Origin of the sequence: Dyadobacter endophyticus (assembly GCF_014641595.1) — a bacterium.
Lineage (GTDB): Bacteria > Bacteroidota > Bacteroidia > Cytophagales > Spirosomataceae > Dyadobacter > Dyadobacter endophyticus.
On the sequence record NZ_BMIA01000002.1, the window covers coordinates 807,401 to 865,071 of the forward strand.

Here is a 57,671-nt window from a genome sequence, read left to right on the forward strand (position 1 = left end):
CCGCTGTGTAGTCATTCCGGAGTTGGGCGGTATTGTCCGTCAGCTTTCCCTTCGCAAAAATCTGACCCTTTTTTCAGTTCTGAAAACGCCCCCGACCCCGTCGGCGCTGATTGCTGATACGAAAAGCGCCAGCGAATTGCTATTCCCCTTCGCGAGCCGCATTCCGGAAGGGAAATACAAATTTTTAGGCAAGAACTATCAATTGCACAAAAACGAAGACGGCGGCCTGAATGCCATTCACGGACTGGTGCGTAAAAATCATTTCCACCTCGACGAACAAGTTATTCACGAGGATAATGCGTCCATTCAGCTGTCTTATACCATTGATAATCCGGAAGGTTATCCCTTCCAGGTGCATTTCTCGGTCCGCTACACGCTGCATGCGGACGGCCGTTTCGAATTGAAATATGAAGCTAAGAACAATGGGCAATCACCTTGCCCTGCCATGTTCGGCTGGCATCCATACTGGTTGCTAGGCAATGAGGATGTAGAGGCGTGGAAGATCAATATTCCGTCGAAACGTCTGGTCACCTTCAATGAAAACCTTATCCCTGTCGGCACCGAGCCATTCGATATGGCGATGCCGGCTTTGTTGCACCGTAAGGAATTCGATAACTGTTTCATTGTGGACGCCACCGGCGGACAGGCGGTTACGGAACTGATCTCCAAAAACCAGGATGTCACGTTGCGCATTCAGCAGGAAACCGGGGAGGGAAAATTCAACTACCTCGTCGTGTACACGCCACCGGCGCGTGATTGTGTCGCCATCGAGGCGCTTACAGCCAATGTGGATGCATTCAACACCGGCGAAGGCCTAAATATCCTCGCGCCCGGACATAGCATTGACGGCACGATCACGGTCAGCCTCACCTGACGGCTGGTTCCTGTACCAGCTGATCTTGTGCCACAAAAGCTTCCAATGGGTTAGATACCCGAGATGTGCCGCGACAATGGAAAGTTTATCCGACCATTTGTCGCGGTATTTTATATTGTAGAGAAAAATGCGCCAGGTTTTTGTTTTTAAGGAAGGTCGTTCGTTCTCCCAATGGGCTAGAATATCTTTCAAAAAACCTTCCGAAGGATAGCTTTCGGACACGCCTGCGTACCTGAGATAATCCCGTCCGCTAAGGTACCCTGCCACACCAAGCGATTCGAGGAGGAGTTTATTGAAACCCTTTGTTCGGGTAACACGATTGATATATTTCCAGTCCAGCGAGCCGGCCGACTTGTCAAGCAGCCTCACGAAGTCAGCCAAATATTTCAGCTTATCCCACTGTTCTACCCCACCATGGTGGATCACCATCATAATCAGCTGCGTCTCCATTCTTGGAACAAGCACCGGTTTCCCCATCATATTGAATTCGAATAGATTCCCGGCCAGTTCATCCCAAGTAAAATTGTAGCAATACCTCGGATAAGTACAGTTCCACTGAATTTCCAGCGATTGCAATGCGTGCTCGCTCAGGGGTGTAAGCGGAAGCTGGTAGTCGGTATCGAGATAGTCGTCGACGACAGCCTTCTCCGTCAGCAAATAGTGGCGGTAGTTGTCCGCAGCAAAACCTTCACCCAGAAGGATATCCAGGCTCTTGGAAACATCTTCCTTACCGACAAAATAATCGATATCCCCAAATTCTCGCAAAGCGGGCTTGTCGTAAAGCATCCATGCCCATAGCGCACCTTTCATTGGGAAAACATGTACCTGGCTATCAATCAAACGATTATACAGTCGAACGCATATCCCCAGGAAAGCCATGTTCGTCACCGCCTGCCCAAGCGTGAATTCGCGCAGCATTTTGAGCACATTATCGGGAAGAGCAAGTGCCTTTTCCTGCGCATATTCAAATGCCAGTGGCCTGATCTGGTGCCATTTCGCGAGCGTCGAGAATTTCTCCGGGTCAAACTGGGTAATCTCGGTTTCAAATGGCTGATGCCCCGAAGGCAACGCAGCCGCATCAATGAGATATGCCAGTTCGGGGGAGATTTTGATGCGTTGCATGCTATTCCGCGATTAGTTGTTCACGGACGCTCGTCTCTACCCATTTTTCCAGGTTGTCAAAACCCTCCGGCCGCCTTTTCCTAAGTATTTCCGCCGATTTGGCACATTGTAAACTTTGGAAAAAGTGCTTTTTGAGGCTATCCTCCTTTAAAAGTTCTATGGGCAGCGGAAAGTTACGCAGCATTTCTCCCGGTATTTCGGCCATATTCAAATTTTGAACAGCCGGTTTATTTCGCGCTCTGTGCAGGAAAAACACCTTTTTCAAGGGAATGACCTTGGTAGGAAACTGCTCGCGGGGCTGATATGCAAATTTATTGACCCCTTCGCTGACCGGTTCGAGGGCCGACATATCATAACGCAAACCAGCGACCGTCTTTTCCCATATTTTAAGCTGCGGATAGGCCGGAACAACAACCGGCTTTCCTGCTTCATCGAAGGTAATAGCGGTAAGGTCGTCACTCAACAGCCTGCAACCCGCCTTAATAAACGCCGCTGCCGTGCTCGATTTTCCCGCACCGGGCATGCCCATGAAGCACCAGGCCTCGTCCCCGAGCACAACGGCACTCGCATGGAGAAGAAAATATCCTTTTTGAAACAAAATAAGACCTAAGGCTTCACTGACCGTAAAAAGGCTAATAATGTTACCATCCGCAGCCACGGGAGAAACCAACAGTTCATTGCCGCCAGATGCTTTAAAAGACGCCACACCAGCCCAATCCAAATACGATGCCTGATCATCCTGCCCAAAAAATGCCTTGATACCCCGCCTGTAAATCATGGTCGGACGCATGGGCGGGAGCGCGATAGCGCCTGTACGGATGCAAACGTCGGCAGTGGAATGCGGGTCGCCTTCGGCCAGTTCAGGCAAGGGAATTTCTGAATGGATATGGAGCCCGAAGGCGGTGTAATGGCGCATGTGTGTAAATTCAAATTAAATCATTCCCAGACCCAGAGCCTTTTGTAGGAAACGGTGTCGGGCCAGCGCCCGATGACGATGTTGCCGTTTTGCTCCACCCAGGCATGCGCCTCAAATTGCTTGGCAGGGTTGATCTCTATGCCTATTTCCAGGGTTAATGCAGGCGAATTCCGGAGCAGATATTTGGTAGCAAGGGCACGTGGCAGGCACAAAAGCTCAAATGGCAGCAAATTCGCCGCCGTATCCACCGCCCAAACGGTCCGCTCCATTCTTTCCGGCCCCGCCTCCCTAACTTGGTTCGGACGACTGACCCGGTGATACCATTTCCTGAACAATGGAAACGGAAGCAAAAGAAGTCCGGCTTTGATCCACAGCAAACACCAGGCAGCCCGCAGGAATATCCATTTCTCCGGTCCGGACAAGCTCCGCCATTTCCCTATCAGCTTACCGATTTTACCCAAAATCTATTTGATTATTTCAACCAGTCGTTCGGCAATCAAATCCTTTAATAATCCGTCGATGTCGCTCTTACAGGTATCGGAATCGATGTTATACGCGCTCGTTACCGCGTCGCATAACGATTCGATCGTCTGCGGGCCCTTTTCCAGCGTGTCCCAAATCAAAACCCCAACTTCATCCAGACCGTAATACGCCCCTTTACTATGGTTAAGTACCACAGTTTCCCCCCCCACTTTGGACGAGATTTGCTCCGATGTAAGCTGATATTTCATTCCGAAAATTTAAATCTGAAAATATAATGTGCAACCGACTTGTACAAAGTTAGAAATTTTAATTACTCAATCTCAAACTTTATTCCCTGCGCCAGGGGCAACTCGGTACCGTAATTGATCGTATTGGTTTGTCGGCGCATATAGGTTTTCCACGCATCCGATCCCGATTCCCGCCCTCCACCGGTTTCTTTTTCACCGCCAAACGCGCCGCCAATCTCCGCGCCCGACGTACCGATATTCACATTGGCAATGCCACAGTCCGACCCCGCAAAGGAGAGGAACCGCTCGGCATCCCGCAAATCGGTAGTAAAGACAGCCGACGAAAGCCCCTGCGGCACATCGTTTTGCAATGCAATCGCTTCGTGGAGATCGCTGTAACGGATCAGGTACAGGATCGGCGCGAATGTTTCGTGCTGCACAATAGCCCAATGGTTTTCTACCTCGGCAATGCAGGGCGAAACGTAGCAGCCGGATGCATATTGGTCGCCCTCCGGCGCACCGGGCTCCACTACGAATGTGCCTCCTGCCTGTTTTATTTGTTCAACGGCATGGTGGAACTGTATTACTGCCTGTTTGTCGATCAGCGGCCCGACGTGGTTATGCGGATCGAGCGGGTTACCGATTTTCAGCTGGCCGTATGCTTTTTTCAAACGGTTTTTCACCTCTTCAAATATGGATTCGTGCACAATCAAACGGCGGGTAGATGTGCATCGCTGACCGGCCGTTCCTACCGCGCCGAAAACGATTGCCGGAATGGCTACTTTCAAATCGGCCGTCGGCGTTACGATAATGGCATTGTTGCCGCCCAGTTCGAGCAGACTTTTTCCTAATCTCCGGGCGACAGCCTCTCCTACGGAACGGCCCATCGGGACACTGCCTGTTGCTGATACCAATGCGATCCGCGGATCTTGCGCAAGGAATTCGCCCACGTCGCGCCCGCCGGAGACAATGCACGACACGCCTTCCGGTACGTTGTTATTTTTCAATACATCCAGTATAATGTTCTGGCAGGCAATGGCCGTCAAAGGCGTTTTCTCCGAAGGCTTCCACACGCACACATTCCCGCACACCCACGCGACCATCGCATTCCACGACCACACCGCCACGGGAAAATTGAATGCGGAAATGACGCCTACCACGCCCAGCGGGTGCCATTGCTCGTACATGCGGTGCTGCGGGCGCTCGCTGTGCATAGTGAGCCCGTAAAGCTGGCGCGAGAGCCCAGTAGCGAAATCGCAGATGTCGATCATTTCCTGGACCTCCCCCAGCCCCTCCTGCAAGCTCTTACCCATTTCATAGCTGACTAGCGTGCCAAGTTCCTGTTTGAATTCGCGCAGTTTCACGCCCATTTGTCGTACAATTTCACCGCGTTTGGGCGCTGGTATGCTTCGCCAGGTTTTGAATGCCAGTGAAGCCGCTTCCACGAGACGGTCATAATCTGCCCGGGCAGCTTGCGTTACGGAACCGATTTTCCGGCCATCCACCGGCGAAAAGGATTCCAGCAATGCGCCACCGCCTTCCCAGCTCGATTGGCCGGTCGTTACCCCGTGATTGACGTCCCCAATGCCTAGCTTTTCAAGAATTACATTGATCCCTTCCATACAAACTCAGCCTATATTCTTAAAAAACTGTCCATTCATTGTCTTGAAAAAATCATCCAATACAATGTCCTCCTGGCGGATAAACCCACTAGCAGGCAAAACGCCGTCGGCCACCATTTCGACTACCGACGCAATAGAAGCTGCCGTAGTCCAGGAAATGGCCCTCCAATGCTGGCCATCTATCTGAATAGGGTGATAGGCCTGATAAAATTCTTCCCTTTCGAGGTGGCTGCCTTTCCAGCCTTCCACAACTGCATACACATACACCACATCCTGCTGCACGGGCGGCTTGGCTTCCGTCAGGATTTCCTCTACCAATGCGCGCTTATCTTTCAGGCATAGCTCGTAAAGCACGAAACGCATGAGACTACAATGCCCCGGGTAGCGGATGGTTTTGTAATTCAATGTATCCACCTTCCCTTCGAGCGTTTCGCACATGGTGGCAAGGCCGCCCGAAGTACTGAATGCTTCGAATTCCTGGCCTTCGATATTGATCATTTCGATGCCTTCGAGTGATGGTACCATTTTGCGGACACCGTTGTGGATCACTTCTGCGTCGTTCAGGTATTCGTTCACCACTCCCGCCGGCGACCATGTGAAGGAGTAACCCATTTGCCCGTTCGGGTAGCGCGGCAACGCACCTACGCGGAGTTCGATGTCCCTGATTTTGGTAAAACGTTTGGCCAGGTCCATTCCGACAATACCGATAAAACCGGGTGCCAGGCCGCATTGGGGCGCCAGTACGCTACGGCTGTCTTTGGCCATCTCGCGTATCGCCGAAGTGGTGGGAACGTCCTCGGTAAGGTCGAAATAATGGATACCGGCCTTGTGCGCACGCTGTGCGATGGGCAGGTTGAGGTTATAAGGCATACACGACACTACCCCATCGAAACCCGCCATTACCTTATCCAGAAATGACCCGTCGTTGACATCACCTGTCACCACTTCGAATGGCAGTAGCACGGCCGGCTGGGCTTTATCGACCCCCGTTACCTGGAAACGCTTGCTCAGCAGCGTCGCGACGAGCGAGCCCACTTTTCCCAATCCGATCACAAGTACTTTTTGCATGTATAGTTTTAAATGGTTTTTGTTGAAATTTTTGAAGCTATTTTGAAAGATAGAAAAAGAAATTGCAGTTTTTAAAACTTGCATGTCATTTTTGTAGGACAAATCAGACATTATGACGATTACAATTGTGGGAGGCGGCGCTTCCGGTTTTATGGCAGCGATCACGGCTGCCGAGACGTTTCCGGCTGCTCAGATCACCATTCTGGAAAAGAGCAGGACGGTACTCAACAAGGTCCGCATTTCCGGCGGGGGAAGGTGTAACGTCACGCACCGCCCAAACGAACTGCGCCATTTTATCAAAAATTACCCCAGAGGTGAAAAGCTGCTCCGCAGGCTCCTTCCGCATTTCGACGCCGATGCTACCGTCGAGTGGTTTGAAAAAAGAGGCGTTAAGTTGAAAACCGAAGCCGACGGGCGCATGTTTCCCGTTTCTGATTCGTCCCATACCATTATTGAATGCCTTATTAAAGCAGCCCGAAACCTGGGGATCGAGATCAGGACGAGCGTCAATGTCGGTTCGTTTCAAAAAAATGATCATGTGTTCACTTTGGAGATCACAAATGGAGAACCGATTTCGACCGATAGGTTATTGATTGCGACCGGCGGCTATCCAAGAGCGGAAAGTTTTGACTGGTTGGAGGAGCATCGGCACGCAATCGTTTCTCCATTGCCTTCATTATTTACATTCAATACACCTGACAACTATTTGCTCCCGCTGGCTGGCGTTGCCGTGAAAGATGCATTGGTTAAAATAATGGGTACCAAACACGAATGGCAGGGGCCGTTGCTGATCACACACTGGGGTTTCAGCGGGCCAGCCGTACTGAAACTCTCCGCCTGGGGTGCACGCGACCTGGCAGAAAACGATTACCATTTTACTTGCCGGATCAACTGGCTGCCGGAAATGAAGGAACAGGAAGTGCGTGATTTTCTGCTCGCAGAGAAAACTAATACTGCAAAACAGCAAATCGCTTCACACGCCAGGCTTGGCTTACCTGCACGGCTTTGGAAAGCATTTACCGAAAAGGCAGAGATCCCCGACACGTTGCGCTGGGGTGATGCGAGTCACAAAGTCCTGAACCGGATGACTGAACTGCTGATGAACAGTCAGTTTGAGGTTAAAGGCAAAACCACTTTCAAAGAAGAGTTTGTAACCTGCGGCGGTATTGCATTGTCCGATATTGACCCTGAAACGCTGGAAAGCCGGTCGGTTCCCGGGCTTTTCTTCTCGGGAGAGGTAATCGACGTCGACGGTATTACGGGAGGCTTCAACTTCCAGAATGCCTGGACAACCGGCTATATTGTCGGGAAAAACATTGGGCTTTAATTCTCGGCCATCGTATCAAAATAGGCACGCACTTTTTTGGCACGGTCGAGGCCGATTAGGTCTGTCAGCGTTTCGAGCGTGCTTTCGCGAATGCCACGTACCGAGCCGAAATGTTTAAGCAACTTGGTAGCGGTCACTTTCCCTACCCCTACAACACCTTCCAGCTCGCTCACCAGGCTCGCCTTGCTGCGTTTATCGCGGTGGAAAGTAATGGCAAACCGGTGCGCTTCGTCGCGGATCTGCTGGATCAGTTTCAGCGATTCCGACTTTTTATCGATATATAATGGCAGGGAATCTTCCGGAAAATAGATTTCTTCCAATCTTTTCGCAATACCGATAATGGGTACCTGCCCATAAATACCCAGGCTTTTCAGCGCGTCACAAGCTGCTCCGAGCTGCCCCTTGCCCCCATCGACCACGATCAGATCAGGCAATGGCTGTTCCTCGGCAATCAGCCGCAAGTAACGCCGGCCCACGATCTCGTTCATCGACGCGAAGTCGTTAGGTCCCACCACTGTTTTGATATTGAAATGCCTGTAATCCTTCTTCGAGGGTTTCCCATCCTTGAAGCAAACCATCGAAGCCACCGGATTGGTACCCTGAATGTTCGAGTTATCAAAGCATTCGATATGGCGCGGCAATGTCTTGATCTGTAAATCGGATTTGAGGCGAATCAGCACGCGGTCTTTTTTCGAAGAGGTGGCAGATGCTTCCACTTCGCGGCGCTCGGCTTTTTCCCTTCTGAAATACATTACATTTTTCATGGACATATCGAGCAACTTCTTCTTGTCGCCGATTTGCGGAACAGTCACTTCCAGCCGCATGTCCAGATCCGGTTTCAGGTTCGAAATAAGCTCCTTCGCCTCCGAACCGTATGTAGAGCGCATTTCCACGATCATCATCGCCAGGATTTCCATGTCGCTTTCGTCGAGCTTCTTCTTCACTTCCAGCGTTTGGGTTGCCACCATGTAGCCCGCTTTTATTTTCATAAAATTCAGGTAAGCGGCTTCCTCATCGGAAACGATCGTGAGCACGTCGATATTCCCAATACGCGGGTTAATGACCGTAGCTTTACTTTGAAAATTCGACAAATGCTCGATCTTCGTTTTCCAGGCATGGGCTCTCTCGAACGCCATTTGCTCGGCAGCTTCCAGCATTTTTTCTTTGAAATATTGCTGGGGCGACGATAAATTCCCCTTCAATATATGATGTACCTGCTCGATCTCCGCATTGTATTCGCCCTCTCCTTGCAAGCCTTCGCACGGTCCTTTGCAATTACCAATGTGGTATTCCAGACAAACCTTAAATTTCCCGGCTTCGATATTTGGCTTCGTCAGCGGCAACTGGCACGAGCGGATCTGGTACAATGCCTTAAACATGTCCAGCAGCGTGTGCATCGAGCGCAAATTGGCGAACGGACCGTAAAAAGTACCTTTGGTACGGTCCATATTCCGCGTCGGAAATACGCGCGGGAAAGGCTCGTCGGTAATGCAGATGAACGGGTAGGTCTTATCGTCTTTGAGAAGGATATTGAATTTAGGCTGCAATTGTTTGATCAGCTGGTTTTCAAGCAGCAGTGCATCCCATTCGCTCAAAACGATGGTGTATTCGATCCTGCGGATCTGGCTCACGAGCCGTCTCGTCTTACGGTCGTGCTGGTTGTTTTTCAAAAAATAGCTCGAAACCCGATTGCGCAGGCTTTTCGCTTTTCCTACATATATCACCTCGCCCGTTTCATCGAAATACCGGTACACACCAGGATCGAGAGGAATTTTGGCGAGTTCTTCTTTGTAATTGAATTCAGACATTGACTGTGATTTAGGCCTTAACTGTGCCCCTATTGAAAAAAAACAACCGCATGAGTTGAAAAGTTGCGTCGCTTACGAGTTGGAATGCCTCATTTTGGGCTGCATTCAGGTCCATCGGGCGGTTAAGCACCGACACCGCATAGGTCATGCCTGCATCTTTGGCTTGCTCGGCAGTTATCTGCAAAGTACCGCAAACGACCGCCAGCGGCACCCGATGGCTTTTGCACAGTCCGGCGAGCCCTTTCACCACTTTACCGGCCAGCGTCTGCTCATCCACCTTACCTTCACCGGTAATAACCAAATCCGCATTGGCCACCAGGGAAGCGATGTTGCATTGCTCCATTACAATGCTGATGCCATCTTTGAGCACCGCATCCAGAAACCACATGCAACCAGCCCCCAGCCCGCCCGCAGCGCCTGCACCGGCTACCAGGCTCACGTCCCGCCCGAATGCGCGCGTAGCTACGTGTGCGAGGGTTTGTAGTCCATGGTCAAGTTGCACAACCATTTCAGTATCGGCGCCCTTCTGCGGACCGTATACAAATGCAGCACCTTCTTTCCCGAACAAGGGGTTTGTCACATCACAAGCTACCACTACCGAAACCAGTGCGAGCCTCGGATCCGCATTATGTGTGTCAATTGACGCGATTTTCCCGAGCGATTCACCATTCGGGAGCAATGTATGCCCTTCCGCATCCTTAAATGCATAACCAAGCGCTTCCGCCATGCCGATGCCGCCATCGGTCGTAGCACTTCCGCCGATTCCGAGTATAATCTTCTTCACGCCCCGGTCCAATGCATCGACAAGGAGCTGCCCGGTCCCGAATGTGCTTGTGCGAAGCGGATTGCGCTCTTCGGTTTTCAGCAGGCCGAGGCCCGAAGCCGCGGCCATCTCGATAAATGCAACCTGATGGTCTTCTGAAAGGCCGTAAGTAGCTTTAATCGGTCGGTTCAGCGGGTCCAGGACCGTTACGCTCACTTCCGAGCCATTGGCTTGCCGCGTTAATATCTTCGAAGTGCCCTCGCCGCCGTCGGCCAGCGGGATCGCCGTCACTTGTGCATTTGGATATGCCTTTTTGACGCCATTTGTTACGGCGTCGCACACTTCCGCAGCTTCCATCGAACCGCGAAACTTGTCAGGGGCAACGAGAATATTCACGGGCAAAGGGCTAAGTGGGTCAGAATAAAACGCCCTCGTCGTCGGACCGCGACGGCGGGATGTAGGTATCGGTACTATCGGTTGTTACGCCACCGCATTCCCGGACGTAATTTTCAGGTTTATTAAATGGCATTTTACGATACTGTACCAATGTTGGATCGGCGTATACTTTCTGCATAAACAACCCCCAGGCCGGCATCGCAATGCGCCCACCCTGCCCGTAAGCAATGGTACGAAAGTGAATGGCACGGTCTTCGCCTCCTACCCAGATACCCGACACCAGGTTTTGCGTCATCCCCATGAACCACCCATCGGAGTAGTTCGAAGTAGTACCGGTCTTGGCAGCAATCTCATTACCCTCCGTCACACCGTATTGCCGCAGGCGGCCAGCCGTTCCTCCCGGATCTTCCACCGCACCACGCATCAGATACAACATATTATAAGCCATGTTTTCGCTGATCTCCTGGTTTTGCTTCTGGAAGAACTCCTGCAATACATTACCGTAGCGGTCTTCGATGCGCAGGATCGTCATCGGCTCCGTTCTATGGCCGCCATTCGCAAATGCGCAGTAGGCGCCAACCATTTCGTACACCGACACATCGCTGATACCCAGGCAGAGAGAAGGCACTTCCTGCAATTTGGAAGTAATACCGAGCTTATGCGCATATTCCACCACGGCTTTGGGCCGTACCATTTTCATCAGGTAAGCACTCACCGTGTTCACCGATTTCCCCAACGCCTGCCGTAACGACAGCGACTGGTAAGAATATTTGTTATTGGAATTGTGCGGCGACCATCCTCCCGGCACACCGTCGGATAAGCCGAAGTAAACCGGCTGGTCGGTCACATGGTCACAGGGGGTCAGGAAGTTTTTGTCCAAAGCCGAAACGTAAACGAATGGCTTAAAAGTAGAACCCGGCTGCCGCGATCCCTGTTTTACGTGGTCGTATTTGAAATATTTAAAATTAATACCTCCCACCCACGCCTTCACGTGCCCGTTACGCGGGTCCATGGACATCATGCCCGCGCGCAGGAAGCGTTTGTAGTAGGCAATGGAATCCAGCGGGCTCATCGTCACTTCCTTCTCTCCATTCCAGGTAAAAACCTTCATTTTGTAAGGTTTCTTCATAATCTTCCAGGCTGCTTCCTCGCCCAGGTCTCTTTTCAGGGAAATAAAGTGCGGGGAGCGTTTTGCCGCGGTCCTGATAAAACCCGGTATTTCCTTTCCATTGTCGAAAGTCCAGGGGTTGCGGCCTTTCCAATGCTCGTCAAACAGCTTTTGCTGCGTTTTCATATGCTCGGTCAATGCCGTTTCCTGGTAGCGTTGCATACGCGAGTCGATGGTCGTGTAAATGCGCAGACCACTCGTATAAAGATCGAGATCGGTATCGTGTTCTTCGTTGTAGAGCTTAACCCAGCTTTTGAGGTACCCCCGCATAGACTCTCGGAAGTAGGGTGCCAGGCCGGTATTGTGGCTGTCGATCGTAAAATTCAATCCCAGCGACTTCTCTTTGTATTTGTTAAAATCTTCCTCGCGGATGTAATCATATTTATACATCTGCGCCAAAACCGTATTTCTTCGGTTCAATGCATTGGTAGGGAAGCGTAATGGGTTAAATAGCGTCGGGTTTTGCAGCATACCCACGAGTAATGCGGCTTCGGTCACATTAAGGTCCCAGGGTTCTTTGTCGAAATAGGTTTTGGAAGCGACTTTGATACCATATGTATTGTTACCAAAAGAGACCGTGTTCAGGTACATCTGCATGATTTCCTGCTTTGTATACTTCCTTTCCAACACCACCGCCAACACCCATTCCTTCGTTTTGGCGATCACAATGCGCACCATCGGAATCTTGCCCAACAGTCCTTCGTACTCTTCCGAGCGTGTATTGAAAAGGTTTTTAGCAACCTGCTGCGTGAGCGTACTGCCACCGCCGGAGCTCGAACTTCCCGAAACGACACCTTTAAAAACCCGCGCAAGGCTTCGCGGGTCGATTCCCGAGTGGTTTACAAAACGGGCGTCCTCGGTCGCAACGAGCGCATCGATCAGATTAGGGGAAATTTGTGCGATGTCGATGGGTGTCCTGTTCTCGAAAAAATACTTACCCAACGACTTGCCATCCTCGCTGATAAGCTCCGATGCCAGCTCGCTCTTCGGGTTTTCGAGCGTTTTCAGGTCCGGCATGTCGCCGAACAACCACAAAAAGTTAAAGCTAACGGCAACAATGTAGAATATGATCAGACCCAGTCCCAAGCCAACAAACCGCCAGAGACGGACAATGGTACGCCGATACTTTCCGGGTTGCAATTCAATCATAGATGTGGGGTGATAGGTTACTGGAAAAGGCAAATATACAATTTCAGCCTATTATCTTTTGCCCATGGACAGGGAATTGAATTCCTGCATTTCTTTCAGGCGCGGAAGGTAGATACTCGTTGGATAAAGCCGCATAAACTCCGTAATGGCCTGACCGTACGCTTCTTTACCCCTTACCTTTCCTATCAGAAAAACGCGTAATAATGCAAATTTATCCTCCATGGAGCTTCCTTTGTAGGACGGCAGGTTTTTCTCGATGTCTTCCAGCGCTTTGGTATAATCGCCATCCGCATAGAGCTTATAAGCAGCCTCGTATTCCTTCGTGGCATTACCGGATGTGCCGCCGGTATCAGTGGATTTATTGACCAGCCTCGCGTAAGTGGACGTCGGGTATTCGCTCAGCAGCTTTGATTTCCAGGATTCTTTCTGAGCGGTATTCTCTTCGTTGCTCAGGAAAAGCAGGTAATAGATCTCGTCCTTGTACTGCGTTTTGGGATATTCCGACAGCACTCGTTCAAATGCTGCTATTGCGCGGTGGGATTCTTTCAGGTCGAACCGATAGATCTTGCCGAGATTGTAAAGTGCGTCTTCTTTCTTCTTCTGGGATACCGCAAATGCAGTATCCGACAGCGGGACATCTTTTTTCAGCAATGCATGCACCTGGTCCCACTCCGGCGTACCTTTTTTCAAGCCGGTATTCTCCTGTTGCGTTTGCGCGACTCCGGTGCTATCGGTGCCACTTGCTGCATTATTCCCCGCGAGTGTACGCAGTGGTCGGCTACTCCGACGCCAGTCGTCTTCCAGCGGACGGTTCCCCCACGCTCTTTTAAAGTCTATTTTGCCTTTGCTGACCAATGCCGGGTCATACAATTCCCAACGACGCTCGCCGCCGGTTACCAACGGATTTCCCCCGCCTTGCTGCAAGCTTGCATTTTGGGCAGCTATTTGTGCTTTTCTTGCTTTTTCTTCCTCTTCCAGCCGTTTTTTCTCTTTGGCCTCGATAATCCCGTCGATTTTGTTGTCCAATGCAGCCGGGTTCATTTTAGCCAATCGTTGCAGGCTATCCTCGGTCGAAACAACTGTGTATTGTGTCACGAAATTATCCAGTGCGCGTTTTCTATCGGCCACGAGACGGTATTCGGGTGCTTCCTGGGGAAGAATGGCCAATGCACTATCGTAATAAGCTTTGGACATTTCGAAATTTTCGAGCGATTCATACTCGATCCGCGCCAGTTGCAGGTAAGTGTAGGCCTTTTGCTGCATATTGCCCTTCGAGGCGGCGGCGGCTTTTTGCAAATAGCTTACCGCCTCGGGAATCTGCTTTTTATGCTCCGCCAGCAAGCCCATTGTAAAAAATACGTGGTCTTTCAGGTCGTCGTTTTTGCGGTCTTTCAGCATTTTGTCGAAGCCCACATTGGTAAGGTCGCGTTCCGGATTCAGCACCACCTCATTTTGCAATGAATTCATGCTTGAATAAAAGCCGAGGTCGTAGCTGGGCTTATTCTTGTTTACACTTTTATAGTGCCTGTTGGCAAGCGCATATTGCCCTAACCGATCGTACATCTGTGCCGCTGCAAAATGAATGCGGGCAGTTTCAGTAGATTTTTTCAAAAGCGGAAATGTTTCTTCCAGGATGGCCACCGCAGTGAGATACTCCCCGTTCTGCTGGTGCAGGTATGCTTTGGTTAGGTAAAAATCGCGTTGCGAAGTTTTGTTCAACGGCTGCTGGCTCAGGTATTCTGCCACACCTAATGCATTGGAATAGTCCTTGTGCTCGATGTAGGCCCGCATAAGCAGGATCAGCGCATTATTCTTGTCGTCGTCGTCGCGCCCGTTGGCATATACGTAACGCAGCGCTTCCAGCCCGTCGGCCCATTGTCCGAGGTATAACCTGGCTTTGCCCAAAAGAATATAGCTATTGTCAATCCATTTGCTGTTCTGATGCTTTTCAGCCACGATGGACGCCTTTTTGATGGCGTCCAGTAACTTCGGCTTCACTGCCTGGGCGAGGACAGAATCCATCGGAAGCAGTATCGGAAGCAGCTGATTATAATTCTCTTTGTAACCCTTCCTCATCTCAAACTCCGCATCCGCCATATTCTGCTCAGCCATGAAATACGCATTGTACCGGGCAGCGATATTGTGGAAAGTGATTGCCCCGGGCCGTGAACTGTACTGCGAACAGGCAGCCACGACGATGATCATGACAAGTAGCGGTAATGTGCGTCGGGTATAGAAGGTTAAACGGTCGATCACGAAATTGACTTTATGGGGTGTTCCTCTTTCTGTCAGGTTTGCAAACCTAAAACGGTATTTTCAATAAATACGTATCGAAGGTACTGCCATTTGCAAAATTTGAAGCAATTTTACCACGATATTCTACCATTGTTTTCACCGAGTCTTCGACCGAGTTAGTCAACCGAGTTTTTCGACCGAGTTTTACAATCCAACCGGAAACAGCTGAATTATGGGAGATCCTAAAATACCTGTGGATAAAGGCCAGTCATCGCGCTTTCTGAAATACTCGGGGATGGCGATGCAAATGCTGGGCACTATATTGGTGTTCACTTACGGCGGCTATAAGCTCGACGAGTGGCAGCAGAACAAGGTCCCGGTATGGACGCTCGTGCTCTCGCTGACCTCCATCGGAGCGTCGCTATACCTTTTGATAAGAAGTTTTACCAAGCAATAATCCCCGCCCCCGGCACCCCGGCATGTTACGTACCCTGATCGCAACCATTTTGCTCGGAATTGTATTTTTCCTTGCTCAAAGATTTCACGCGGATTCTTTCCTGCATCCTTATATATGGTACATTCTCGTATTCTTTTTCGGACTGGCTTTTATGGTCCACCGGCTCATGGAGTTTGGAATGCGGAACAAGCGTGAGAAATTTGTCACATTTTACATTTCCAGCATCGTTGCACGCATTATTCTGAGCATCATTTTCATCGGTCTGTTTTTGTATAGAGGGCTAACTGATTCATTCCTATTCGTTATCAACTTTTTTGCACTCTATTTATTTTATACATGCTTTGAAATATATGGTTTGTATCGTAACTTGCGCCGCGATTGACAAAGCATAGTATTTCAAGCATTTATGTATACCCATCTGAGACGGTTTTTTACTATCGCCCTTATAGCGGCAACATGCGTTTTTAACCTCCCGGCCCGCGCCGACGAACCTACCCAGCACGATGCCGGAAAGGTGGCCCAGGCGGTGAATGAGGAAGAGCATAAAATTGAACATAAGCTTGAAGAGCATGAAGCGAAGTTCAATATCGGTGAGATGATCATGCACCACATTGCAGATTCTCACGAATGGGAATTCTCGCACGGTGTTTCGCTTCCCCTTCCCGTGATCCTTTATTCGGAAGACCGCGGTATCGAGGTTTTCATGTCTTCCAACTTCCATAACGAACATCACGAATATAACGGCTACCATCTGGTGCACGGTGATTCGGAGCAAATCGTTCCGGTTGACGAAGCACGTAAAGTATACGACTTCTCGATTACCAAGAACGTAGCCTCCATGCTGCTGAGCGCCCTGATCCTCATTCTCGTTTTCACAAGTATCGCCAGCTGGTACAAAAACAGCAAGGGCAAAGCGCCGAAAGGTTTCAACTCCGCCATGGAGGTGATCATCCTTTTCATCCGCGACGAGGTTGTGAAACCAAACGTAGGGCCGAAATACGAAAAATACCTGCCTTACCTGCTTACGTTGTTCTTCTTTATTCTTATCAACAACATCATGGGTCTGCTTCCGGGATCGGCCAACCTGACCGGTAACATCGCGGTAACCATGACCTTGGCAGTGTTGACCTTCATCGTAGTTCACCTGAATGCGAATGGCAACTATTATAAGCACCTTTTGAGCCCTCCGGGCGTGCCTGTTCCGTTGTTGCTGATCATGATCCCCGTTGAAATCGTAGGTGTGTTCATGAAGCCATTCTCCTTGATGGTCCGGTTGTTCGCCAACATCACAGCAGGTCACATTATCCTTCTGAGCTTGTTCGGTCTGATCTTTATTTTCCAAAGCATCGTGATCGCCCCGGTAATCTCCCTGTTCGCTTTGTTCCTGAACTTCATTGAGATCATGGTAGCATTCATTCAGGCATTTATCTTCACACTATTGTCGTCCATGTACATCGGAAGTGCTATCGAAGAGCACGGCCACGCCGATCACGGACATTGATTCTGAATCTCTTTTTTATTAATTATATTTAAAACAAACACAATTATGTTGCTTCAAATTTTGCTTCAAGCTGCTGAACAAGGTGGTGCAGGTCTTGCAGTTTTCGGTGCTGCTATCGGCGCAGGTCTTGCTGCTATCGGTGCAGGTCTTGGTATTGGTAAAATCGGTGGTAGCGCTGTTGAAGGTATCGCCCGTCAACCAGAAGCTGCTGGTGCAATCCAGACTGCCATGCTTATCATCGCGGCACTTATCGAAGCGGTAGCGCTTTTCGCAGCGGTTATCTGTCTGCTTATCTCTTTCAAGCTTTAATAGCTCCCCGAAAGGGAAACGCTGCCCCGGTGCGCTAGGCCCGGACGCGGTGCAAAAACATTCTCGTGGGAGCATTAGGCTTCCACGAAATTTTAATAAGAAGAGAGCCGATTAAGATCATTCTTACACTCAAAAACTCATTTAACTATGTCATTGCTTACTCCAAACCCAGGCCTTATTTTCTGGATGCTGGTAGTATTTTTACTGGTAGTTTTCATTCTGGCCAAATTTGCCTGGAAACCTATCCTGAAAGGTCTGAAAGACCGTGAAAACGAAATCCAGGGTGCGCTTGACCTCGCAGAAAGAACCCGTGCTGAAATGGCACAATTGAAGTCGGACAACGAAAAACTGATCGCAGAAGCCAATGCAATCCGCGACCAGATCCTTCGTGACGCGAAAGACGCAGCTGACAGAAACATCGCGGAGTCCAAGGACAGAGCGGCTATCGAAGGACAAAAAATGATCGAAAGCGCTCGCGAAACCATCCGCAACGAACAAGCCGTGGCAGTGAGCAAAATCAGGAAAGAAGTTGCTACGCTTTCATTGGAAATCGCTGAGAAAGTATTGCACCGTGAATTGTCTGACAAGGTAGCGCAGGAAAAACTGATCGCTGATCTTGCTTCATCCGCGCGTCTTAACTAATCAGCATTTAAAATCTAATTCCGATGTCAGTAAGTATTGTAGCATCCAGATATGCAAAATCGCTGATCGAGCTGGCTAAAGAACAGAACGTTCTGGAAGCTGTTTATCAGGACATGCTGCTGTTCAAAGACACAGCAGACAAGAACCGAGGCCTGATGCTTGCATTGAAAAGCCCGGTGGTGCGTCACGAGAAGAAATCAGGCATTCTGAAAGCCCTTTTCAAAGAGCGTGTAAGCCCTGTTTCATTCGCGATATTCGATATCATTACCAAGAAGAACCGGGAAGCAATCCTCGACGAAATCGCGGTAGAATTCATTAAAGCCTATAACGTTTACATGGGAATCGAAAAAGCCACGGTGGTAACCCCTACCCCGCTGACCGACGAACTTCGTAAACAATTCACCGATATTGTTGCCAAAGCAACCGGAAAAACGGTTCAGCTTGCCGAAAAAGTAGACAATGCTTTGATCGGCGGATATGTGTTGACAGTGGGCGACCGCCAGATCGACGCTTCGCTGCGCAGCCGTTTGAACGAACTTAAATTACAGTTAGTAAACTGAAATTTTTATCTGCATAATTTGGAAGACCCGGCTGCTATGCGGCCGGGTCTTTTTTTATGCTAGACTTTCATCTTCACAACATTCTTGTAGCTCGTCTCGATAGCCTGCACCGGCGGTACTTTCGCCACGTCCTGCTCGACGAAGAAATGCGTCATGCCCGCCAATTTGCGGTTAGCGAAGATCTTTTTGAAATCGATCGAACCCGTTCCTACCTCGGCAAACGAACCATCCTTCTTGTCCATATCCTTCACGTGCCAAAGCGGGAAACGGCCCGGATACTTCTTGAACAATGCGACCGGATCGAGGCCTGCTTTGGCCACCCAGTACAAATCCAGTTCCAGCTTCACAAGTTTCGGGTCGGTTTTGCCGGCGATAAGGTCGTAAGGAAGTTGCCCGTCGATCTTCTTGAACTCAAAATCATGGTTGTGATAGCCGAATTGGAGGCCCGCCTTCTTCGCCACTTCACCTGACTTATTGAACAGGTCAACATAACCTTTATACTGATCGATCGTCTTGCGTTCAGCCTCGGTCAGGTAAGCGCAGTTCACGTATTTCTGGCCCAGCTCTGCCGCGTCGTCGACAGCCTTCTGCCAGCCGTTGCTCAATGTGCCTTTGGCCGTTTTGTTCTCCACACCGGCGCCATAATGGCCGCTCACCGGGTTCAGACCCAGGTCGCCGAGGATTTTCTTGAACTCCTTAGCCGTTTTGCCGAAGAACTTGCCGTCGGAGTAGCCGTAAAGCTCCACTTCCTTATAACCGATCGCCGACACCTTTTTAAGCGTGCCAAGAAGGTCTTTGGATATTTCATTACGAAGCGTGTACAGTTGCAAACCGATTGGCGAGGGAGCTTTAACATCCAGGTTCAGTTTCGAGAACATGGGCACTGCCAATGCAAATGCGCTGGCTTTGAGGAACGATTTCCGGGAAATCTTTTCGTTGTAATCCATGGGTTTGTATTCAGAAAAGTAAAAAATAAACTACGGGGTAATATCAACGGCGCCAGACGCTGAAAGCTTGCGTTTGGTATCCTCGTCCAGCTTCCAGTTTTCTGTGAAATGATTATCGATCAGCAGATTGACCGAAGAATCTTTGAAAAATATAATGTCTTTAAATTCGGAAAGCTTACGGTGCATGACTGGCACGAACGGAAAGCCTTCGTCCTTCATACCGGCCCACCACGGCAAACCTGAACTTACCGCTACATAATGCCCTGCCATCGGGACAACATAAAAGAGTCCGTGCGCGGTGTCGCCTTTCTTTAAATGCACAGGAAGCTGATCAGCATATTTGCCGACCAATGCATTGCTTTCTTTCGTACCAAACAGTATGAGGTTAGAACTTTCAATATCGCTTGGCCGCACTTCCTTGTCCGCCAACACGCGTGGGAAGAACATTACCCGACCGAGAAACTCGCCACGGTATTGCGACCAGTTTGCTGCTTGTGTAGCTATATCGATCCGCTTTTTAAGTTCCTCAGGTGAAGGATTGTCCGCAGTTCCATACACATATACATGGCGCGATGAAAATGCAGCAAAGATCGGCCCTTCGGCACCCTTTTCCTTACCGGTATAAATGGACATGATTGTCGCCCCCTCCACAGCCCATTTGCCACCGGCCGACTCGCGGAACAATGTTAACACGCTATCAGCCTTCGCATTCACATTCGACCCGTCAATTTTAAGGCTCAATGCAGTCCCGGCTTTGAATTTGGGATGGCTCTTGAGGTTAAGGGTAAACTTTTCAAGATTTTTTGTAGTGATCTCCAATGCATTTTCTTTTGTAAACTTCGCATCAATTTCAGCGAGCTTGCCGTAAGCAAACCTGTTGAACCTCACCCAGAATGCCTTATCATATTTATACTGCCTGGTTACGAAGCGCACACGGTCCGGGTACGGGTTCCGCTTGTAGTCATCGAACCATTGGAAAATATATTCACTGTCATATGCATTTACCCAACTATCGTGCTTCACATCGACGAACTCCTTATAACTCACTTCCGCACCCAAATCCTGCAAATGGCTCACCCATTTCTGCGTACCCGCCACCGGGACAACCGGATCGGCATCGCCATGGAAGAAATGAACCGGGAAGTTGGTTGCATTGGTTACAAGGTCGAACGTACCCGCGGGCGGTGCGGGGCACACGGGTGCAATAGCCGCCCATATATCCGGGCGTGTGAGGCCCAGCCAGAGCGTTCCGCCTCCGCCCATCGATAACCCGGTCAGAAAGGTCCTGTCCTCATCGATTTTAAAGCGCTTTTTAACATCGGCCAGCACGTCGTAAACATCCTGCTCGGGAATGCCCTGGTAACCGGCCGTTCCGCGTGCGTAAGGCGACGCAACAATGTATTCCACATTATCCCATTTCGGAAAATAACGTGAAGCCTCCACGTCGGTTTCGCCTTCTGCATTGCTTTTCCCAAATACCCTTCGGAGATCGAGCCGGTGGTTGGAGCCGGCTCCATGGAGCATGATCACAAGCGGATACTTCTTGCTTTCGTCGAAATTCTCGGGAAGATAGAGGCCGTAAGGTTGCTCGGTATCGTCGGCGTCTGAGTAAAACGTGAGGACCTGAGGACCTGAGGGTAGTTTCTGCGCAAACAGGATGCTATTACTTGCTGCAAGAGTGAGCGTTACACCCAATAGTGTGCTTTTCCAGGTTGGTCTCATTAGCTATACGAATTTTCGATGGCTAAATATAAACAAAAAAAGGCAGGTCGGATGACCTGCCTTTCCAGCTACTTAGTGCTTTCGGAGCGATGCAAATCTAGTTCGCGAGCTCTTCTTCTTTTTTGCGAACACTGATAACGAGTTGTTCACTCTTTTCTTCATGATCAGCAACCAATACATCGCCTTCGCGCAGGTCGCCTTTCAATATTTCTTCTGCTACGGGATCTTCCAGGTACTTCTGGATCGCCCGGTTCAAAGGACGCGCTCCGTATTGCGGGTCGTAACCTTTTTCGGACAAGAAATCCTTCGCAGCTACTGTCAATTCAATTTCATAACCCAGACCTTTCACGCGGCTGAACAACTTGCCCAGTGAAATGTCGATGATGCGGTGCAGGTCTTCGCGTTGCAGCGAGTTGAACACGATCACATCGTCGAGACGGTTCAGGAACTCCGGAGAGAATGCTTTACGCAATGCACTCTGGATGGTGCCTTTCATAATATCGTCCTGGTTGTCGGCTCTTGCCTTGGTAGAGAACCCGATCCCCGTTCCGAAATCCTTCAAATCACGCGCCCCGATATTCGAAGTCATAATGATGATGGTATTTCTGAAATCGACTCTTCTGCCCAGACCGTCCGTCAGAATACCGTCGTCGAGCACTTGCAACAGAATATTGAACACATCCGGGTGCGCTTTTTCGATCTCGTCGAGCAATACGACGCTGTACGGTTTGCGGCGGATTTTCTCGGTCAGCTGGCCACCTTCTTCGTAGCCCACATATCCCGGAGGAGCTCCCACCAAACGCGATACGCTGAATTTCTCCATGTATTCGCTCATATCGATACGTACCAGCGAGTCGTCTTTATCGAACAGGTAAGTCGACAACACCTTCGCAAGCTCTGTTTTACCTACACCGGTTGGTCCAAGGAAAATGAATGAACCGATGGGTTTCTTAGGATCTTTCAAGCCCACACGGGTACGCTGGATCGCTTTTACCAGTTTCTCGATCGGCGGGTCCTGACCAATAACTTTCGCTTTCAGCTCGTCGGCCATGTTCAGCAATTTCTTGCCTTCGTCCATCGAGACGTTCGTCACAGGAATACCCGTCATCATCGCAACTACCTCAGCTACATTATGCTCGGTGACGGTATAACGTTTCTGTTTGGTTTCCTCTTCCCATGCGAGTTTAGCTCTTTCCAGTTGATCGATCAGTTTTTTCTCACGGTCTCTCAATTGGGCAGCCTCTTCGTATTTCTGGCTTTTTACGACCCGGTTTTTCTCCTGCTTGATGTTCTCGATCTGTTCTTCGAGTACCAGGATATCCTCCGGAACGGTAATGTTGCTGATATGCACGCGCGCACCTACTTCATCGAGTACGTCGATGGCCTTATCAGGCAGGAAGCGGTCTGTGATATATCTTTCAGAAAGTTTCACCGCTGTGCTAATCGCCTCCGGCGTATAATTCACATGGTGGTGATCTTCGTATTTGTCCTTGATATTCGTCAGGATCTGGATAGTCTCTTCGATCGAAGTCGCATCCACCATCACCATCTGGAAACGACGGGCCAATGCGCCGTCTTTCTCGATGTACTGGCGGTATTCATCCAACGTGGTAGCTCCGATACATTGGATTTCTCCGCGTGACAATGCCGGTTTGAACATGTTTGAAGCGTCCAACGAACCTGATGCACCACCTGCGCCCACGATTGTGTGGAGCTCATCGATGAAGAGGATCACATCCGGTGATTTTTCCAGTTCGTTCATGACTGCCTTCATTCTTTCTTCAAACTGGCCGCGGTATTTGGTACCGGCTACGAGTGAAGCAAGGTCGAGCGTAACAACGCGCTTACCGAAAAGCACACGGGATACTTTTTTCTGAACAATCCGCAATGCGAGACCTTCCGCAATGGCTGTTTTACCAACACCAGGCTCACCGATCAGGATCGGGTTATTCTTTTTACGACGGCTAAGGATCTGGGCTACGCGTTCGATCTCTTTCTCACGTCCGACGATCGGGTCGAGCTTACCTACTTCCGCCATTTTGGTCAAATCCCTTCCAAAGTTATCCAGGACAGGTGTACGGGATTTTTCAGCACCTTTAGATTCTTTACCGGAAGAAGAGCCACTACCGCCTCCAAACATTCCACCTCTGGCTTCATCATCCCCGTCTTCGGTCTCCGGCCCCATATGAGGTCTGGATCCGGATGATTGATATTCTAACATTTCCTTGATGACTTCGTAGTTAACATTGAACTTGTGCAATATCTGGGTACCTACATTGTCTTCATCACGCAATATCGAAAGAAGCAAATGCTCGGTGCCGATGAGCGTGCTTTTGAAAATTTTGGCTTCCAGATATGTAATCTTCAATACCTTCTCCGACTGCCTCGTCAGAGGGATATTCTGTAAATTTTTAACGTTGTTGGTGGCTGCACCTTTAGTTGCCTGCTCGATCGTCTGGCGCACATCGTCCAGCGACACGCCGAGTTTTTTCAGCAACCCAATGGCTACACCATCTCCCTCACGGATCATTCCTAATAACAAGTGTTCTGCACCAATGTAATCGTGACCCAGGCGGAGGGCTTCTTCCCGGCTCATTGAGATTACCTCTTTCACTCTATTCGAAAATTTTGCTTCCATTGTGTAGCAATAAAAAGTGTTTATGTATTCTAAACGCTACTTGATCCCCGTTTGTTCAAAATAGCTCTATTGAGACTTACAGGATCTTAACAAAACACTTTTTGCTTCCGGCCCCATATTAAACAGTAAATCAACTATACTCAGATTCCCCACAAAATCATTCCCGAAGGTCTGGTAATAAGGCGCAGGGCTGTAATATTTATGCGAATTCGGCTGTTTCCTGTTGTTTATTAGCGAAATATCATTCGCTACTGCCTTTTCACTAATTATTTCACCTGACAAATTGTACTGAATGTCCTTTTTAATACCAGTCAATCTAAGACAAATTGTCAACAATTCATAGTTCAAATCGACGAGGTATGCCAGCTTCTTTTCGTAAACACGCTTAAATTCATGGGCGTAGTACTCGTAAAAAGGGGACTTCCCGTAGGCTGACTGCAGGCAACCCAGATGGCGCCTCGTCCAATCCTGGTTGTAGTCGATCAGAATATCTTTCGTGGAGCTCGCTGGCTCGTATCCTTTTACAGGGACCGTCAGCGTATCTATTTTATTGGTAGTGAGCACATCGCAGCGATTTCTGTAAGTCTGCTTCACATACCTCTCCTCAATATCGATGTAGATCCGGTCGTACTTTAAAATACAAGTAAAATACGCTAAACAAGGCAGATACTGCAATTCAATCCGCACTTTCGTGGACTGACCCTCTTTAATCAAAAATTCCGACACTATCAAATATGGTAAAGGCTTATGATATTATCAAAAAATTTATAATAATTATTTTGTACGGTCAACAATGTTCAACAGCAACTTAAATCATTACAATTTTTGATCTCAAAGGAAGATACTGACGTCGCCCAGTCCCTCCCGGATGATCTCGAAATCATCCCCGTCGGCCTTCACAATGGTCGACGCAACATTGCCTCCATATCCCCCATCAACCACCATATCCACCTGGTGCTGAAATTTCTCGAAGATCAGCTCGGGGTCTGTTGAATACTCGATGATCTCGTCGTCGTCGCGAATGGAAGTCGTCACGATGGGGTTCCCTAACTCTTTTACGATCAAACGGGGGATAAGGTTGTCTGGCACCCTGATTCCGACCGTTTTTTTGTTGGTATTCAACAACTTCGGAACATTGCTGGTCGCTTCCAGGATAAAGGTATAAGGCCCTGGCAGCACCCTTTTCATGGTTTTAAATGCCGTGTTGCCCACTCTCGCAAAGTCGGAAATGTGGCTGAGGTCGTAGCAGATAAATGAAAAGTCATTTTTCTGCGGCTTAATGCCCTTGATACGCGCTATTTTTTCGACTGCGCGTGTATTGTAAATATCGCAGCCAAGACCGTAAACCGTATCGGTCGGATAAATCACCAAACCACCATTTCGAAGGCAGTCTACCACCTGACGGACGCGTCGCTCGTCAGGGTTTTGAGGATAAATTTTAACAAACTCAGCAGGCATACAGGAATTTTTACTTTTTGAGTTAACAAAATCAAAATGCAAATCCTTCCTGCGGCGTCATTTTTTTTAAGTTTTCGATGTAGAACCTGTAAGCGAAATTCACCGGCAAATGCAGCCTGCACATCAGAACAACCAGCTCTGTCCGCAGGCCGGGATTCTCAATATAGTTCAATAACCGGCGAAACCGCACAGCCAGCTCGAACTCCTGTGCGTACAGACATTTTCGGATAAATGTACGTATGCGCGCCGCCAAAAGATCGAATTCCTTTTGATCGCGGTTGAGGTCGTAAGCTTTATTGCACACGGCATAGTAGGATTGCAACATTCCACTCCCCTTTTTGTAAACACCGGTTGAAAGCGAAGTTTTCAGTACGCGCTTTTTGGTCAGGATCTCGTCGAGGTAGAAGTATTTAAAACGGACCGACGAGCGAACCCAGAAGTCAAAATCCTCGAATGCGAGGGTTTCGTCGTAGCCGCCCAGCTGCTGTAATGCGGCTGTCCGCATCATCATCGTAGGCGTGCAAATGAAGTAGCGTTCGAGGATATTTTTGTAAACGTCGCCCGACGGGACCGGGCAGGTCGCTTTGCCTTTGCTATTGGTTTCGTAGTGGTTGTGCAGCTGCTGGCCGGCCTTCCCGATATAGCGCGCATTGGTAAACACGACGGCGTAGCTCTCCGAAAGGGCTTCAAATGCTTCAACCTGCTTCTCGATGCGGTCGGCGATCATCACGTCGTCGCCAGAAAGGTCAATAACATACTTTCCTTGCGCGATCGACAACGCCTGATTGAATGCGCGGCAAAGGCCCAGATTATGGCGGTTGCGGATTACCTGAAAGGCAGGTGCTTTCCCTTTAAAACTTTCGATAACACCCAGCGTATTGTCCTTGCTTGCATTGTCGACAACGATCAGCTGAATGTAAGGGTAAGTCTGGTAAAAAACGGAAGTCAATGCTTCCTCGATGTACTTTTCCTGATTATATGCCGTCAGGATAACTGTAACGAGTGGCTTTTCTGTGTTTGTCATGATGTGCGCTCCAAGCGGTCCCTTCATTTACGGTGGTAGATTCGGAGGGGAAAAGGGCACCGCAGCACAAAATTACCAACAACAAACCGGAGATGCCGATAATGTTATTATCCGGCAAATCACCGCTTTACAACGCGCTTCGAAGTCACGCGGCTCCGCGCCCGGCTGATGCTCGCGTTGATTTCAAAACCCAGAATAATTACAAAAGCAAGCAGATAGATCCAGATCATCAGCGCGATCATCGTACCGATGGACCCGTAAAGCTTATTGTAGGAACTGAACCGCGACAGGTAGAACGAAAACCCGTAAGTGGCCGCGAGGATAAGAATGGAGGCGATCACCGAGCCCGCATTCAGGAACGTGAACTGGCGCCCGTGCGAAGGAGCGAACCGGTAGATAATCGAGATCGTCAGCATCAGCGAGCCAAAGCTGATGAGGTAACGGGTAATATTAAGCAATGCGATGAGCCAGTTGTCGCGGATAATGTGCCAGTCGCCGACAATATTCATCACGGCGTCACCGACGATCAGCAAAACGACTGAAAGAAAAAGCACTGCGATCAGTAGCAGTGTGAGCATCATCGCAATGCCACGAATCGCCAGAAAACCGCGGGTTTCGGTATCGTCATACACCATATCGAATGCCCGCATGAGTGACATCATGCCATTTGTAGAAGCGATCATCGCGAAAATAAAACCGAGCGAAAGTACCCCCGAGCGCGGGCGGCTCACAATGTCCAGGATCGTCTGATCGGTCGCTTCGAAAGTACCACGCGGCATATTGTCACGTAACATTTCGAGGATCAGTTGATCCAGGTTTTCAATCGGGATGTAGGGAATGAGGGTAAAAAGGAAGATTATCCCCGGAAAGGCAGCCAATGTGAGGCTGTAAGCCACCGCGGAAGCCCGCTGGTCGATCTCATGTTTCTCGTTGCTGTGGACGAGGTTCAGTATAATGTCGTACAACGACACCGTTCCCCGGAACAGCATGGTTTGCTGTAACCAGATGATAATGCGCTTGATGTGGCGGTTTCTCAGCAGTTTTTCAAGCATAACCGGCCGCTTGTTATCCCTTTGGTTCAAAATAGGGTTTCAGTTTTTCGAGCAGCTTATCGGGTGCCGGGCACAATTTGCCCGTATCCATCCGCTGAAAAACCAATGTTGTATCCCCGGTATTGAGCAAAACGCGTTCCTGATTGCGGATTTCGTAAGCAAAGCGGATGCGTACACCGGGTAATTCCTCGATTTTAACAAGAATATGCAGCTCGTCGTCGTACCGGGCCGGCTTCAAATATTTATAGTGGCATTCGTAAACCGGCATCATCACACCCGAATCTTCCATCGCTTTGTAATGAAAATCCAAACTGCGCAATGCCTCTACCCTGCCGATTTCGTAATACCGCGCATAGTTTCCGTAATATACATAACCCATCTGGTCGGTATCGGCATACCGCACCCTGATGCCCTTAACTTCGTGAACAAACATCCTTACTTCATGATTTTCAACCGGTTCAACTCTGCCTGATAAAGACGCGCATTGTTGAGGTGGTCGGAATAATTGGTGGCAAAAGCGTGATAACCCGACAGATCGGCCTTGGCACACATATAGGTATAATCGTGTTTCTCGTAATTCAATACCGCGTCCAGCGAGTTAAAATCCGCCACACGAATCGGGCCGGGAGGCAAGCCTGTGTTAATGTAGGTATTATAAGGTGATTTGATCATGAGCTGCTGGTTGAGAATCCTCTTGATAGCGAAATCCTGCAATGCAAATTTGATGGTCGGGTCAGCTTGCAGCGGCATATTGGCATGCAGGCGGTTGATATATAAACCCGCCACGCGCGGACGCTCATCTACCTTTTTGGCCTGCTCCTCTTCTACAATCGAAGCCAGAATCGAAACCTGAACGGGCGTCAGTCCAATTTCCTTAGCCTTTGCGATTTTTTCGTCGGACCAATACTTCTTGTACTCGCTGTGCATGCGGTCGAGAAATTTCTCAGTACCCGTAGTCCAGTAGATTTCGTAGGTATTGGGCAGGAACATCGATACGATCGTCAATGTATCGAGACCATATTTGTTACAAACTGCCGGGTCGTTCAATGCTTTGCGGAAACTGTCTTCTCCAAACTCGAAGCGGGCACCGATGCGTTTGATGAGGTCTTCTTTCAGGCGGATATTGTTGAATGTCAGCTTCACAGCATCCTGATTGCCCGATGAAAGCTTTTTAATCACCTCGTAGTTATTACTCTCGGGTTTGATCACATACCGGCCGGGCTTCACTTTTTCCGTGTATTTCAAAAATTTGGCCAGAAACTGAAACGAAATATGATCGTTGATTACCTCATATCTGTTCAATGAATCCAGCACCGTCTTATAGGTAGCGTTTTCCGGCACGAGCAACACGAAGCTCGATTTTTTATCGACCTGTAAATTCGGCGTCCGGAAGATCTGCCAGAAGTAGAAGGAGAATGTGGTGGTGAGGATCGCGATCGTGACAAACAATCCTACTTTAAAGTTACGCGACATAATTTTTTGGGCGGTCGGCCGTCGGCTTTTTGTTTTCTTTTTACAAATTGATTTCAAATGGTATGCCGAAACGCTTTGCGAGCTCATCGAGTGACAAAACTACCGGTTCGAGTAGTTTGATGCCATTCACGCCGCGCTCAGCTTCCATTTCTCTTTCAGGATCTCCGGGGATGAGTACTTTCTCGCCATCCACCGCTCGTGCATTGCGGAATGCACCGATCCATTTATCCATATCTGCCTTAAATTCATCGGCGGGACGGAAACCATCCACACGCATCGCACCCAGGAAATGCCCCGTACCGAGCCCCACACTTTGCTGCACGCCCATAAATCCGGCGGTCGCAAATGGCGGCACCCAAGGGCCAAAGTTAGCACCGGAAAGCACTCCCGAAAAAATATCGACTATCGCTCCGAGGCCATACCCTTTGTGACTCCCATGCTCGCGATCGGAGCCGAGTGGCAACAATCCCCCCCCGCTTTTCACTGCATTGGAATCCGTCGTAGGGTTACCATCGGCATCCTGTGCCCAGCCTAGTGGCGCAGGAAGGCCTTTTCTTTGCAATATTTCAAATTTACCGTAAGCTACTGCCGTCGATGCGAAGTCTGCCACAAAGGCAGGCTCTGTCAATGCGGGTACCGCAACGGCTATGGGATTTGTACCTAATAATTTATCCAGCGAGAAGGTTGGTGTAACAAGCGGGGCCGCATTCGTCATCGTCCAACCGATCATATCCTTTTGCAATGCAAGCATCGCATGATAGCCTGCAATACCGAAGTGGTTTGAATTTCTGACCGAGACCCAACCCGAGCCTACTTTCTCCGCTTTTTCCATGGCAATCTCCATGGCTTTCGGCGCCACTACCAATCCTAGCCCGCGATCACCATCCACTACCGCGGTACTCGGGGTTTCGTAGGCGATGGTCACATTCGGTTTTGGGTTCAAACGGCCGTGGTCGTAAAGCCTTACATAACCAGCCAAACGGGCAATGCCGTGGGAATCCACTCCGCGCAAATCCGCGCTGACCAACACTTCGGAAGCCAGCCGGGCCTCTTCCTGCGAACATCCTATTGACAGAAAAACCTGTTCAGTAAAATGTTTTAAATAACTGGCCTGATACATATACGTCAAATAATGAACTTCTTGCTAATTTTGCCCTACCGCCAAACAGCGCACCTGCGTGCCGCAACTAGCCGTCTGCGCCCGGCGTGCAAATATGGAAATTAAAAACTCATTCCTCAAACGCATCATCAGCTACTTCATCCGGGGACTTGTGCTGGTGGCGCCGCTATATGCGACCCTCCTTATTATTTGGACGGGCGTCGAATACCTCGACAATATCCTTCCCATTGAAGTAAACATTTCCAATCAGCAAACACTTTACCTTCCCGGCCTTGGTGTACTGATCATCATTTTTGGCATTATCCTGCTCGGTTTCTTCTTCTCGACGATCGTCCCGCAGTCCTTTTTCAAGTTCACCGAAAGCATTATGCGCCGTCTTCCGCTGGTGAGTTTGATCTACTACTCAATCAAAGACCTCATTCTGGCTTTTGTGGGGGATAAAAAGAAGTTCAACCAGCCGGTGCTGGTGACCATGTACAAGGACACTGATATCAAAAAGATCGGCTTCATTACGCAAACCGACCTGAGCCATCTCAAAATTGCCGACCATGTGGCGGTGTATATGCCGCTCTCCTACTCCCTCTCGGGCGAACTTTTCATCGTTCCGGCCGAGCATGTAACGCCGGTCGACGCCAAGGCGACGGACGTGATGAAAATGCTTGTATCCGGTGGTGTCTCCGTGAAGGTTTCGAAGGAAGAAACGGCTGAGGACGACTAGTTTAACCCGTTTTTAATACGCAACAATGCAACATTAGTGCCCGTTTAAGAGAATGATTCCCTATATTTGAACCATTCTTTTAGTACTATGAGACTACTCCTTCCCATTGTCGTTTTGCTGTTCCTGGGGAATATCAAAGCATGGTCGCAAGACCATTATGACCCAAAAAAAACCCTTTCCAGCGAAGAACTCTTTCTGAAACAGGGCAGCAGCAGCCGGGTAATCGCCACACCAGGACAAAAATATCTGGTACTTGACGCTTCTCCTTTCATCGGCGGCTTTCACAGATACAGGTTCTTTCCGGGGGACAATATCAGGTTCCGGATGAAGAATGAAACGATCCGCTTTAACGAGACGATCGCTTCGGTGGATGATTCAGCCTTCACGATCGGCGTGGTGAACGAAGCCGTTGGGCGGATGGATTACCAGAGGATTTTGCTCGAAGATATTCGCTTGATGAAGGTTTCCAGAAGGATTCCATTCATTTCGCAGGCGGCTCCCTTGCTTCCGCTGGCCGGTTTGATCTTCATCGGCGCCGATTTCTTTAACAAGGGCGTCGACAATAAACGCTACACAACAGACACTTCCACCCTCGTCATCGGCGGCTCGCTCATGGCTGCGGGGTATATTTGTTATAAATTCACGTTCGCTTCCCTGAAAATCAATTCAAGGAATAAGCTGAAAGTGCTCGAAACTTATTAATTGTTACAATATTATTACAGGCGAACAGGTCGCGATATCTAAATCTCTGAACATCAAAAGTGAAATCCATTCTCGTTCATCCCCCCCAACAACCCATAGTTGCAGAAATACAGCTTGCCGCATCCAAAAGTGAATGTAACCGCGCGCTGATCATCAATGCGCTCACCGGATTTCAGTCCGAGCTGACCAACATTTCGGAAGCCCGCGACTCGCAAACCATGCTCCGCCTGCTCAATTCCAACGACGCTGTGGCGGACGTGATCGACGCGGGAACAACGATGCGCTTTCTGACGGCATACTTCGCGGTAACCAACCAGAAAAAAACCATGACCGGCACGCCCCGCATGTGCGAGCGCCCGATCGGGATCCTGGTGGACGCGCTGCGCAAGCTCGGGGCGGATATTACATACGAAAAAGTAGAGGGCTACCCGCCGCTCCAACTGAATGGCTTTAATTATTCGGGAAACAATGAACTGACCATGCGCGGTGACGTGAGCAGCCAGTACATTTCAGCATTGCTGATGATCGCGCCCCAGCTTCCGAGTGGTTTGAAGATCAGACTCGAAGGGGAAGTAGGCTCGCGTCCTTACATTGAAATGACTTTGAACCAGATGGCGCATTTCGGAATCGAATACATCGCCGACTGGCAGCATAATGTTTTGACGATTCCTGCATTCAAATACCAGCCTAAACCTTACGCCATCGAATCCGACTGGTCGGGTGCGAGCTATTGGTACAGCATTGTGGCATTGGCCAACGACGCGGAAGTGGAATTGTTGGGATTGAAGAAAAACTCATTGCAAGGCGATAGTGCCATTGTCGACATTATGCGTCACCTCGGCGTGGAAAGCGTATTCACCGATCGTGGTGTGCGTTTGACCAAAATCCCTCCGAAAGCTTCATTAGGCTGGGATTTCACCAACTGCCCCGACCTGGCTCAAACCGTGGCCGTTATTTGTGCTATCAAGAAGATCCGTCTTTCGCTGACCGGCGTTGAAAGTCTTAAAATCAAAGAAACTGACCGCATTTTCGCATTGCAGCAAGAGCTTAAAAAGCTGGGCGCAGAACTGAATGAGGTAGAAAAAGACCATTTGTACGAAGTAACGACCCTTACCGACGTTCCTACCGATCCCGTGCCGTCCATCCACACTTACGACGACCACCGTATGGCGATGGCGTTCGCGCCCGTAGGTATGGTGAGCCCGATTCTGATCGAAGAGCCCGGCGTGGTCGTTAAATCTTACCCCGGATACTGGAACGACCTAGCGAAGGTTACCACCTGGGAAGAAGTTTAGATTATTCACCATTTCAGAATTGTTTATGGAAACTGTCTGGTCGTTCCTGGCATCGGTGCCTGTTTGGCTTTACATCATTCTGGCCATCGCTATCATTATTGCCCTGCGGGATGTTTTGCAGCGAAAACACACCATTCAGCATAACTTTCCATTGGTAGGTCATTTCCGGTACATGATCGAAACGATCGGGCCGGAATTGCGCCAGTATATTGTAGCCAACAACCGGGAGGAGTTGCCGTTCAACCGCCGGCAGCGCTCCTGGATCTACGCTTCTTCCAAAAAAGAGAACAACTATCAGGGCTTCGGCACCGACCAGAATATCCAGGAAGCGGGCTATGTATTTATCAAGCCCGCAATGCTGCCTTACCGGGTGGATTCCACGCACAGCCATCACGTCAAAAACGGGAACGATCCGCATCATTACACCATTCCGAGCGCTAAAGTTATCGGCGCATATCACGGTCGCAAGCGTCCGTACCGGCCCCGCTCAGTCGTGAATGTGAGCGCGATGAGTTACGGATCATTGTCCGCCCGCGCGATCGAGTCTTTGAATAAGGGTTCTTTCAAATTCGGTAACTACCATAATACCGGCGAAGGCGGCCTCTCGCCGTACCACAAATATGGCGCCGACGTGGTTTTCAATATGGGTACCTCCTATTTCGGCGTGCGCGACGACGAAGGGAATTTTGTGATGGAAAAGCTCGTAAAGCTGATGCAGAACAACCCGACGGTCCGAATGATCGAACTGAAACTTTCGCAGGGTGCAAAACCCGGCAAGGGCGGCGTGCTGCCAGCGAGCAAGATTACCGCGGAAATCGCCGAAATTCGTGGCGTACCCATCGGAAAGGACGTCGTTTCTCCTCCCTACCACAGCGCATTTTCGGATGTTCGCGGTATGGTCGATTTTATTGAGCAAATGGCTGCCGCTACCGGACTTCCGGTGGGTATTAAATCGGCTGTCGGGAAAACGGAAATGTGGGAAGAGCTCGCCGACCTGATGGTCGAGACCGGCAAAGGGCCTGACTTCATTACCATCGATGGCGGCGAGGGCGGTACCGGCGCTGCGCCTCCGTCATTTGCAGACCACGTTTCGTTGCCGCTGGTATTCGCATTCAGTACGGTTTACAAAATATTCCAGAAGCATAATCTGAACGACAAGATCACATTCATCGCTTCCGGCAAACTGGGATTGCCCGCGCAAGCTGTCATGGCATTTGCGATGGGGGCGGACGTGATCAACGTTGCGCGCGAGGCAATGCTTTCAATCGGCTGCATTCAGGCACAATCGTGCCACACCAACCGTTGCCCTACCGGCATTGCTACCAATAACAAATGGCTGGAATCGGGCATCGACCCTGCATTGAAAAGCGAGCGGTTCAACAATTATATGAAGACGCTGGCGAAGGAGATCATCGAAATTACCCACGCTGCGGGCTACGAGCATCCCTGCCAATTCGGAATGGCGGATATTGATATTTCAATGGGGGATAACAACAGGACCATTACGTTAGCCGACAATTATGGTTATCTCAAAACCGTGGTGCCTTTCTCCGACATTAAAGCATTGCTCGAATGCGACCACCTGGGCGGCCGCGATATACCGGGCGAAAAAGTAGCCTAGCCGCAGGATATTCCTCCACACTTTTGCTACAAAAGAAGTATATGGAAAAAGAAGCAATGAACGTTGCTTTCAAAAAACTCGTCCATGAAAAAAACTTTACTGCTTGCTGCATGCTCGTTCGTCCTTGCCCAGGTAACTGCTTTCGCACAGAGTAATCCGAGGTATCTGGTTCTGTTTAAAGACAAAACGAACAGTACATATCGTGTAGACAAACCCACTGAATTTCTCTCTCAAAGGGCCGTCGACCGTCGTAAAAAGCAAAATATCCCTGTTACGACAAACGATTTCCCGGTCAATGCAGGCTACCTGTTTGCGATCCGCCAAATCGGCGCGAAAGTTATCTACCCTACCCGCTGGTTCAATGGGGCGTTGGTGGAAGCTTCCGACGCACAACTTACGCAGATCAAGGCCCTGCCGTTTTACAAAGGCATCGAACTGAACCTGCCGGTTGCCAATATTACTTCGAAATCTCCCGGCATTGCCCGCACGGCAGCCACCAACCGAAAACTAGGCACGACCGAAGACATCGACTACGGAAAAATGAATGCTCAGCTTGCATTAATGGAAGTAGCCGATTTGCACAAAAAAGGTTTCCAGGGTGAAAACATGCTTATTGCCATTCTGGACAATGGTTTCGCCAGGGGCGATGAAGTGGCCTATTTCAAACAATTGCGTGACGAAAAGCGCCTCATCGATACGCACGACTTTGTCGCCCGCGACGGTAATATTTACAACGACGGCTTCCACGGCCTGAATGTCATGTCGACGATCGCCGCTTACCAACCCGGCACTCTGGTCGGTACTGCATTCAAAGCCTCATTTGCATTATATGTCACTGAAAACAACTTCGGCGAATCGCCCTACGAAGAAATCACCTGGCTCATGGCCGCCGAACGCGCCGACAGCCTCGGCGCAGATGTTATCAACTCCTCGCTAGGCTACACGACTTTCGATGACGAATTCGACTCGCCCGCGTACAACCACACGTACAAGGACATGGACGGCAAGACCACCATCGTAAGCCGCGCCGCGCGTTACGCCACGCGCAAGGGCATATTGGTTGTAAATTCTGCAGGTAACGATGGAAGTAACAGCTGGAAATACATAGGCGCTCCGGCAGATGTGGATTCGGTGTTGACCGTCGGCGCTACCAATTACGACCGTAGCTACGCCTCATTGAGTTCCATAGGGCCCAACTCCGCGGGTGTCCGCAAACCGGACGTCTCCGCCGTGGGCGCAGGAACCGTCGTCGGTGATCTCAACGGCGGCACTTCGAGCGGCTACGGTACTTCATTTTCCGCTCCGCAAATCGCCGGTGTAGCCGCCATCCTCTGGCAAGCATTTCCGAACCTGACGGCGCAGCAGGTTATTTATGTATTGAAAAAATCGGGTCACCTGGCTGCTACGCCCGACAATTTGCTGGGCTATGGCGTTCCGAACCTGGTTAAAGCACAGGAAATCGCGCAGAACGAATTCGCACCGCTCGGGACCGAAGGAGAATTGCTGAGCTCCGTCGTTCTTTCACCCAACCCGGCGCAGGATGAGGTGACGCTTACGGTCCCGCAAACGCTGATCGGTAAAATGGCCAATGTAAGCCTGTTTGCGGCAAGCGGCGCAACGGTGCATTCGGCTGCGGCACGACTTGCTGCCAAACACACCATCGCTACCGGTCAGCTCGCGTCAGGCCTTTACCTGGTCCGCGTCAAAGTTGATAACCAGGAAAGGACGTTGAAGTTTATAAAGCGCTAGTTTTCCTTACCATCCGCATAATGGACTCGGAGTCGTTGGAATGCTGTACTTTGGAGACCGGTACCCATTGCACGTCTTTGGATTCACTGTTCAATACAATTTCCTGCCCTTCCGCCGCTTTGAAAGCAAAGCGAATGTCGTAATGGTAGTGCTCGGGAATATCTTTGCTGACGGGGATTAAATGCACGTCAACATCGAAAATGCCGTCTTTCAATGCTTGCAGGTCGGTGATACCGGTTTCTTCCATCACTTCTTTCATCGCCACTTCCCGCACATCCGGGTCGCCGTCGCAATGGCCGCCCGGCTGGAACCAGCGGTCGAGTTTGCGGTGGTGCATCAACAGTACCGAATCTTTCCCCGGTGAAAGCACCCAGCCCGATGCTGTAATATGGCCTTTCAGCAGGGATCGTTCGAAACACTCGGGGTGCTGTTTTACAAAATCGACGGTATCATTGTGCATTTCAGCTTCTAAGCCCTGCTCCGGCTCGTACGATGCCAGCAATGCTAGCAAACTGTCCCTGTTCATTTAGACTATCTGGTTTTTTCGTTCTAATTTCACCACAAGTTTAACAACTGAAAGCAATAAACCACCTTATTCAAACAATGAAAAAGTATCTATTATCCATGTCCCTCGCTGCGTTGTTAGCGACCAGCGCATTAGCACAACGCGTGCCGGCGCCCAGCCCCGCAGCCACTGTCATGCAAACCGTTGGTGTAACCGATTTCACCGTCAAATATTCGCGCCCGTTCATCAAAGGCCGTAAAGTATTCGCCAACGAATCGGCTTTGGCCCCTTATGACCAGCTTTGGCGCACCGGCGCCAATATGGCTACCGTCTTCGAGTCCAGCACCGAGTTCACATTTGGCGGTAAAAAAGTACCGGCAGGTAAGTATGCACTGTTCTCGATTCCCAATGGTGCCGCGTGGACTGTTATTTTGAATAAAGACTACAACCAGGGTGGTAGCGATAACTATAAAGAATCGGAAGACGTTGCGCGTACGACCGTCGTGCCTACGTCGAACGAATACAATGAGGCATTCAAAATCGAAATCGAACCGGTAACAGACAGCACCGCGTTTTTGAATCTTTCATGGTCGTCGGTAAACGTGCCGGTCCCCCTCGCGGTAAGCACAGAATCGCTTACGTTGACGGCATTGAACAAAGCCGTAGCCGAAAAGCCCGAGGACGTGGCTACATTGCAAAGCACAGCAGGTTACCTTTTGTCGAAAGGCAAAGATTTGCAGGTAGCGCTTTCACTGGCCGATAAGGCGATTGGTCTGAAAGAATCATTCGGCGCATTGTGGACCAAAGCGCAGATTTTGAATAAACTCGGCAAAACCGCCGAAGCGATACCCGTGGCGCAAAAAGCATTGACAGTGGGTGCAGCGGCACCCGATGGTGCTTACAACTTTTATAAACCACAAGTGGAGAAAGCTATCGCCGAAATGCAGGCCAAAGCGGCACCGGTGAAAGAAGCTGTTTCGACCGTTAAAAAGAAGAAGAAATAAAAGTTTGTCAGCGGAGTCGAAGGCCGTCGCTGGAACCGCCTTCGACTCCGCTGACACTTAATCACATCTGATACAACCTCACCTCTCTACCTAAAAAACCGCGGAACGCTCCATTGGTAACGCACGGCCAATATCCTCAGCACGATAATCACAATGGCCGATAAAATGAATGTAACATTCCGTTCCACGCCGAAACTATCGAGGATCAGGTACACGCAGGCGCCCGTAAAGCACGCGGTTGCATATACTTCCTTTCGGTAAATAATAGGAATTTCGTTCGTCATCACGTCACGGATCACCCCGCCCATAGTGGCCGTAAAAACGCCCATAATCACGGCAATCTCCGGCCTGACGCCCAAATGCAGCGCCTTTTCAGTCCCTACCAAAGTAAAAAGCGCAATCCCGAAAGTATCGAAGAGGAACAGCGTTTTGCGCAGCCTGAGCAGGAATTTATAGAAAATAAATGTGACAAGAATGCCTAGGATAATGGCATGGATGATGGTAATATCGTTGATCCACACCAGCGGGTAACTGCCCAGCAGCACATCGCGGAGCGTGCCACCTCCAATGGACGAAATAAAGGCTGTGAAGCTCGCACCGAACCAATCCTGGTGCTTCTGATCCTTCACAGCCAATGCGCCGGAAATCGCGAATGCGAACGTCCCGACGATCTCTAATATGTATTGAATACTCATGCCCGGCTACGGTTACACGGCTACCGGGGCCTTAATACCCGGCCATGGGTTGTAATTCCGCAGCTCGAAATCTTCAAATTTGAAGTCCAGCACATCCCTCACTTCCGGGTTCAAAATCATTTGCGGCAATTCGCGCGGCTCGCGGCTGAGTTGTGTTTCTACCTGTTCCAAATGGTTCAGATAAATGTGGGTGTCGCCTCCGGTCCAGACGAAGTCGCCCAGATCGAGGTCGCACTCCTGCGCGATCATCATCGTTAGCAATGCATAGCTGGCAATATTGAATGGCACGCCGAGGAAAACGTCCGCGCTGCGCTGGTAGAGCTGGCAGGAAAGCTTACCTTTCGTTTCGCCTGCCTCGGTATCGGGCGGCGCCACGTAAAACTGAAACAACGCATGACACGGATGCAGCTTCATTTGCGGCAGCTCTGCCGGGTTCCAGGCCGAAACGATAATGCGGCGCGAATCCGGAGAATTTTTGAGTTGTTTCAAAACTTCCTTCAGCTGGTCGATCGATTGGCCGTCCGCACCTTCCCAGCTCCGCCATTGCTTGCCGTATACCGGTCCGAGGTCGCCGTTTTCATCGGCCCATTCGTCCCAGATCGACACGCCATTTTCTTTCAGATAAGCGATATTGGTATCGCCCTGCAAAAACCACAACAGCTCGTAAATGATCGATTTGGTGTGCACTTTTTTGGTCGTTACCAGCGGGAAACCCTTTTTGAGGTCGAAACGCATCTGGTATCCAAAAACGCTGATCGTGCCGGTGCCGGTCCTGTCGGCTTTTCTGACGCCTTCTTTCAGGATGTGGCGCAGCAGGTCGTGGTATTGTTGCATGATTTATTTAAACTGAGGCGATTTCAACGTCGTAAGTAATGGTTGCCAGCGCTTCCAGCTGAGCGGTTGCCGAGCAGTATTTCTCCATCGAAAGCCCGATCGCACGCTGGATCTTGGCCTCGTCGAGATTCACACCCGCAAATTTGAATGCCAAATGTATTTTCCGGAATGGCTTGCGCTGGGTGTCGGGTTCCTGTTCGCGATCGCCGTCGGCCACGATGCGGAAGTCTGTAATTTCCTGGCGCTGCTTTTTGAGGATCAGCACCACATCGATGGCGCTGCAACTTGCAAGGCCCATCAGCAATAACTCCATCGGCCTCACGCCGAGGTTTTGGCCGCCGATCTCTGGCGAGCCGTCGGTATGTACTTTTACTTCGGAGGAACCGGTGCCTTCGAAATGGAAGGCGTCATCTACGCGGACTAGTTCTACTTTCATAATGGTTGCCTCGTGTTTCGAAGGCTGTCTTAATTGAATCTATAAACTCTAAAGCTTTTACAACCGGCCAAAGTTCAAATATACTGGATCGGTATGGAATCGGCCAGATTAACCTTATATTCGTTTCCGGAAATCTCCCTTCAAAACACGGATGCCGCATGGAATGGCATAAGTATTTTGGCAGGAAACAGTACAACAAAACACCCGAAACCATGTGGAAGGAAGAGGACAACAAACTTAAAAAAAGCTATTCGTTCAAGGATTTCCGTGCAGCTTTTGCCTTTATGAACAAAGTGGCCGATGTTGTGAACGAGATGAACCACCATCCCTACTGGACGAATATGTACAACAGGGTCAGTTTTGAATTGAATACCCACGATGCCGGTGACGTCGTAACCGAAAAAGACCATCAGCTGGCCGCGGCGATCGACCGGATTTATAACGCATGAAACTCTATATAGTACCCACGCCTATCGGCAACCTCGAAGACATTACATTAAGGGCAATCAACGTGCTAAAGAGCGTCGATGTAGTCCTGGCAGAAGATACCCGTACATCCGGAAATCTGCTCAAACATCTCGGCATCTCGAAGCCTTTACACAGCTATCACATTCACAACGAGCACCAGACTGTCGCCCGTGTGGTGGAGCGCATCCGCAAGGGTGAGACGATGGCGCTGGTGTCCGACGCCGGTACGCCCGCCGTGTCCGACCCCGGCTTCCTGCTCGTGCGTGCGTGTATACGTGAGGGCGTACCCGTGGAATGCTTGCCCGGGCCTACCGCATTCGTTCCCGCATTGGTCAATTCAGGCCTGCCTAACGACCGTTTTACATTCGAAGGCTTTCTTCCGCATAAAAAAGGAAGACAAACAAGGCTCCAAAACCTTGCCAATGAGGAGCGGACAATGGTTTTTTACGAATCGCCGCACCGGTTGGTAAAAGCATTACAGCAATTCGCCGAGCATTTCGGTGCCGACAGGCAGGTTTGCGTTTCAAGGGAATTGAGCAAGATGTTTGAAGAAAATGTCCGCGGGACTGTTACGGAGGTCATCGCGCATTTCGGCGAGAAAACTGTAAAAGGAGAAATTGTGATCGTCGTGGCTGGCAAAGCCGATGAAAAGCGTAAATCCGATGAGGAAGATGAGGATTAAACATTTCTATAACACCATGCATTTACCGCGGCTCGCAACGCTTTTGTGCCTTTTCTTCCTGACCTTTCCGTTCGTTTCTCGGGCGCAGTTCACCATTTTGAGCCCTTCGGCTAAGATCAGCCTGGTTACCATCGGCCCGGGGACGGAGCTCTATTCCGGCTTTGGGCATAGCGTGCTTTGGGTGTATGATCCTATGACGGGCGTCGACCGGGCATTCAATTATGGTACATTCAGGTTTGAGGAAGGCAATTTTTATATCAAATTCCTGAGAGGGACATTGCCTTACAGCGTCTCCGTGTCGCCACTTTCTTATCAGATCGCGCATTATCAGGAGGAAAACCGCTCCGTTTCCGAGCAGGTCTTAAATCTTTCAATCCCTCAAAAACAAAGACTTTACAACTTCCTGGAAAACAACTATCTGCCCGAAAACCGGGAATATCAATACAAATTCTTCTACGACAATTGCGCCACCCGCATGACCGTCGCATTGAAAGCAGCCGTCGGCGACAGCCTCATTTACAATGGTTACACCAAAGAAAAACTGAGCTTCCGCCAGTGGATAGACCGGTATGCATTCAAACAAAACCCTTGGGCCGACTTTGGAATGGACCTGGCGATAGGCGCACCGTCCGACGAAATTGCCACCCCTGAGCAGGCCACTTTCCTGCCCGATAACCTCGCCACGGCATTTGCGGATGCCAAAGTGAAAACAGCTACCGGCACTGCGCCGCTTGTATCCTCGACGAGGCCCTTGTTTACCGCTAGCCCACCGCCGCCCGTCAGCCCTTTCACCCCTACTCTCGTTTTCTGGTCGCTTGCCATCCTTACACTGGCGTTTACCTACTGGCAGATCAGGGCCAATAACATCAATTTTGTGTTTGATAAGGTACTTTTTGGAATTGCCGGTTTTGCCGGGTGGATTATATTGCTGTTGTGGTTCGGCACAAACCATGGAGTTACCGGTTATAATTACGATATCCTGTGGGCATTTCCGCTGTGGATGCCGCTGATTTTCTCTCTTTCGAAAAACAGGAAACCCGGTTGGTTTCAGTATTTGTTGATTTTTTATGCATTTCTGTTACTTTGCGCAACGGGTAATCTCGCAAAGCATAACCTGGTGTTGATACCCATCCTGGCGACGTTGATCATCAGGGTTTACTATATTAACAATTCACTTTCAAAAATCCCCCAAAAGGAAGTTGCGTATGGATCTGGAGTTGCTGACACAAAAAACCATTGAAATAGTAAGGCAGGCATCCTCATTTATCCAGCGGGAAGCGGCCCTTTTTTCTCGCGATAAAATCGAGTATAAAGACCTCAATAACCTGGTTTCCTACGTGGACAAGGAAGCTGAAAAGTTGCTGGTAACTGGCTTGCAGGAAATCCTCCCGGAAGCCAGTTTCATTACGGAAGAAGGCACCACCGGCCAGGAACCCGATCCCGAGGCATTAAACTGGATCATCGATCCGCTCGACGGCACCACCAATTTCATCCACGGTATTCCTGTGTATTGCGTGAGCGTAGGCCTCGCACGCGGGAAAGAGCTGCTCGTGGGCGTTATCCACGAACCCAGCCTGAACGAAATGTTCTATGGCTGGCAAGGCGGAGGGGCGTGGTGTAATGGTAAAAATGTCAGAGTCTCATCTGTCCCGAAATTGCAGGACGGCCTCATTGCTACCGGCTTTCCCTATTACAAATTTGAAAAGCAAAAGCGCTACATGTATATCCTCGAACTCCTGATGCAAAAAACCCACGGCATCCGCCGGATGGGCGCCGCAGCGGTAGATCTGGCCTATGTAGCGGCAGGCCGTTTTGATGGTTTCTACGAATACAACCTCAATTCCTGGGACATGGCAGCGGGCACGCTGCTCATCAAAGAAGCAGGCGGCATTGTAACGGACTTTAATGGCGGCGATAACTACCTTTTTGGAGGCGACATCATCGCCGCCGCCCCCGGTGCACATCCCGAACTCGTGCAGGTTATCAGTGAAAATTTCTGAACGCGATACACTCATTCAATTACCACCACATCCATGAACTTGAACGAACTCCAATACCCCATAGGCCAATTCCAGGCCCAGGAAAGCTACACATCTTCCGAGATCAAATCGAATATTCAGATTATCAGTGCATTGCCATCGAAGTTCATCAACCTGCTGGGCAGCTGGGATGATCATCGCCTGGATACACCGTACCGCCCCGATGGCTGGACGGTACGCCAACTTATCCACCACGTGGCCGATAGCCATATCAACGCCTACACCCGTTGCCGACTGGCAATGACAGAGGATAACCCGGTGATCAAGCCCTACGAGGAGCAGCTGTGGGCCGAGTTGCCGGATGCGAAAACTGCGCAGGTTGAATTGTCGCTACAATTGCTGCGCTATGTGCATTTGCGCTGGGTGTTGCTGCTCAACTCGCTGGATGAAAATGACCTGGCACGGACGTATTTCCATCCCGGCTCTCAAAAGTCGTTCCGCCTCGACGAAGTAATCGCCAATTATGCGTGGCACAGCGAGCACCACTACCAGCACGCATTCAGGCTGGCGCAGCGGAACAATTGGCAATAAAAAGCCGTTAGGGATTCATGGAGCAGCAAATCATTATTTGGGTATTATTTTTGGTCGCGGCGGGCTACATGGGCTGGCGGATCTGGAAAGCTTTCGATCGTCGGAATAGCGGCGGATGCGCCAAAGGGTGTGGCTGCGCCGCGGATAAAATGAGTTCGGTTAAGATCAAATAGATTTCTCGCTCTGAGAAAATGCAAAAGGCCCCGATCGGGGCCTTTTGACTTATGTTCAATACTTTCTGATCTTACAATTTACCGGCCTTAATCTCTTCCACAACCGCAGGATCGAGCAATGTCGAAGTATCTCCCAGGTTGTTCACATCACCTTCCGAAATCTTCCTCAAAATCCTCCGCATGATCTTACCTGAACGTGTCTTTGGCAAACCGGATACGAATTGAACCTTGTCCGGCTTGGCGATCGGGCCGATAATGCGGGAAACGGTCGCTGAAATGTCTTTTCTAAACATTTCGGGATCCTGGGGTGCGTGTTCCGTGATCACGTAAGCATAAATGCCCTGCCCTTTAATGTCGTGCGGGTAACCGACCACTGCCGATTCCACCACACCCAGGTGCATATTGATCGCATTCTCCACCTCTGCAGTGCCGATCCGGTGGCCCGATACGTTCAGTACATCGTCGACACGACCGGTAATGCGGTAGTAACCGTCCTCGTCGCGCAAGCAGCCATCGCCGGTAAAATACATGCCCGGATAGGTCGAGAAATACGTTTGGCGACAACGCTCATGGTCGCCGTAGGTGGTGCGGATAATGCCTGGCCACGGGAATTTAATGCAAAGGTTACCGCTTACGCCGTTTCCTTCAATTTCCTTGCCGCTTTCATCCACCAGCACAGGCTGGATTCCCGGCAATGGTAATGTCGCAAACGTGGGTTTTTCCGGAGTAATGCCCGCGAGCGGGGAAATCATAATACCACCGTTTTCCGTCTGCCACCAGGTGTCCACCAGCGGGCAATGATCGCCGCCGATGTTGGTTTTGTACCAGTGCCATGCCTCTTCGTTGATCGGTTCTCCCACGGAGCCCAGCTTTTTGAGCGAAGAAAAATCATGTCCTTTTACATAGTCCAGGCCAAAGCCCATCAGCGAGCGAATGGCGGTTGGCGCTGTGTAAAGGATATTAACTTTATGTCTTTCAACGATTTTCCAGAAACGGCTTGCATCCGGGTAAGTAGGAACGCCTTCGAACACCAGCGAAGTGGCACCGTAGCACAGCGGACCATATACGATGTAGCTGTGGCCGGTAATCCAACCGATATCGGCAGTACAGAAATGCACTTCGCCCGGCTCGTATTGGAATACATTCGCGAACGTGTAGGTGGCGTAGATCATGTAGCCGCCGCAGGTATGCACCACACCTTTCGGCTTGCCTGTCGACCCGGAAGTATACAGAATGAAAAGCATATCCTCTGCATCCATCGGCTCTGCCGGGCACACGGAGTTTACTTGTTTCACTTCGTCTTCCCACCACAGGTCGCGGCCTTTGAGCATATGCACCGGCGTGCGCGTGCGGGTAAGTACGATCACTTTTTCCACTGTCGAGCACTGTACCAATGCTTCGTCCACGGTGTCCTTCATCGGGATCACTTTCGAGCCACGGAATGCGCCGTCGGAGGTGATCACCATCGAGCACTCGGCGTCGTTGATACGGTCGGCTATGGATTTGGCAGAAAAACCACCAAAAACAACCGAATGCACCGCCCCGATACGTGCGCAGGCCAGCACGGCGATAGTCAGCTCGGGCACCATCGGCAGATATATACAAACCCGGTCACCCTTTTTAACCCCATGCTTTTTGAGCACATTGGCAAAGCGGCAAACCTGGTCAAATAAAACATGGTAGGTTAAAGTCACTGCCTGATCTTCGGGATTATTGGGTTCCCAGATAATCGCAGGCTGATCGCCGCGTTCGGCAAGGTGACGGTCGAGGGCATTTTCGGTGATATTCATCACCCCGCCTTCAAACCATTTGGTACGCGCTTCCTGAAAGTCCCAGCTTAGCACTTTCTTCCACGGTTTACGCCATTGAAATTGTTGGGCCACTTCCGCCCAGAAACCTTCGGGATCGTCTACACTTTGTTGGTAAGCAACCTTATACTCTTCAAAGGTCTTAATTCTCATGATAAATAAAGGTTTTAACAGGGATATTTAGGATTTGGCTGCCAAGTTATAATTTTCATTTGGTTAGTCCTACTTGCATAGAAACTGTATTACGGACACTTGAAGGCCATTTTATTGATAATCAATCGATAGCAGAAGATCAGCAATTGTTATCAATCTAATAATATTTCAAATCCTGCCCGCAAAGCGCCGGTATTGCTGTCGATGGATAAAAAGATGTACTTTCGGACTTCGAACTAGTTGAACAAATGAGTAACGGGCAAGGAATGGCCACAGAAGGCGAAGTACAGGAGGGACTAACAGTGGAAGAGATCGCATTCATCCACGGACATTTGCATGATAACGTCGGCGAACTAATCTTGAAAGCCGGCAAGTTCAAAGGATTGGATGTGAAGAAGCTGGCGGCACAGATCCAGTCGCGGCAGAAAGCTCTCAAAAAACTTCCCGAATGGTCGACCAATGAAAAGCTGATCTTCCCGCCTGCCCTGTCGGTGGAACAATGCTCGTCGGAGGCGACGGCGCATTACAAGGCCAGTATTGTTTCCGGCGATAGGCTGATCGATATTACCGGCGGCATGGGCATCGATTGCTACTACATGAGCCGCAGCTTCACAGATACCCATTATTTTGAACAACAACCCGAAGTGGCGTCCACTGCCGCATACAACTTCACGCAACTGGGCGCGACACGTATACATGTACACGCGGGCGAGTCGCTGCATGCGTTGCACGATGGCCTGAACGCCGACTGGCTTTACGCTGATCCTGCCCGCCGCGATGCCAACAAAGAAAAGGTAGTGCGCCTCGCCGATTGCACGCCCGATGTTGCCGGAAATGCAGCATTGCTGTTAAATGCAGCTCCCCATATTTTAATCAAAACCTCTCCTCTGCTCGACATCGACCTCGCTTCGAAGGAACTGCAAAAACTCAAAGAAGTGCATGTGATAGGTTACGAACAGGAATGCAAAGAGCTGCTCTTCGTACTCGACCGCGAAATGCCGGAGCAGGATTTTAAAATCAAAGTCCGCATGATCGATGCAGCCGGGCAGCCCATTCACGAGCTGGATTTCGACCGGGAGGAAGAGCGTTCGGCGGTAGTCAGTTATGCCAAACCGCTCGGCTACTTATATGAACCTCACGCCGCTGTGCTGAAAGCAGGCGCATTCAAGACGCTTTGTACGCGGTTCAATGTGCAAAAGTTGGCCATGCATAGCCAGCTTTATACCTCGGAAGAATATGTGAATGACTTCCCGGGGCGCAGTTTCAGGATCGTAGCTGTTTGTAAACCTGATATCCGGGAGATTTCACAGCATATACCCGGCGATAAGGCAAACATTACCGCCCGCAATTTTCCCGCAAAACCCGAAGAATTGAGGAAGAAGTGGAAACTCAAAGATGGTGGCGATCATTATCTGTTCGCCACCACCCTTGCCGATCAATCGAAAGTCGTGATCGTATGTGTAAAACCTATTTAAGGTAGGTTTCTTCGTAGATTTTTTCGGAATAACCGAGCGTCAGCGCTTTGCCGTTTTCGTCCTCAATTACCGGCCGTTTAATGGCCGTGGGGTTCGATGAGAGCAATTTTGCGGCAGTTTTCGCGTCGATCACTTTTGCTTTTTCTTCGTCGCTGAGCTCTTTCCAGGTGGTCGAAGCTTTGTTTAAAACCTTGTCCCAGGGAAATTCACTGAACCAGCTGCTTACTTTTTCCGGACTGATGCCGTCTTTTCGGTAATCGTAAAACTGGTAGGCCACCTTGTTTTTGTCGAGCCAGGTGCGGGCTTTTTTAATGGTATCGCAATTCGGGATTCCGTAAAGGGTCAACATAAAAATTTACTCTGAAAATGACGTGATGTTAAACTTCGGTCGCTTCGGCTTCTTCCACAACCTTGTCCGAATCGTGCATTTTCTGATCATCGAGCTCGCCTTCCCAACGGGCGATAACGGCTGTTGCCAGACAGTTTCCGGTCACATTCACCGACGTACGGGCCATATCCATCAGTTCATCGATCCCCATGATCAGCAATACAGGCCATTCGGGCATCCCAAAGTTAGCGATCGCGCCCAATAATATCACCAAAGTGGCCCTCGGTATGCCGGCTACGCCTTTGCTGGTAAGCATTAACAACAATACCATCGTAAACTGCTGCCCGATCGACATTTCAGTACCGGTTGCCTGCGCTACGAACACCGTTGCCAGGGCCAGATATAATGTTGAACCGTCGAGATTGAAACTATAACCCGTTGGCATTACAAAAGATACGATCTGCCTGGGCACACCGAATTTCTCCATTTTCTCCATGGCTTTGGGCAATGCGGATTCGGAACTTGTGGTGGCAAATGCAATGGAAACCGGTTCGAAAATGACTTTGGCGAATTTGATGACCGGGATCCTGGCGATCATCGCGATCGGTACGAATACGATGAGGATGAAGACGATCAGCGCACAATATAATGTCGCCAGGAGCAATGCGAGGTTTTTCAAAACGTCGATACCCATGTGGCCTACCGTTTCGGCAATGGCCGCTCCCACCCCGATCGGTGCGAAGTACATGATGATCTTGGTAAATTTGAACATGACCTCGGCCAGCAGCTCTACCCCGTGCACGAATTTCTCTTTCTTCACCGAAGGCAGCAATGCAAGGCTAATGCCAAAAAGCACGCTGAAAACGACGATTTGCAACACCTCGCCGTGGTAAATCGATTTGGCGACGTTTTCCGGGAACGAATGCAACACGATTTCCTGCCAGGTTTGCTGGTTTACTTTGGGCAAAGTCGCATTCAGGCTTTCAGGGGGTATTATACCTACGCCCGGCTTGAACCAGTTGGCAAATACCAGCCCGATGACCAGCGCAAATGTCGTGACGACTTCAAAATACAACAGCGATTTCCAGCCCATCCGGCCTACCTGTTTCAGGTCGGAATGGCCGGCGATACCGGTTACGAGCGTCGCAAAAAGCAACGGTGCGATCACCGTTTTAATCATTTGAAGGAATATCTGCCGCAGGAAGTGCAGCTCGGTGCCCATTTTCGGGAAATCGTAGCCGATTTCCGTTCCGACGAGCATGGATATCAGGATCGAAGTGGTGAGGTTCCTTTTCAGGATCGCGTACACGATCAGGCTCGCCAGCGCCAGCCAGCGCAGGCTTATGAGCACACTATCAGACAACGGCAGGATATCATAAGCACTTAAAACGGAGGCTATCGCGGCAATGGTAACCAGCACGATATTGATAATGGTAATCTTGCTCTTCATACAGGGAATTTGGTATTCTAAATTAGTTTGTAACGGTAAACTTATAAAAAATCAAATTAAGCACGACCATACCCTCCAATGCATTTAATCCAAAACACAGAATTATTAGAATGTTTTGAAATATAAAAATGAAATATTGTACTAAACAGAAGAGGATTTATAAAATAAACAACTGTTTGCGGTAAGCTCGGAAAAGTATTGGACAAATACAAAATACCAGCACCGCGACGACGTACCGGCAGACTTTGAAGATCAATTTTTACCCAATTTGGCACAAAATTTGAAACCTTCAAGATTACCCCGGCATTAAATCTTTACCAGAATATCGCCGGGAACTCCGTCCGGACTCCGCCCCGACCAAAAGATGACCAAAGTCCTTGATTCCGGTTACTAAAATCGATATGTTCGGAAATTCCATACCCAAAACATAATTCTGCCAGACATGAGAAGTATCCTGATTGCCGTAGATTTTTCAGAAAATGCCGAGCGCGCACTAGCAGCGGCAAAACTGATTGCCGAAAAAGACGTGACGGAGCTGCTGGTCCTCCACGCCTATCAACCCTATATTGCCGACGTAAATGTTACCCCGGGGAATGTAATGCCTGGCATCGGCGGAGCGGATTTCATGGCAATGGCCACCGAACTGGAAGAAGAATTTCACAAAAGGCTCGACGAATACGCTGCAAAACTCGTCGCGGAAGGCTATCATGCGAAAGCGATATGGGCGATCGGCAGCGTGCAATCGGCCATTGAAGAGGCTATCGACGACCATGTGCCGGATATGATCGTGATCGGGCGGACCGGTACCGGAGGTTTCCTGGACAAGCTGATCGGCAGTTCGGCGACGCATATTGCCCTCAACTCACCCTGTCCGGTGCTGGTAGTACCGCCTCAGGCCGAGCCGGCGAGATTTAAGAAAGTGGTGTATGCCACGCAATTCGAATACGAAGAGAACAATATCCTGCGGGAGGTTTTCGTGTTGATGAACCATCTCGGTGCCGACCTCACTTTGCTGAAAATCAACTCCGATGCACAGCCGGATATTCAGCCTGATAACCAGTATATTGCCGACATCAAATCGCATTTCACGATCCGCGACGGCCAGATCGTGATCAGGGAAGCGAAACACGTGCTCGACGGCATAGAAGCCTATTGCGACGAGGTACAGGCCGATCTCCTGATCATGTCGACCCGTGAGCGATCATTTATTGAAGAATATCTGATCAATCCGAGCATTACGCGTAAGCTCGTTGTCGACACACACGTACCTTTGCTGGTGTTTCACCTCAAATAACAAATGATTTGAACGGGACAGAAAGCGGCAAGCCTGCCGGAAGCGCCAGGAACGGCGGCGCCAGAAAATCCAAAAAGTATCGTAAACGCGGCCTGCTCACCTCGCCCGGCACGCTTACTTATATTGGTCCGGAGATTGGGTTAAAGACCAAAATCCGCAGGATCAGGTATGACGAGCATATGTACAAGGAAGATACGGTGAAGTCGCTGGATGAATGCAGGGCCGCAGAACACGGCGAGAGCTTCACTACCTGGCTGAACGTAGATGGCATCCACGAAACTCCCCTCATCGAAAAACTGGGCAAATTCTACCATTTGCACCCGCTGCTGCTGGAAGACGTCGTTAACACCGAACACAAGCCGAAACTGGAATTATACGACTCGGGGCATTTGTTTCTGACCTTGAAAATGCTTCACGTCGATTCGGAATCGCCCATCAGCATTTCCTCCGAGCATGTGAGTTTTGTATTGGGTAAAAATTATGTACTCTCGTTCCAGGAGGAGCTCACTTCCGATATTTTTACCACAGTTGAAAGCCGTCTGGAAGCATCCGTAGGTAAAACCCGTCGTAACGGGCCTGACTACCTGCTTTTTGCATTGCTGGACGTCGTGGTGGATAACTATTTCATTGTACTGGAAAAACTCGGCGACGCACTCGATGCCACCGAAGACCAGGTGATCCGCGGCGTGCAGGAGCTTTCGCTCAAAGACATGTACGCATTGAAACGCGAATTAACATTGGCACGGAGACAGATCTGGCCATTACGCGACATGATCAATCAGCTGATACGCGAGGACAATATGCAGATCAGCCGGGATGTAATTCCCTATTACCGCGACCTTTACGACCACATTATGCAGGTGCTCGACACCATCGACTCCTACCGCGAGCTGGTGGCCAGCCTTGTGGACGTACATTTATCGACGATCAGCAACCGGATGAACCAGGTCATGAAAACGCTGACGATCTTTTCGGCGGTTTTTATGCCTCTGACGTTTATCGTGGGTGTTTACGGTATGAATTTTGAGTTTATGCCGGAGTTGAAAGAACCCTATGGCTACTATTACGTATGGGGACTGATGGTGGCGGTTACGGTAGGGATGATATTTTATTTCAGAACTAAAAAATGGATGTAGATTGATACCTTTGTGCTCTGATTAACGCGCATTGGAATGAGTCTTACAGTCAATACATCCCCCTTTGTAACCACACAAGCCCAGTATATCCTGACCGACAGCCGCCAGGTTTCTTTCCCAGGTCAAAGCATCTTTTTTGCCATCAGAGGTGAGCGCCACGACGGGCACCGCTTCCTGCCCGAGCTGTACGCAGCGGGCGTGCGGGAGTTTGTCGTGGAAGAGGCCGCATTCACAGGCGAGTTGCGCGAAACGGCTGCCACGTGGGATGACGCCCAAATCTGGGTCGTAGCATCGAGCATCCGGGCGTTGCAGCAATTGGTAGCGTCTAAAAGAAGGCAGTTCGATATCCCGGTTGTCGGCATTGCTGGAAGTAATGGCAAAACCATCGTAAAAGAATGGCTGGTGCAGCTGTTGTCGCCCGGCCGGAGCATAGTGGCCAGTCCTAAAAGCTATAACTCGCAGATCGGTGTTCCGCTTTCCGTTTGGAACCTAAGCCAGGACCATTCGCTGGCGATTTTTGAAGCCGGTATTTCCAAAGCGCATGAAATGGAGTATCTGCAACCGGTCATGCAGCCTACAATCGGCATTTTCACCAATATCGGCCCGGCGCATGACGATGGTTTCAGAAGCCGCAAGCAGAAGATCACCGAAAAGCTGCGCCTTTTCACGAAGGTCAGAAAACTCATTTACCGAAAAGACTACCACGAAATAGACGAGGAAATCAGCCTGATCCTGAAACCGGTGAATGCATTCCTCGAAACGCTGAGCTGGGGAAGCAACTATTCCGGCTCGCATGTGCAGGTGACATTCACTCCGCAAAAAGATAAAACCGTTATTTCCCTCACCGGCAAGCTGGGCAACCATACTTTCGAAACCGGCTTCCGCGACGATGCTTCACTCGAAAACCTGACGCATTGCATTGTTTTTCTCCTGGATTTCGGGCTTGAACCTGGCGTTATCCAGGAAAGGGTATTGTTACTCAAACCCGTTTCCATGCGTTTGGAGCTCAAAGAGGGCATTAACCATTCCTATATCATCGACGACGCCTACAATAACGACTTGCAGGGGCTGTCGATGGCGCTCAACTTCCTCGCCCAACAAGAGCAGCGAACCCGCAAAACCGTCATTCTTTCAGATGTACTCCAAACCGGCCAGACGCCTTTTGAACTGTACAAAATGGTTTCACGCTTGCTAAGCGAAAAGGGAATCGACAGGTTGATCGGCATTGGAAGGCAAATCAGCAGCCAGGCATCGCTGTTCGATATTCCCGAACAGGAGTTTTACGACGATACCGACAGTTTTCTCAAAACATTTGCCTTCCACACGCTCGCGGATACGCTCGTGCTCGTTAAAGGCGCGAGGCCGTTTTCATTTGAGAAGATCGTACACCGCATTCAGCAAAAAGCGCATGGTACCGTGCTCGAAATCAACCTCGACGCATTGGTCCACAACCTGAACTACTACCGCGCAAAAGCCGGGCAGGGCACGAAGATCATGGCGATGGTGAAGGCGTTCGCTTACGGCAGCGGAAGCTCGGAGGTAGCCGCATTGCTGCAATACCACCGCGTCGACTACCTCGGCGTGGCCTATACGGATGAAGGCGTAATCCTACGCCAAAGCGGCATTACTTTGCCAATTATGGTGATGAATGCGACCTTACCGACCTTCGACCTTCTGTGGCAGTACAAACTTGAACCCGAAATTTACAGCCGCCGCATCCTTACCGACTGGATAGAATATATTTCCAGAAAAGGCGAACCGGCCAATACCCCTTCCGTGCATTTGAAACTCGATACCGGCATGCACCGACTTGGTTTCGTGAAAGATGATTACGAATGGCTCCTGGCGCAGCTTCGCCAGAATCCCGCGGTGAAAGTATCGAGCATATTTTCGCATTTGGTAGGCGCCGACGAAGGTGTCCACAATGAGTTTTCCAGAAAGCAATATGCACAGTTCATGGAAGGTGCCGCGCTGATCGAGCAGACTTTGGGCTACAAAACCATTAAACATATCCTCAATTCGGCGGGAATCGTGCGTTTCCCGGAATACCGCCTTGATATGGTGCGGCTGGGTATCGGCTTGTATGGCGTGGAAGCGACCGGGCAGGACCAGCGGGCATTGCAGTCGGTAGGGACATTAAAAACCATTGTTTCGCAGGTCAAATACCTTACTTCGGGTGAAACGGTGGGATATAGCCGCAAAGGCGTCGTCGACCACAACTCGGCTATTGCCACGCTGGCGATCGGCTATGCGGATGGTTACGACCGCGGACTGGGCAATGGTGTTGGAAAAGTGTGGGTGAATGGCACCTTATGCCCTACTATCGGCAATGTGTGCATGGATATGACCATGATCGACGTCACGCACGCCCAGGTAGAAGAAGGGGATGAAGTGATCGTTTTCGGTAAGGAAGTCCCTATTACGGAACTTGCGAAAACTATCAACACCATCCCCTATGAGATCCTGACGGGTATCGGTGACCGCGTCAAGCGTGTATTTTTCAAAGAATAACTACTTTCCAGCATCAATATGCCCCACTTCCGGATCGGCGCTGGCTGACCCGGAAGTTTCCAGATCTGCAGTGGGTATTGCGGCAGTTTCCACTGCGGCAGTCTCCACCGACTTGTCTTCCTCTTTAAAAAGGTGCGTAGCCATCACCTGGTCAAGGGTCACATTATAGAATGCCTCGTGGATGTTCAGCGGTTCGCTTCCCTCTTCGATCTCGCATTTGATATAGTTTCCATCTTCCTGCAATTCATAGGCATTCACATTGTCTTTCAGGCTGTAATACAAAATATGTATCGCTTCCTGGCGCACGCGCGGGTCTACGAGCTTGAAAAGGGATTCAATGCGTTTGTCGAAACTCCGCACCATAGCATCGGCACTGCCACCATAAACCAGTGGGTTGCCGTTCTGGTGGAAGTAGAAAATGCGTGAATGTTCCAAAAAGTCGCCTACGAGCGAGCGGACGGTGATATTTTCACTCAATCCTTTCCGCTGAGGCCTCAGGCAGCACATGCCGCGGACGATCAACTTAATGGGCACACCTGCCTCCGAAGCTTTGTAGAGCTCATAAATGGTGTCGCGGTCTTCCAGGGAGTTTATTTTGATACAAATACCACTTTTCAAACCCGCTTTCGCATTCTCCGCTTCCTGCTGTATAAGCTCGATCAGCTTCGCACGCATGTAGCGCGGGGCTGTGATCAGGTTCTGGTATTCAGAAGGAATCGAATGGCCCGTAATTACATTGAAGAATTCAGAAATATCGTGGGTGTATTCTTCATTGGACGTTAAAAGACCGGTGTCGGTGTATAATCTGGAAGTATCCTCATTATAGTTACCGCTCGACAAATGCGCGTATCGTAATACCCTATTGCCTTCGTTGCGCACGATCAGCAGCAGTTTGGTATGTGTTTTAAGTAAACCGATGCCATAGATCACGAAACAGCCCGCTTTTTGCAGCCTTTGTGCTTCTTTAATATTGTTTTCCTCATCAAAACGCGCCTTCACCTCGAACAATACCGCTACGTGCTTGCCGTTCTCGGCCGCGTGCAGGAGCGCCTCCGTTACGCGCGAGTTTTTCGCGAGCCGGTAGATCGTCAGTTTAATGGACAATACCTTCGGGTCTTCTGCCGCCTGTTCAAGCAGCTGCAATACCGGTTCGAAGTTGTTGTAGGGGTGATGCAGTAAAATATCCCTTTCCCGCATTACCTCAAAAATATCCGGAATGCGTTCGCGGTCGAGGCCTAGCGGCGGCACCGGTGGGTGTATCGGCGGGATCTGGTCTTTAAACTCCGGATGTTTGATAATGCTCCAAAAAGCAGTAAAGTCGATCAATGCGTCGGTGCGGAACACGTTGAGGTCATCTATCTCCCAGCGCTTCTTGATCAGATTGAACAAATCGGGATGGACGTCCGGCTCGATTGAAACCTGCACTACTCTTCCCAAACGCCTGCTTTTGATCTTTTGCTTGATCTCGTCGATAAAATCCGCTTCGATATCGTCACTTTCTTCCAACGTAAAATCGCCGTTCCGGATAATACGGAACAGGTTGGTCGAAACGATATCGACATTTCTGTACAATTTGTTGATAAATGCTTTCGCAATCTGTTCAATAGGCAGGAATAACAATTCCTCCTCCCGCTCAATGGCGTAAAAACGCGGCAGATTGGGAGGCAACTGTACGAAAGAAAGCTTTCTGTCCTCTTCCGAAGTAGTGCCTTTCACCTGGGTGATTACCCCCAAAACAAGCACTTTCGCCAGCAACACCGGAAATGCGTGTGTATAATCGAACAACATTGGCGTAAGCATCGGATACACCGTCCGCTCAAAGTATTCCTCCACGGCAGCATTTTCCTCATTGGTGACCTCATCCATCCCGATGATCCGGAACCCGTGTTTCGCGAACAGCGGCACCAGCTGATTTTGATAGCATTCGTTCTGGCGGCGCACAAAATCGTGCAATTCTTTCATCAATACCTTTCGGAAGGGGATTTCCCGCAGGCCGGAATAGTCGAGACGCTCTTTACCGAAATCGAGGTAGTTATAGAGACTACCGATCCGGATCGATAAGAATTCGTCGAGGTTGGATGATGTAATCGCCAGGAATTTAAGGCGATCGAACAGGTTGCGTTCTTCGTTCGTCACCTGATCAAGTACGCGGTCGTTAAATTTCAGCCAGCTCAGGTCCCTGCTGATCAGGTCGCTTTGCTGCATTTGCGTATTTGCCTTTTCCGACGACGAACTGACTGCCTTGCCGTCTTCTGCCGCAGCCGGTTCTTTCGGACTTTTGAACAGTGCGAACAAATTGGTCAGTTTACTTCGTTTTTCATTATATATATTGTCGGATGAGCCAGACATAACGTTATGCTATTAAAAAGGTGTATCAGGATGGCAATAAAAATTCAACGAATCTAAACAATCTATTGTTTTCGGGCCGATGAAGTTTGTGTTAAATTTTCATTCCAAAAAGAAACGGATGACTGTGTGTTACAGCCATCCGTTTCAATATTGCGGTTTCAACTAATGGCTACACGTCCACACGGGCATACTTGGCGTTTTTCTCGATAAAATCGCGGCGAGGAGCTACTTCGTCGCCCATCAGCATCGAGAACAGGTGATCCGCCTCGGCCGCTGATTCTACAGAAACCTGTTTCAAGCTTCTGTGCTCGGGATTCATGGTTGTTTCCCAGAGCTGCTCAGCATTCATTTCACCAAGACCTTTGTAACGCTGTACGTTCACCGAGTCTTCCTTACCACCCGAGATTTCACGAACCGCCTCTTCGCGTTGTTGCTCGGTCCAGCAGTAACGCTCTTCCTTGCCCTTTTTCACGAGGTACAGCGGTGGCTGGGCGATGTAGATATAGCCATTGTCGATCAGGATCTTCATATAGCGGAAGAAGAAAGTCAGGATCAGTGTACGGATGTGACTACCGTCGATATCCGCATCGGTCATGATTACGATCTTGTGGTAACGGAGCTTGTCGATATTCAATGCACGCTCGTCGCCGTCCTTACCGATCTGCACGCCCATTGCGGTGAACATGTTCTTGATCTCTTCATTTTCATAAATGCGGTATTCCTGCGCCTTTTCCACGTTCAGGATCTTACCACGCAAAGGAAGGATCGCCTGGTAAGCACGGTTACGTCCTTGCTTGGCCGTTCCACCCGCGGAATCCCCTTCGACAAGGTACAATTCGCAGACGTTCGGATCGGTTTCGGAGCAGTCGGACAGCTTTCCTGGCAAACCTGTACCCGTAAGGATGTTCTTGCGCTGTACCATTTCGCGCGCTTTTTTCGCAGCGATACGGGCTTTCGCGGCAAGGATTACCTTGTCGATAATTACACGGGCTTCTTTCGGGTGCTCGTCCAGATACGTATCGAGCATTTCCGACACCACCTGGCTCACGGCACCTGTTACTTCGCTGTTTCCAAGCTTCGTTTTGGTCTGGCCTTCAAACTGAGGTTCCTGAACTTTGATCGAGATCACCGCGGTAAGCCCTTCACGGAAGTCATCCCCGCTTATCTCTATTTTTTCCTTCGTCAGAACACCCGATTTCTCGGCGTAGTTTTTCAGCGTACGCGTCAATGCGGCGCGGAAACCCGAAACGTGGGTACCACCTTCGATGGTGTTGATATTGTTCACATAGGAGAACACGTTCTCGCTGTACGAGGTGTTGTACATCATCGCCACTTCCACCGGGATAGCGCCTTTATCGCTTTCCATGTGGATCGGCTCGGGGATCAATGGCTGGCGGGTAGCGTCGAGGTAAGTCACGAATTCGTTCAGACCTACTTCGGAATAGAAGTCTTCGCCGCGGAATTTACCATCCTCGTCTTCCTCACGCTTATCTTCCAGTGAAATGCGGATTCCCTTGTTCAGGTAGGACAACTCGCGCAAGCGGGTGGCTACCGTTTCGTATTTAAATTCGGTTACCGTGAAGATCGTCGCATCGGGCAGGAAGTGGATGATCGTTCCCGTCTTATCCGAATCACCGATCACGCGGGTGGAGTA

At 49.9% G+C, this 57,671-nt stretch carries 52 protein-coding genes (2 of these 52 running past the window's edge); 23 read left to right on the plus strand and 29 right to left on the minus strand.

What is annotated here, in order from left to right; all coding sequences use genetic code 11:
* Positions 1 to 874: the 3' portion of an aldose 1-epimerase gene (locus IEY24_RS15590; protein WP_188933673.1), read on the plus strand. 74 nt of this gene lie to the left of the window's left edge; 874 of the gene's 948 nt are visible here — the last part of the coding sequence; its start codon lies off the left edge, out of view; the stop codon is at positions 872 to 874.
* Here IEY24_RS15590 and IEY24_RS15595 read toward each other — a convergent pair.
* From IEY24_RS15595 to IEY24_RS15620, 6 genes are all read right to left on the minus strand, one after another.
* Complete coding sequence (locus tag IEY24_RS15595; RefSeq protein ID WP_188933675.1) at positions 815 to 1,996, minus strand: nucleotidyltransferase domain-containing protein; 1,182 nt, start codon at positions 1,994 to 1,996, stop codon at positions 815 to 817. The genes IEY24_RS15590 and IEY24_RS15595 overlap by 60 nt on opposite strands.
* Before the next feature lies 1 nt (position 1,997).
* On the minus strand, positions 1,998 to 2,912 hold the full coding sequence (locus IEY24_RS15600; protein ID WP_188933677.1) for a serine kinase: 915 nt from the start codon (positions 2,910 to 2,912) through the stop codon (positions 1,998 to 2,000).
* A 20-nt stretch (positions 2,913 to 2,932) separates the two neighbouring features.
* The gene (locus tag IEY24_RS15605; protein ID WP_188933679.1) at positions 2,933 to 3,373 is read right to left on the minus strand and encodes a lasso peptide biosynthesis B2 protein; all 441 of its coding nucleotides are present in this window, start codon (positions 3,371 to 3,373) and stop codon (positions 2,933 to 2,935) included.
* 3 nt (positions 3,374 to 3,376) lie between these two features.
* A complete protein-coding gene (locus IEY24_RS15610) occupies positions 3,377 to 3,643 on the minus strand; it encodes a PqqD family protein (RefSeq protein WP_188933681.1) in 267 nt (88 codons plus the stop codon).
* A 62-nt stretch (positions 3,644 to 3,705) separates the two neighbouring features.
* Positions 3,706 to 5,244 (minus strand): L-piperidine-6-carboxylate dehydrogenase, encoded by a 1,539-nt coding sequence (gene amaB, locus IEY24_RS15615; RefSeq protein WP_188933683.1) that lies wholly within the window; start codon positions 5,242 to 5,244, stop codon positions 3,706 to 3,708.
* A 6-nt stretch (positions 5,245 to 5,250) separates the two neighbouring features.
* Positions 5,251 to 6,312: a saccharopine dehydrogenase family protein gene (locus IEY24_RS15620; protein WP_188933685.1), complete on the minus strand. Its 1,062-nt coding sequence runs from the start codon at positions 6,310 to 6,312 to the stop codon at positions 5,251 to 5,253.
* Positions 6,313 to 6,424: 112 nt separating this feature from the next.
* On the opposite strand from IEY24_RS15620, the gene IEY24_RS15625 reads away from it, so the two are divergent.
* Complete coding sequence (locus tag IEY24_RS15625) at positions 6,425 to 7,639, plus strand: BaiN/RdsA family NAD(P)/FAD-dependent oxidoreductase (RefSeq protein WP_188933687.1); 1,215 nt, start codon at positions 6,425 to 6,427, stop codon at positions 7,637 to 7,639.
* Here the strand turns inward: IEY24_RS15625 and uvrC are convergent.
* From uvrC to porW, 4 genes are read right to left on the minus strand one after another with little or no spacing between them, the layout of a single operon-like run.
* A complete protein-coding gene (uvrC, locus tag IEY24_RS15630; RefSeq protein ID WP_188933689.1) occupies positions 7,636 to 9,447 on the minus strand; it encodes an excinuclease ABC subunit UvrC in 1,812 nt (603 codons plus the stop codon). The two genes, IEY24_RS15625 and uvrC, sit on opposite strands and share 4 nt — an antisense overlap.
* 10 nt (positions 9,448 to 9,457) lie before the next feature.
* Entirely contained in the window at positions 9,458 to 10,606 is a 1,149-nt protein-coding gene (locus IEY24_RS15635; protein ID WP_188933691.1) for a glycerate kinase, read from the minus strand.
* Between the two features lie 19 nt (positions 10,607 to 10,625).
* Entirely contained in the window at positions 10,626 to 12,923 is a 2,298-nt protein-coding gene (locus IEY24_RS15640; RefSeq protein WP_188933693.1) for a transglycosylase domain-containing protein, read from the minus strand.
* A 51-nt stretch (positions 12,924 to 12,974) separates the two neighbouring features.
* Positions 12,975 to 15,179: a type IX secretion system periplasmic lipoprotein PorW/SprE gene (porW, locus tag IEY24_RS15645; RefSeq protein ID WP_188933695.1), complete on the minus strand. Its 2,205-nt coding sequence runs from the start codon at positions 15,177 to 15,179 to the stop codon at positions 12,975 to 12,977.
* A gap of 211 nt (positions 15,180 to 15,390) precedes the next feature.
* Here porW and IEY24_RS15650 point away from each other — a divergent pair, with 211 nt between their 5' ends.
* The 5 genes from IEY24_RS15650 (at position 15,391) to atpH (ending at position 18,627) form a co-directional block, all read left to right on the plus strand.
* On the plus strand, positions 15,391 to 15,615 hold the full coding sequence (locus IEY24_RS15650) for an AtpZ/AtpI family protein (RefSeq protein ID WP_188933697.1): 225 nt from the start codon (positions 15,391 to 15,393) through the stop codon (positions 15,613 to 15,615).
* Between the two features lie 406 nt (positions 15,616 to 16,021).
* Positions 16,022 to 17,116 carry a F0F1 ATP synthase subunit A gene (atpB, locus tag IEY24_RS15655; RefSeq protein WP_188933699.1) on the plus strand — a complete coding sequence of 365 codons (1,095 nt, stop codon included), beginning with the start codon at positions 16,022 to 16,024 and terminating at the stop codon, positions 17,114 to 17,116.
* A 45-nt stretch (positions 17,117 to 17,161) separates the two neighbouring features.
* Positions 17,162 to 17,425 carry an ATP synthase F0 subunit C gene (gene atpE / locus IEY24_RS15660; RefSeq protein ID WP_019942415.1) on the plus strand — a complete coding sequence of 88 codons (264 nt, stop codon included), beginning with the start codon at positions 17,162 to 17,164 and terminating at the stop codon, positions 17,423 to 17,425.
* Positions 17,426 to 17,572: 147 nt separating this feature from the next.
* Entirely contained in the window at positions 17,573 to 18,067 is a 495-nt protein-coding gene (gene atpF / locus IEY24_RS15665) for a F0F1 ATP synthase subunit B (RefSeq protein ID WP_229222384.1), read from the plus strand.
* Positions 18,068 to 18,090: 23 nt separating this feature from the next.
* Positions 18,091 to 18,627, plus strand: coding sequence for an ATP synthase F1 subunit delta (gene atpH, locus IEY24_RS15670; RefSeq protein WP_188933701.1), 537 nt, complete (start codon positions 18,091 to 18,093; stop codon positions 18,625 to 18,627).
* 59 nt (positions 18,628 to 18,686) lie between these two features.
* On the opposite strand, the gene IEY24_RS15675 is transcribed toward atpH, so the two are convergent.
* The 10 genes from IEY24_RS15675 to IEY24_RS15720 form a co-directional block, all read right to left on the minus strand.
* Positions 18,687 to 19,574 (minus strand): sugar phosphate isomerase/epimerase family protein, encoded by an 888-nt coding sequence (locus IEY24_RS15675; protein WP_188933703.1) that lies wholly within the window; start codon positions 19,572 to 19,574, stop codon positions 18,687 to 18,689.
* A gap of 30 nt (positions 19,575 to 19,604) precedes the next feature.
* Positions 19,605 to 21,296, minus strand: a complete 1,692-nt coding sequence (locus IEY24_RS15680) for a carboxylesterase family protein (RefSeq protein WP_188933705.1) — start codon at positions 21,294 to 21,296, stop codon at positions 19,605 to 19,607.
* Positions 21,297 to 21,393: 97 nt separating this feature from the next.
* Positions 21,394 to 23,934 carry an ATP-dependent Clp protease ATP-binding subunit gene (locus IEY24_RS15685; RefSeq protein ID WP_188933707.1) on the minus strand — a complete coding sequence of 847 codons (2,541 nt, stop codon included), beginning with the start codon at positions 23,932 to 23,934 and terminating at the stop codon, positions 21,394 to 21,396.
* A 66-nt stretch (positions 23,935 to 24,000) separates the two neighbouring features.
* Positions 24,001 to 24,660: a WbqC family protein gene (locus IEY24_RS15690; protein WP_229222386.1), complete on the minus strand. Its 660-nt coding sequence runs from the start codon at positions 24,658 to 24,660 to the stop codon at positions 24,001 to 24,003.
* 105 nt (positions 24,661 to 24,765) lie between these two features.
* The gene (locus IEY24_RS15695) at positions 24,766 to 25,392 is read right to left on the minus strand and encodes an L-threonylcarbamoyladenylate synthase (RefSeq protein ID WP_188933711.1); all 627 of its coding nucleotides are present in this window, start codon (positions 25,390 to 25,392) and stop codon (positions 24,766 to 24,768) included.
* 31 nt (positions 25,393 to 25,423) lie between these two features.
* Positions 25,424 to 26,416 carry a glycosyltransferase family 2 protein gene (locus IEY24_RS15700; protein WP_188933713.1) on the minus strand — a complete coding sequence of 331 codons (993 nt, stop codon included), beginning with the start codon at positions 26,414 to 26,416 and terminating at the stop codon, positions 25,424 to 25,426.
* A gap of 119 nt (positions 26,417 to 26,535) precedes the next feature.
* Positions 26,536 to 27,468 (minus strand): YihY/virulence factor BrkB family protein, encoded by a 933-nt coding sequence (locus tag IEY24_RS15705; RefSeq protein ID WP_188933715.1) that lies wholly within the window; start codon positions 27,466 to 27,468, stop codon positions 26,536 to 26,538.
* 13 nt (positions 27,469 to 27,481) lie between these two features.
* A complete protein-coding gene (locus tag IEY24_RS15710) occupies positions 27,482 to 27,901 on the minus strand; it encodes an acyl-CoA thioesterase (RefSeq protein WP_188933717.1) in 420 nt (139 codons plus the stop codon).
* A gap of 2 nt (positions 27,902 to 27,903) precedes the next feature.
* Positions 27,904 to 28,941 carry an endolytic transglycosylase MltG gene (gene mltG / locus IEY24_RS15715; RefSeq protein WP_188933719.1) on the minus strand — a complete coding sequence of 346 codons (1,038 nt, stop codon included), beginning with the start codon at positions 28,939 to 28,941 and terminating at the stop codon, positions 27,904 to 27,906.
* 40 nt (positions 28,942 to 28,981) lie between these two features.
* The gene (locus tag IEY24_RS15720; RefSeq protein ID WP_188933721.1) at positions 28,982 to 30,061 is read right to left on the minus strand and encodes an Ldh family oxidoreductase; all 1,080 of its coding nucleotides are present in this window, start codon (positions 30,059 to 30,061) and stop codon (positions 28,982 to 28,984) included.
* 94 nt (positions 30,062 to 30,155) lie between these two features.
* Between IEY24_RS15720 and IEY24_RS15725 the strand changes: the two genes are divergently transcribed.
* From IEY24_RS15725 to IEY24_RS15745, 5 genes are all read left to right on the plus strand, one after another.
* Complete coding sequence (locus IEY24_RS15725; protein WP_188933723.1) at positions 30,156 to 30,779, plus strand: DUF502 domain-containing protein; 624 nt, start codon at positions 30,156 to 30,158, stop codon at positions 30,777 to 30,779.
* Positions 30,780 to 30,866: 87 nt separating this feature from the next.
* Positions 30,867 to 31,481: a hypothetical protein gene (locus tag IEY24_RS15730; protein WP_188933725.1), complete on the plus strand. Its 615-nt coding sequence runs from the start codon at positions 30,867 to 30,869 to the stop codon at positions 31,479 to 31,481.
* 59 nt (positions 31,482 to 31,540) lie between these two features.
* Complete coding sequence (locus tag IEY24_RS15735) at positions 31,541 to 32,776, plus strand: 3-phosphoshikimate 1-carboxyvinyltransferase (protein WP_188933727.1); 1,236 nt, start codon at positions 31,541 to 31,543, stop codon at positions 32,774 to 32,776.
* A 25-nt stretch (positions 32,777 to 32,801) separates the two neighbouring features.
* Entirely contained in the window at positions 32,802 to 34,397 is a 1,596-nt protein-coding gene (locus tag IEY24_RS15740) for an FMN-binding glutamate synthase family protein (protein WP_188933729.1), read from the plus strand.
* An 84-nt stretch (positions 34,398 to 34,481) separates the two neighbouring features.
* Positions 34,482 to 36,146, plus strand: a complete 1,665-nt coding sequence (locus IEY24_RS15745; protein WP_188933731.1) for a S8 family peptidase — start codon at positions 34,482 to 34,484, stop codon at positions 36,144 to 36,146.
* On the opposite strand, the gene IEY24_RS15750 is transcribed toward IEY24_RS15745, so the two are convergent.
* On the minus strand, positions 36,133 to 36,672 hold the full coding sequence (locus IEY24_RS15750; protein WP_188933733.1) for an NUDIX hydrolase: 540 nt from the start codon (positions 36,670 to 36,672) through the stop codon (positions 36,133 to 36,135). The two genes, IEY24_RS15745 and IEY24_RS15750, sit on opposite strands and share 14 nt — an antisense overlap.
* 77 nt (positions 36,673 to 36,749) lie before the next feature.
* Here IEY24_RS15750 and IEY24_RS15755 point away from each other — a divergent pair, with 77 nt between their 5' ends.
* A complete protein-coding gene (locus IEY24_RS15755; RefSeq protein ID WP_188933735.1) occupies positions 36,750 to 37,655 on the plus strand; it encodes a DUF2911 domain-containing protein in 906 nt (301 codons plus the stop codon).
* 86 nt (positions 37,656 to 37,741) lie between these two features.
* Here IEY24_RS15755 and IEY24_RS15760 read toward each other — a convergent pair whose 3' ends face one another.
* The 3 genes from IEY24_RS15760 to IEY24_RS15770 are packed head-to-tail and all read right to left on the minus strand — an operon-like array spanning position 37,742 to position 39,620.
* The gene (locus IEY24_RS15760; RefSeq protein ID WP_188933737.1) at positions 37,742 to 38,350 is read right to left on the minus strand and encodes a trimeric intracellular cation channel family protein; all 609 of its coding nucleotides are present in this window, start codon (positions 38,348 to 38,350) and stop codon (positions 37,742 to 37,744) included.
* Positions 38,351 to 38,362: 12 nt separating this feature from the next.
* Positions 38,363 to 39,184: a thymidylate synthase gene (locus IEY24_RS15765; protein WP_188933739.1), complete on the minus strand. Its 822-nt coding sequence runs from the start codon at positions 39,182 to 39,184 to the stop codon at positions 38,363 to 38,365.
* A 7-nt stretch (positions 39,185 to 39,191) separates the two neighbouring features.
* Positions 39,192 to 39,620, minus strand: coding sequence for an OsmC family protein (locus IEY24_RS15770; protein ID WP_188933741.1), 429 nt, complete (start codon positions 39,618 to 39,620; stop codon positions 39,192 to 39,194).
* A gap of 212 nt (positions 39,621 to 39,832) precedes the next feature.
* Between IEY24_RS15770 and IEY24_RS15775 the strand changes: the two genes are divergently transcribed.
* The 6 genes from IEY24_RS15775 to IEY24_RS15800 are packed head-to-tail and all read left to right on the plus strand — an operon-like array spanning position 39,833 to position 43,513.
* Positions 39,833 to 40,069: a 4a-hydroxytetrahydrobiopterin dehydratase gene (locus IEY24_RS15775; protein WP_188935200.1), complete on the plus strand. Its 237-nt coding sequence runs from the start codon at positions 39,833 to 39,835 to the stop codon at positions 40,067 to 40,069.
* Positions 40,066 to 40,770, plus strand: coding sequence for a 16S rRNA (cytidine(1402)-2'-O)-methyltransferase (gene rsmI / locus IEY24_RS15780; protein WP_188933743.1), 705 nt, complete (start codon positions 40,066 to 40,068; stop codon positions 40,768 to 40,770). The genes IEY24_RS15775 and rsmI overlap by 4 nt, the downstream gene beginning before the upstream one ends.
* The gene (locus tag IEY24_RS15785) at positions 40,760 to 42,010 is read left to right on the plus strand and encodes a lipoprotein N-acyltransferase Lnb domain-containing protein (RefSeq protein ID WP_188933745.1); all 1,251 of its coding nucleotides are present in this window, start codon (positions 40,760 to 40,762) and stop codon (positions 42,008 to 42,010) included. Before rsmI ends, IEY24_RS15785 begins: the two co-directional genes overlap by 11 nt.
* Entirely contained in the window at positions 41,976 to 42,770 is a 795-nt protein-coding gene (locus tag IEY24_RS15790) for an inositol monophosphatase family protein (RefSeq protein ID WP_188933747.1), read from the plus strand. The genes IEY24_RS15785 and IEY24_RS15790 overlap by 35 nt, the downstream gene beginning before the upstream one ends.
* A gap of 33 nt (positions 42,771 to 42,803) precedes the next feature.
* On the plus strand, positions 42,804 to 43,340 hold the full coding sequence (locus IEY24_RS15795; protein ID WP_188933749.1) for a YfiT family bacillithiol transferase: 537 nt from the start codon (positions 42,804 to 42,806) through the stop codon (positions 43,338 to 43,340).
* Between the two features lie 17 nt (positions 43,341 to 43,357).
* Complete coding sequence (locus IEY24_RS15800; RefSeq protein ID WP_188933751.1) at positions 43,358 to 43,513, plus strand: FeoB-associated Cys-rich membrane protein; 156 nt, start codon at positions 43,358 to 43,360, stop codon at positions 43,511 to 43,513.
* Between the two features lie 71 nt (positions 43,514 to 43,584).
* Here IEY24_RS15800 and acs read toward each other — a convergent pair whose 3' ends face one another.
* Positions 43,585 to 45,474 (minus strand): acetate--CoA ligase, encoded by a 1,890-nt coding sequence (acs, locus tag IEY24_RS15805; RefSeq protein ID WP_188933753.1) that lies wholly within the window; start codon positions 45,472 to 45,474, stop codon positions 43,585 to 43,587.
* A gap of 248 nt (positions 45,475 to 45,722) precedes the next feature.
* Between acs and IEY24_RS15810 the strand changes: the two genes are divergently transcribed.
* Positions 45,723 to 46,949: a THUMP-like domain-containing protein gene (locus IEY24_RS15810; RefSeq protein WP_188933755.1), complete on the plus strand. Its 1,227-nt coding sequence runs from the start codon at positions 45,723 to 45,725 to the stop codon at positions 46,947 to 46,949.
* Here IEY24_RS15810 and IEY24_RS15815 read toward each other — a convergent pair.
* Both IEY24_RS15815 and IEY24_RS15820 read right to left on the minus strand, forming a co-directional pair.
* The gene (locus tag IEY24_RS15815) at positions 46,942 to 47,298 is read right to left on the minus strand and encodes an ArsC family reductase (protein ID WP_188933757.1); all 357 of its coding nucleotides are present in this window, start codon (positions 47,296 to 47,298) and stop codon (positions 46,942 to 46,944) included. The two genes, IEY24_RS15810 and IEY24_RS15815, sit on opposite strands and share 8 nt — an antisense overlap.
* Positions 47,299 to 47,326: 28 nt before the next feature.
* Positions 47,327 to 48,727, minus strand: coding sequence for a dicarboxylate/amino acid:cation symporter (locus IEY24_RS15820; RefSeq protein ID WP_188933759.1), 1,401 nt, complete (start codon positions 48,725 to 48,727; stop codon positions 47,327 to 47,329).
* 442 nt (positions 48,728 to 49,169) lie between these two features.
* On the opposite strand from IEY24_RS15820, the gene IEY24_RS15825 reads away from it, so the two are divergent.
* Genes IEY24_RS15825 through IEY24_RS15835 form a run of 3 tightly spaced genes read left to right on the plus strand, consistent with a single transcriptional unit; the run spans position 49,170 to position 53,668 of the window.
* Positions 49,170 to 50,021, plus strand: a complete 852-nt coding sequence (locus IEY24_RS15825; RefSeq protein WP_188933761.1) for a universal stress protein — start codon at positions 49,170 to 49,172, stop codon at positions 50,019 to 50,021.
* 8 nt (positions 50,022 to 50,029) lie between these two features.
* Entirely contained in the window at positions 50,030 to 51,157 is a 1,128-nt protein-coding gene (gene corA, locus IEY24_RS15830) for a magnesium/cobalt transporter CorA (RefSeq protein WP_188933763.1), read from the plus strand.
* A gap of 36 nt (positions 51,158 to 51,193) precedes the next feature.
* Positions 51,194 to 53,668 (plus strand): bifunctional UDP-N-acetylmuramoyl-tripeptide:D-alanyl-D-alanine ligase/alanine racemase, encoded by a 2,475-nt coding sequence (locus IEY24_RS15835; protein WP_188933765.1) that lies wholly within the window; start codon positions 51,194 to 51,196, stop codon positions 53,666 to 53,668.
* Here the strand turns inward: IEY24_RS15835 and ppk1 are convergent, their stop codons facing one another.
* Both ppk1 and gyrB read right to left on the minus strand, forming a co-directional pair.
* Complete coding sequence (ppk1, locus tag IEY24_RS15840) at positions 53,669 to 56,017, minus strand: polyphosphate kinase 1 (protein ID WP_188933767.1); 2,349 nt, start codon at positions 56,015 to 56,017, stop codon at positions 53,669 to 53,671.
* Between the two features lie 169 nt (positions 56,018 to 56,186).
* Positions 56,187 to 57,671: the 3' portion of a DNA topoisomerase (ATP-hydrolyzing) subunit B gene (gene gyrB, locus IEY24_RS15845; protein WP_188933769.1), read on the minus strand. The gene runs 471 nt beyond the window's last position; 1,485 of the gene's 1,956 nt are visible here — the last part of the coding sequence; the start codon falls outside the window, past its right edge; it ends in the stop codon at positions 56,187 to 56,189.

What these genes read in the sequence shown, in the direction of transcription:
- IEY24_RS15740 (WP_188933729.1), top strand. Translation starts at nt 32,802, where the DNA reads ATGGAAACTGTCTGGTCGTTCCTGGCATCGGTGCCTGTTTGGCTTTAC.
- IEY24_RS15700 (WP_188933713.1), bottom strand. Translation starts at nt 26,416, where the DNA reads ATGACAAACACAGAAAAGCCACTCGTTACAGTTATCCTGACGGCATAT.
- acs (WP_188933753.1), bottom strand. Translation starts at nt 45,474, where the DNA reads ATGAGAATTAAGACCTTTGAAGAGTATAAGGTTGCTTACCAACAAAGT.
- IEY24_RS15745 (WP_188933731.1), top strand. Translation starts at nt 34,482, where the DNA reads ATGAAAAAAACTTTACTGCTTGCTGCATGCTCGTTCGTCCTTGCCCAG.
- IEY24_RS15610 (WP_188933681.1), bottom strand. Translation starts at nt 3,643, where the DNA reads ATGAAATATCAGCTTACATCGGAGCAAATCTCGTCCAAAGTGGGGGGG.
- IEY24_RS15765 (WP_188933739.1), bottom strand. Translation starts at nt 39,184, where the DNA reads ATGCAACAATACCACGACCTGCTGCGCCACATCCTGAAAGAAGGCGTC.
- IEY24_RS15705 (WP_188933715.1), bottom strand. Translation starts at nt 27,468, where the DNA reads ATGCTTGAAAAACTGCTGAGAAACCGCCACATCAAGCGCATTATCATC.
- IEY24_RS15720 (WP_188933721.1), bottom strand. Translation starts at nt 30,061, where the DNA reads ATGTATCAGGCCAGTTATTTAAAACATTTTACTGAACAGGTTTTTCTG.
- ppk1 (WP_188933767.1), bottom strand. Translation starts at nt 56,017, where the DNA reads ATGTCTGGCTCATCCGACAATATATATAATGAAAAACGAAGTAAACTG.
- IEY24_RS15790 (WP_188933747.1), top strand. Translation starts at nt 41,976, where the DNA reads ATGGATCTGGAGTTGCTGACACAAAAAACCATTGAAATAGTAAGGCAG.
- IEY24_RS15800 (WP_188933751.1), top strand. Translation starts at nt 43,358, where the DNA reads ATGGAGCAGCAAATCATTATTTGGGTATTATTTTTGGTCGCGGCGGGC.
- IEY24_RS15675 (WP_188933703.1), bottom strand. Translation starts at nt 19,574, where the DNA reads ATGGATTACAACGAAAAGATTTCCCGGAAATCGTTCCTCAAAGCCAGC.
- IEY24_RS15750 (WP_188933733.1), bottom strand. Translation starts at nt 36,672, where the DNA reads ATGAACAGGGACAGTTTGCTAGCATTGCTGGCATCGTACGAGCCGGAG.
- IEY24_RS15620 (WP_188933685.1), bottom strand. Translation starts at nt 6,312, where the DNA reads ATGCAAAAAGTACTTGTGATCGGATTGGGAAAAGTGGGCTCGCTCGTC.
- IEY24_RS15825 (WP_188933761.1), top strand. Translation starts at nt 49,170, where the DNA reads ATGAGAAGTATCCTGATTGCCGTAGATTTTTCAGAAAATGCCGAGCGC.
- atpB (WP_188933699.1), top strand. Translation starts at nt 16,022, where the DNA reads ATGTATACCCATCTGAGACGGTTTTTTACTATCGCCCTTATAGCGGCA.
- IEY24_RS15755 (WP_188933735.1), top strand. Translation starts at nt 36,750, where the DNA reads ATGAAAAAGTATCTATTATCCATGTCCCTCGCTGCGTTGTTAGCGACC.
- IEY24_RS15710 (WP_188933717.1), bottom strand. Translation starts at nt 27,901, where the DNA reads ATGTTTGTTCACGAAGTTAAGGGCATCAGGGTGCGGTATGCCGATACC.
- IEY24_RS15595 (WP_188933675.1), bottom strand. Translation starts at nt 1,996, where the DNA reads ATGCAACGCATCAAAATCTCCCCCGAACTGGCATATCTCATTGATGCG.
- IEY24_RS15760 (WP_188933737.1), bottom strand. Translation starts at nt 38,350, where the DNA reads ATGAGTATTCAATACATATTAGAGATCGTCGGGACGTTCGCATTCGCG.
- atpE (WP_019942415.1), top strand. Translation starts at nt 17,162, where the DNA reads ATGTTGCTTCAAATTTTGCTTCAAGCTGCTGAACAAGGTGGTGCAGGT.
- IEY24_RS15600 (WP_188933677.1), bottom strand. Translation starts at nt 2,912, where the DNA reads ATGCGCCATTACACCGCCTTCGGGCTCCATATCCATTCAGAAATTCCC.
- rsmI (WP_188933743.1), top strand. Translation starts at nt 40,066, where the DNA reads ATGAAACTCTATATAGTACCCACGCCTATCGGCAACCTCGAAGACATT.
- IEY24_RS15730 (WP_188933725.1), top strand. Translation starts at nt 30,867, where the DNA reads ATGAGACTACTCCTTCCCATTGTCGTTTTGCTGTTCCTGGGGAATATC.
- IEY24_RS15835 (WP_188933765.1), top strand. Translation starts at nt 51,194, where the DNA reads ATGAGTCTTACAGTCAATACATCCCCCTTTGTAACCACACAAGCCCAG.
- IEY24_RS15770 (WP_188933741.1), bottom strand. Translation starts at nt 39,620, where the DNA reads ATGAAAGTAGAACTAGTCCGCGTAGATGACGCCTTCCATTTCGAAGGC.
- IEY24_RS15795 (WP_188933749.1), top strand. Translation starts at nt 42,804, where the DNA reads ATGAACTTGAACGAACTCCAATACCCCATAGGCCAATTCCAGGCCCAG.
- IEY24_RS15650 (WP_188933697.1), top strand. Translation starts at nt 15,391, where the DNA reads ATGGGAGATCCTAAAATACCTGTGGATAAAGGCCAGTCATCGCGCTTT.
- IEY24_RS15820 (WP_188933759.1), bottom strand. Translation starts at nt 48,727, where the DNA reads ATGAAGAGCAAGATTACCATTATCAATATCGTGCTGGTTACCATTGCC.
- atpF (WP_229222384.1), top strand. Translation starts at nt 17,573, where the DNA reads ATGTCATTGCTTACTCCAAACCCAGGCCTTATTTTCTGGATGCTGGTA.
- mltG (WP_188933719.1), bottom strand. Translation starts at nt 28,941, where the DNA reads ATGTCGCGTAACTTTAAAGTAGGATTGTTTGTCACGATCGCGATCCTC.
- IEY24_RS15775 (WP_188935200.1), top strand. Translation starts at nt 39,833, where the DNA reads ATGTGGAAGGAAGAGGACAACAAACTTAAAAAAAGCTATTCGTTCAAG.
- atpH (WP_188933701.1), top strand. Translation starts at nt 18,091, where the DNA reads ATGTCAGTAAGTATTGTAGCATCCAGATATGCAAAATCGCTGATCGAG.
- IEY24_RS15785 (WP_188933745.1), top strand. Translation starts at nt 40,760, where the DNA reads ATGAGGATTAAACATTTCTATAACACCATGCATTTACCGCGGCTCGCA.
- IEY24_RS15640 (WP_188933693.1), bottom strand. Translation starts at nt 12,923, where the DNA reads ATGATTGAATTGCAACCCGGAAAGTATCGGCGTACCATTGTCCGTCTC.
- IEY24_RS15695 (WP_188933711.1), bottom strand. Translation starts at nt 25,392, where the DNA reads ATGCCTGCTGAGTTTGTTAAAATTTATCCTCAAAACCCTGACGAGCGA.
- IEY24_RS15815 (WP_188933757.1), bottom strand. Translation starts at nt 47,298, where the DNA reads ATGTTGACCCTTTACGGAATCCCGAATTGCGATACCATTAAAAAAGCC.
- IEY24_RS15725 (WP_188933723.1), top strand. Translation starts at nt 30,156, where the DNA reads ATGGAAATTAAAAACTCATTCCTCAAACGCATCATCAGCTACTTCATC.
- uvrC (WP_188933689.1), bottom strand. Translation starts at nt 9,447, where the DNA reads ATGTCTGAATTCAATTACAAAGAAGAACTCGCCAAAATTCCTCTCGAT.
- IEY24_RS15810 (WP_188933755.1), top strand. Translation starts at nt 45,723, where the DNA reads ATGAGTAACGGGCAAGGAATGGCCACAGAAGGCGAAGTACAGGAGGGA.
- IEY24_RS15680 (WP_188933705.1), bottom strand. Translation starts at nt 21,296, where the DNA reads ATGAGACCAACCTGGAAAAGCACACTATTGGGTGTAACGCTCACTCTT.
- amaB (WP_188933683.1), bottom strand. Translation starts at nt 5,244, where the DNA reads ATGGAAGGGATCAATGTAATTCTTGAAAAGCTAGGCATTGGGGACGTC.
- IEY24_RS15685 (WP_188933707.1), bottom strand. Translation starts at nt 23,934, where the DNA reads ATGGAAGCAAAATTTTCGAATAGAGTGAAAGAGGTAATCTCAATGAGC.
- IEY24_RS15625 (WP_188933687.1), top strand. Translation starts at nt 6,425, where the DNA reads ATGACGATTACAATTGTGGGAGGCGGCGCTTCCGGTTTTATGGCAGCG.